A 53,995-nucleotide genomic window follows, 5' to 3' on the forward strand; every position below is an offset into this window, starting at 1 on the left:
AGACAATCGTCGCGGTATTTTGCCTCCGGCAAAACCGGGTAACGCGGGGTGGAGCAGCCCGGTAGCTCGTCAGGCTCATAACCTGAAGGCCGCAGGTTCAAATCCTGCCCCCGCAACCATCTTTACTTGCGATCCACCCCGCCCTCCGGCGGGGTTTTTCGTTTGTGCGGAAATTATAAGGATTCCAGCGAGATCGCCCTGAACGTCGATCTCCACCTTGCCGTCCACGGGGGTCAGTCCGATCTGGTTCACCAGCGAGCGAAGGATGTCCGCCGCCTCGATCCGCTTCTCTTCCTCTTCGTCCTGCAGGGCTTCATAGAGCTGCTGGACCCGCTTGCGGTATTGGAGCGCCATTGAAGGGTGCAGCAGGGGAGGGGGTTCCTCGGCCTCGGCCAGGAACGTCCTCAGCTCCGATTTCCGAGCTTCCAGCCGCTTCATGTCCTCTACGATGGCTTCAATCGGCCCGCCAGCCTTAATGGCGGTCAATAGCTTCGCCAGTTCGCGCTCGGTCTTTTCGATCTCGGCTTCCGCCGAGGCAATGCCCGCACGGCCTTCCATGCGTAGGCGATTCATCTCCTGTGTGAATACCTCGCAGAAGCGAGCGAACATCTCGGGATCGACAAGTTTGGTACGCAAGGCGTTCAGAACGCGCGCCTCCAACTCGTCGCGGCGGATGTTCACCCGGTTGTCGCAGGTGCCCTTGTTGCGCGCTGTCGAGCAGCCGATCAGCGTCGCCGAGATCGCGGAATAACCGCCACCGCAGCAGGCGCATTTGGTCAGTCCAGAGAACAGATATTTTGGCCGGCGCCGATGGTTCATCTTCCGGACATCCGCAATGCCGCTTTCGTCGCGTTCGGTGCGGTTCTCGCCCTGCCTCGCCTTCACGGCGTTCCAGAGATCGTCATCGAGGATGCGCAGTTCCGGCGCTTCCTGAATGACCCATTCGGATTCCGGGTTGGGCCGGGCCTTCCGCTTGCCGGTATCCGGGTCTTTGACGAAGCGCTGACGATTCCAGACGATCTTGCCCACATACATCTCGTTGTTGAGGATGCCGTTGCCACGCTTCGGATTGCCGTTGATCGTGCTGAAGCCCCAATCGCCGCCAGACGGGGCGGCAATGCCATCCCTGTTCAGGGAGAAGGCGATGGTCTTGGCCGACTTGCCGGCGGCATAGTCGCGGAAGATGCGGCGCACGACCTCGGCTTGAGCTTCGTTGATCGTGCGATCGCCGCGGATCGGTTCGCCGTTAGCGTCCAGCTTCTTCACCACGTCATAGCCGTAGGAGTTGCCGCCGCCCGACTTGCCCGCCTCGACCCGGCCGCGTTGCCCGCGCCGGGTCTTGTCGGCCAGATCCTTCAGGAACAGCGCGTTCATCGTGCCTTTCAGGCCGACATGCAGATGCGAGACTTCACCCTCGGAGAGGGTGAACATCTTCACGCCCGAATAGGACATGCGCTTGAAGAGGCCCGCTATGTCCTCCTGATCGCGTGAAAGCCGATCCATGGCTTCGGCGAGGATCAGGTTGAAGCACCCGCGTGTCGCGTCGGAAATCAGGGCCTGGATGCCGGGGCGGAGCAGCGACGAGCCGGAGATCGCGTGGTCGGAATATTCCTCGACGATCTGCCAGCCCTGCTTCTCGGCATGAAGCCGGCACATGCGGAGCTGGTCGGCGATCGAGGCGTCGCGTTGATTGTCGGAGGAATAGCGGGCGTAGATCGCGACCTTCAATGCACTTCTCCTTTCGGCATCAGGAGGTGCGCTTCCCCCGTCGCCTCGTCATCCTGACTTCTTCCGCGTAGCATTCCCGTGCTGCCTGTCGCGCCAGAAAGTCGACCAGAAGCAAAAGCCGCGGATCGGGATCGCCCCTCGGCGTAAAGGTCAGGTCCGGCTCGTCGATGAGCAGGGATTCGAGCAACTCTTCGCGCTCGTTGCTTGTCATCTTCGCCGGTGAATGGGTTGATCGTAAAGTCATACATCCAAGCATTCACCCGAAGATCAGCATAAGCAATTGAAATAACACGCGTATAGTTGGCGGCGGAAAGTATGCCCCCGGCGGCATCGGCGAAGCGCGGCGCAATCCTTCGTGCTACAGCATATGGAAAATACTGACGTGAACGCGCAGTATTCTCGTGCATTACTGCTCTGTGGTGAGCGTCCAGGGCCATCGCTGACATCCCTTGTTTGCAACGCAGAAATCGGCTATATGTCAGGATATATACCACGGAGGCCAGCCATGAGCAATGCTGCGCAGAAGAGAGCGATCGAGAATTACCGGGCGCGCCTGACACAGCGCGGCTTCAAGCGCTTTGAGGTTCTTGCGCTGGAATCCGATCGCGATCTAATCCGATCGCTCGCCCGTCAACTGGCCGAAGAAGGACCAGAGGCAGAGCAAGCCCGACAGACGGTGAGGGCTCTTGTTTCGGGTGAGCCTTCGAAATCCAGCGGCATTCTGTCGGCCCTGCGCCGCTCGCCTTTGGTCGGCGCCGATCTCGATCTGTCGCGCCCGCGCGAGGAAGGGCGACGGGTCGATCTGTGACGCGCTATCTCCTTGACACCAACATCATCAGTAACACCGTCAAGCCGCAGCCCTCGGAATCGCTGCTGGCATGGTGGAGCGAGCAGAGCGATCAAGACCTGTTCGTCGCGTCTCTGACTATAGCTGAAATACGCCGCGGCATTTTAGAAAAACCACGTGGCAAGAAACGAGAGGTTCTCGATACGTGGTTCACAGGACCGGAGGGACCGCAGGCTCTTTTTGCGGGGCGCATACTGCCATTCGACGACAAGGCCGGGTTGATCTGGTCGCGATTGATGGCGGACGGCAAGGCCGCTGGACGCCCTCGCAGCGGGCTCGACATGATCATCGCGGCGACGGCAGGCGCAAACGATTGCGTTGTGATCACGGACAACGAAAAGGACTTCGCCGGTATCCAGTTCATCAACCCCATGCGAGGCTTCGTTTGATGCTGCGGCAGAGAGCAAAATGCTCGGGAGGAAAATGTGGCTGAAACCCAGATCGAGTGGACCGACGCCACCTGGAATCCTGTCGCCGGGTGTTCGATTGTAACGGCCGGCTGCACGCACTGCTATGCAATGGAAATGGCCAAGCGCCTGGAGGCGATGGGCGTCGAGAAATATGCGGGGCTGACCCGCAAAACTGGCCGACGCACCGTTTGGAACGGGGTGGTGCGCGAAGACCGCGAGGCGTTATCCATACCACTTCGGTGGCGCAAGCCGCGCAAGATCTTCGTCAATTCCATGAGCGATCTGTTCCACGAACAGGTCAGCGACGACTTCATTCTCGATGTATGGCAAATCATGCGCGAGACGCCGCACCACAACTATCAGATACTCACGAAACGGCCAGAGAGAATGGCCGATCTGGTGGCCAGCAAGATAGGCGAGGTTCTGCCCAACGTGTGGCTTGGGACCAGCATCGAAAACGCTGCTGTAGCCGAACGGATCGAGCATCTGCGGAAAGCGCCTGCTGCGATCCGCTTCATATCATTCGAGCCTCTGATCGACGCCGTCGGCACCATCGACCTCAGTGAAATCCATTGGGCAATCGTGGGCGGTGAAAGTGGGAAATCCGCTCGTCCCATCCGTGAAGAATGGATCGATGAAATCTACACCAATTGCCAAACGGCAGGGACGGCGTTCTTCTTCAAGCAGTGGGGTACATGGGGCAAGGACAACAAAAAGCGGTCAAAAAAGGCAAACGGACGCGAGTATCGAGGCCGAACTTGGGATGAGATGCCGATAGCGCCTCAGCCGGCCGCATAAGAACAGGGGACTTGGGGGCGAAATGACGAGGAAACAGTACGAATGGCCGGATGGCGCAAAACTGGAAGACCACTCCAAACGCAAGCATAAGATCCTGCGTGAATACGTCTTCGACTATCTGACTGTTCGCTGCAAGCTTCCCCAGCGCGAACGCTTTCGGCTTGCTATCGTCGACGGTTTCGCAGGCGGTGGCCGCTACCAATGCGGCTCCCCTGGCTCGCCGTTGATCTTCATCGAAGAATTGAAGCGCGCAGTGGAAGCAGTAAACACTCATCGCACGGTGCAGGGCCTCGGCATGATTGAGGTCGAATGCCTGCTGATCTTCAACGACGCCAGCCTTGATGCCGTCGAGCTTCTGAAGGGGCATGTCGCGCCGATGCAGGCTGACATCGCCGCAACGTGCCCGAGGCTGCATCTGCGCGTCGAATACCTCAACGAGTTCTTTGAAGTCGCCTATCCCCGGATCAAGGGCCTTCTTGAACAGGGCCGATATAAAAATGTCCTGTTTAATCTCGACCAGTGCGGTGACAGTCACGTCAATCGCGAAACGATTATTGACATCATGCGCTCGTATGCATCGGCGGAGATTTTCTACACCTTCATGATCAGCTCTTTGTTGGCCTTCCTCAAGAAGGACCAGCCGGACCAGCTAACGAAGCGGCTTGATTACCTTGGTATCAAGGGCACCGACATCACGTCCCGGAACGACCTTATGAGCAAGAACGACTGGCTCGGAACGGCGGAGAAGATGGTCTTCGAGGTCTTCCATCGATGTGCGCCATTTGTGAGCCCGTTCTCGATCAACAATCCTGATGGCTGGCGCTATTGGTTTATTCATTTCGCCAATGCCTGCCGAGCACGGCAGGTTTACAATAATATCCTCCATGACAACGCGACCCTCCAAGCGCATTTTGGCCGCTCGGGTCTCAACATGCTCTCCTACGATCCGCGTGATGACGAAGGCAGACTATACCTGTTCGATAATAATGGACGAGCCTCTGCCAAGGAGCAGCTCATGGGAGACATTCCCCGCCTGGTGAGCGACGCGGGAGACGCCATGTCCGTTATGGAGTTCTATGAGAGCATCTACAACATCACACCGGCTCATGCTGATGACGTTCATGCCGCAATCATCGAGAATCCGGATCTTGAGGTAATTACGCCTGCCGGCGGTGAACGACGAAAGGCGAATACGATCGCGGCCGACGACATCATCAAAGTGAAAAACCAGCGTAGCTTTTTTCCAATGTTTCTAAGTGCGAGTTCGAACCGGAAAGGAATAAAGGGTAAGAACTGACCCAGCTCCGGATTGCGTCTGTCGCGAGACGGTAAACATCAATCTTCAGTATACCTGTCGGAGTTGCTACCCCCCTTGTGAAACGCATCAGAGTTGGCCGTTTCATCGGCGTTCAGGGTCACTTTGGTTTTGCCTTGAGATTCAGGCTCACGGTGCTGCATTGGCAACGCAGAGAATCAGGAGAACCACCCCGCGGAGACACGTATAACCACGATTGGCAGTCCTTGCACCGCAGACACTCCAGCAATTCCTTGAATGCCGTCACCACAGGCTCGAAATCCTTCTTCCCGAAGTTGGCCCACTCATTGTAATGCACGGCCTTGTTGACAGCCCACTGCTCGACATTGCTCGCCCCGCTAGAGCTGGAGAGTGTTGCCTTGCGCTCAAGCGCGGCTTCCTTTGCGGCGGCATTGCCCCACGACTGAGCTGCATCAGCGGCCTTTCCATAGACATCCTTCGCGCGCGAGAGGACGTTGGGTAGCAATTCGCCGAGGTCATAGTTGCCATCCGCCCGAAAAATCGGCCGCGCGCCAAGTTGGTCCGCGAGCTGGCGTGATGCGTATTCCAGATGGTGCCGTAGCCCGTGGGCGGCTGTCTCGACCTTACCCTTGGCGAGAGCCGTAGCGATCTCATCCCAGATATCCGCGTTTGACTCGACAAGCGGACCTGTATCCACAGTCCAGCTATGGAACGCCAGCGACGTCTTCGCGGTAACAAGCCCCGCTGACTTCATTTGCTCCGCCCATAGGCGATCATGCGTCGTTATGATGAACTGCGTGTCGGGGAAATGCGTTTTCAGCAACTTGCAAAACTGGTAGCGATGGCCCGAGTCGACGGACATCACCACATCGTCCAGCAGTGCGATCGTGAAGCTCTTCGCGAAAAGGCGCTTCATCAAGGCGAGGTAAAGACATACACCCATGCCGTCTTGATGCCCCTCGCTGTGATAAGCGCCGGGCGGGAAAAGACCGCGCTCGTAGAAATTCACGTCGAAAACGAGCCGCCCCTCGCTGGGTGTCAGCTTCGCCGTGAACTTCGCCTCATCGTCCTCATTGATCAGACGGTAGAAAGTGCTGAAATCGTCCTGAACGTCGTCATAGAGAGCATTCAGCTCCTGTTCCATGACGCGACAATAGGCCTCGTAGGTTGCCCTAGCCGCATTGCTGGCGGCCTTCGCGGCCTCGTTCCTCCGCATGGCGTCGCGGTAGTCATTGAGGCGAAGCTGCGCTGTCGTGAGAAACGTCTGCGCTTCGATGGCCGCGCTCTGGTCAGGTTTCGCGTGGACCTTGGCCGTGAGGGCGGCAAGCCTAGAAGGAGTAGCTTCAGGCATTTTGGGCCATCCACTGCCCAACCGCTCTTTCAAACCGATCAGCCCGTCGAAATTCCCAAGTTGCCCCTTCAATTCCTGAAGGTCAGTCCCCCATGCGGTTATGATATCGGCTCCGACCGCGTCGTCTTCCTCTTTTGCGATCCTCAGAGCCTGCCTGAGAAGGCCGAGCAAGTTTTCCGCATGGGCGGCGAGGTTGCCGCCGTTCGAAAGAAGCGACGTCTGCAGTTTGCCGGCGTCCTCGGATTTTGAGAGCTTGGCCTTGAGGTGTGCGAGCAGATGGTTCTCGTCAGGCCAAGGGTGATCGCATAGCGGGCACTCGGGTCCATCGACAAGTTCAAGCCCCTTTTCCACCAGCGAACGCCGCTGCAAAGCTTGGAGCAGGGCGGGATCGCCCTCCAGCGTCGCGATGCCGGAAAGGATTGCCGCTGCTTCCTCCTTCCCCATGTCCGCAAGGGAGCCGAGCATATCCGACAACGCCTGGAGATCACGCAGTGCGGATTGCTTGTTCAACTCAGACAGCTTGTCGGCGTCGGAAAGACCTGCATCGATCTGCGTGTCGGATGTCAGCGTTTCGATCTTTGGCAGGCCAACCGATTCTCGCTTTGGGTTGACCGAGGCCAGCAACTCCGCGGCGCCGAACGTAGTGATCTGTAGATGCCGCTGCAACGTATCGCGGCTTGACTGCACTTGGCTTGTTGCAGCCTTGAATCCGGTCTGTAGCTTATTCTGCGCGGTATTGAGCGCGGCGCGAGTCTGTCCGATGCCGTCCAGCTTCAGAATCGCCTGGATTTCCTCCGAGCGTTTTGTCGGCTCCACCAGAATGAAACGAAGAATGTCACGCCGTGCGAGCGTGATTTCCGGATGATCCGCGATCTCGGCGAGTGCCGCTTTCACATCTGCGTCGGGAGGCACAATCTTCGGCTTGCCTGGAGCAGATACCTTCCGCGTGATCGTCGCCGACTTGCCGAGAGCGGAAATGAAAACCCTCAACTCCACGAAGGCAGCGTCCGGGAACTTCACCTTGTCGACATGCGGGCCGTGTTCTGAAACCGAAAGGCTTTTCGTACCCCGCCCAGTCAGACGCCCGATCTCTCCGGTAAGGCCGAACTCTATCGCGTCAATGACACCGCTCTTGCCGGTTCCATTCGGGCCGGAGATCGCGAAGGTTCCCTTTCCGAAGTTGATGTCGAGCTTGCGAATTCCGCGGAACTCTTCGAACCGGCGTCGAGAAGATTTTTACGAAGTCGTCAGCCTTGATCTTCTTATCGTCCGACAGCAGCTTCCTGATCTCTTCAACCTTGTCGGAATCGAGTTCTTTCCCCTCCTCAAGAGCTGAAATGAACTTCTTCGCAATGTCCTGTTGCAGCGTTACCATGTAGCCCCATGTATTGCCCGCAGAATCGGCACCAATTGTAGCGCGAAGTAGCTTCGCGGGAAGCTCGAAACGTGCAGCGGGTCTAACTTCTGAAACCCTGATATCCGTATTTGCGGGTTTGCGATTTTGCGGGGGAAAGCCTTCCCCCTGGCCGGCGCCGGGGTCGCCGGCACACCCCCTTCTGCGGAGAGACCCCGCAAAGCCCCCTTTAGAGTGAGAGTGCGGACGGGGTTCGCCGTGACGGGTTAAAGGCTGGAGGAGAGGCTTCCGGCGCCCGTCGCGGAGAACCGCGATGTCCAGACATGATCGCAGCGTTCGCACCGGCTCGGACCGGGCGAACCTTTATGACGAAATCACCACCAAAATCATCGCCGAGCTGGAGGCCGGTCGCGTGCCGTGGGTGCAGCCCTGGGGAACGTCGGCCGCCAAGGCACCGCTCGGCCTGCCGAAAAACGCCGCTACCTCCCGCAGCTACAGCGGCATCAACGTGCTCATCCTTTGGGGCGCTGTCATCGAGCACGGCTTTCCCTGCCAGGGCTGGCTCACATTCCGGCAGGCGCTTTCGCTCGGCGGCCATGTCCGCAAAGGCGAGCACGGCACCACGGTCGTCTATGCCGACCGCTTTACGCCGGAAGACGAGAAGCGCCGCGCCCGCGAGACCGGCGAGGAAGCACATGCCATCCCGTTCCTGAAGCGCTTTACGGTCTTCAATGTGGCGCAATGCGACGGGCTGCCCGACGACATCGCCACCGTCGCGCCGCCGCCACTGCCCGGCCTGATCGAGCCGAGGGTCGAGGCGCTCATCAAGGCGACCGGCGTCGATTTCCGCGTCGGCGGCAACCGGGCCTTCTACGTCCCGTCCCAGGACTATGTGATGGTTCCGCCGCCCCAGGCATATTTCGAGCCGATCAACTGGCACCGGACCGCTCTGCACGAACTCGGTCACGCCAGCGGTCATCACAGCCGGCTGAACCGTGACCTGACCGGCTCGTTCGGCTCGAAGAAATACGCCTTCGAAGAACTGATCGCTGAGCAGACTTCGGCCTTTACCTGCGCCGCGCTCGGCATCGTGCCGACGGTGCGCCACGCCGATTACATTGGCAGTTGGCTGGAGGTCATGCGCGAGGATTCCCGCGCCATCATGCGCGCGGCCTCGCAGGCGAGCAAGGCGGCCGACTGGCTGCTGTCCTTCCTGCCAGAAGACGAGCAGCGGCCTGCCACGCCCGAGACCGCTATCGACAGGAGGGCAGCATGATCCTCCTGACGGACGAGCTGCGTGTGCAGCTTCTCGCCAATGGCCGCCAGCGCGACACCGATCATGTGCCGGTCGTCAAATTCTTCAACCCGCTCGGCGCCGGCGTCTGGCTGGCGACTGAACTCGATGCCGACGGCGACATCCTCTTTGGTCTGGCCGATCTCGGCGAGCCGGAGCTTGGCTATTTCTCGCTCGAGGAGATGGCTTCGGTGCGCCTGCCTTTCGGACTCGGCATCGAGCGCGACGTCCTCTTTTCCGGCGACTTTCCGATTTCGGTCTGGGCCGAGGCTGCACGGGAAGCCGGCAGCATCCGCCGCGCCGAACGGATCATCTATGCCGCGGCGCGTGCGCGGCGGGAGAACGTCTGATGCGCTTCCGCCGCTGGCATAGACCCGAACCCTATGGTGACACGTCGCGCAAGCGTGCGGCGTTTCTCCGCAAGCAGCGCCTCGAACGCGAGGCGCTGCCGCTCTTCGCCGACGAGATCGCCGCCGGCCAGCACGACGTCGACGAGGAAATGGCCCGCCGCGCTGTCTGGTGGGACGAGGCCGAACGTGAACGTCGCGGCCAGCGGGCCGCGTGGTGGCGGAAGGGTCGCGCCCGGCTCTTCGCGCTGCCCGACAGGCTGCGCGCCCGTGTCCGCGAGATCTGGCGGACCTGCCCATATCCGGCCGACCCGGCGAGCTTCGCCGATTTCCTGCACCAGATTGCGGTTGGAAAGCTCGATCCCTGGCGCCCGCCGTGGCAGTTCCATCCCGAGCGGACTGCGCGGATCACCCGCGATCCGTCGACCTTCGGCGAAGCCTTCCGCCGGATCGGTGGCCGCAAGGCCGGCATCGGTCCGAGCGCGCCGGACGTGGACGAGCTGCTTCACTGCGGCAATCTCGGCTCCGGCATCTTGTTTCTCCGGTCGCGGCTGCGCCCCGTCGAAACGGGCGGCAATGTCCACATCGCCGCGAGCCATCACGCCGACGCCGCCGAGCGGCTCGAAATCGAGGTGCGCGGTGCGTGCTCAGATGCCGAGCTAGCGCTGATCGAGCGCCTGGCGCAGGCGACCGAGATGCGGCCCGTCGTGGTCCAGCGTGTCGTCATGGGAGGCCCTTCATGATCGGGCCGACGATACGCGGACACAATGGCGGGCCGCCGCTTGACGAGCCCGTCGACCGGCGCTCCGGCCAGTGCAAGCACTGCATCCACTGGGACGCGCCGCCGGAAAACGAACAGCGCGCTTATGAATGGTTCCACCTCGGCCTTTCTCGCCGCCGCGTGAAGCGCCCGTCCGGCACCTGTGATCGCGTGCTTCCGCCCGGTCGCAAAAACACCGTGTTCTCGGCTACCTCGGCCGAGTTCGGATGCCTTAACTTCGAGGCGAAGCCGCTCCCCGTCCGCTCGACCGGGGGCGACTTCGTCACGATCTGGAGGAACGGCCGCATCGCCTGGCAGGGACCGGAGGAGAATATCCCGCCGCGCTTCCTTCAGGACATGCTCGATCCCGGCCCGCCTGACGAAGGAGGGTCGCACGATGATGCCTCCTGATCATGTGCGCTCGCTGCTGGCGCGCATGGAGGACGCGCTTGCAGATGTACGGCGCAATCTCGGACTTGCCGAACGCGCACTCAGCAATTGCGCCGAGGGCGAGACGATCCGTCTTCGCCCGAAATACCGGCACTACCACCGGCGCATGAGCCGGTGGACCGGCGCGGACGAGGCGGAGTATCGGCGAGTGCTCGATCGGCTCCTGGTGGTTGTGGGGCCGGACCTCGACCGGCTCCGGCGCAAGATCGACCGGCAGGAGGCGGCGATCCTGGCGTTGCGTCGGAAATACCGGGTGAATGAGGAGAGACCGCAGCGCTTCGACTGGTAGCGTCGCGCCCGCGGCCCGGTCGAGAGTGAGAGAGGGGCTGGTGATTTCGTGACGGGTTGGAAGGTCGAGAGAGGGTCTCGGCCGCCCGTCACGGAGAAACCACCATGGCCAAAGCTGCCAGGAAGTCGAAGAAGCCTGCCGTCGCGATGATCGTCTTCTCGCGTTCGCGTGACATTCCCTTCAATCGCATCCGCCTCTCGGACAGCAATGTCCGCGAAACCGACGTCGAGGCCGGTCTCGACGATCTCACCCACGACATCGACCGGCGCGAGGACATCGTGCAGGGCATCAATGTCCGCGCCATCCTCGATGCCGACGGCAACGAGACCGGCGATTTCGAGACCCCGGCCGGCGGCCGCCGGTTCCGGGCGATCGCGCGGCTGGTCGAGGCCGGACGCTTTCCCGCCGATGGCCTCGTTCCCTGCCTCGTCAAGAAGGCCGACGCCAAGACCTCGGCCGTCGACGACTCGCTCGCGGAAAATATGCTCCGGCTCGGCCTGCATCCGCTCGACCAGTTCCGGGCGTTCAAGCGCATGTTCGACGACGGCATGACGAAGGAGGAGATCGCCGACGCCTATCGCACCACGCCGCGCTACATCACGCAGCGTATGCGCCTGGCTTCGGTCTCGCCGGCTCTTCTGGAAGTCTATGCACGCAACGGCATGCCACTGGCGATGCTGGAGGCATTCACCGTCAATCCCGACCATGCCCGCCAGGAACAGGTCTGGGAGGCTGTCCAGCGCTCCTACAATGTCCAGCCCTGGCAGGTCCGCCAGCTCCTGACCGAGACCACCGTTCCAACCGACGACAAGCGCGTGCGCTTCGTCGGCGTGGACGCCTATGAGCAGGCCGGCGGCGCGATGCTGCGCGACCTCTTCTCCGAGGACGATGGCGGCTGGCTCGAAGACGTGGCGCTTCTCGACCGCCTGGTCTCGGAGAAGCTGAAGACGATCGCCGATGAAGTGGCGGCCGAGGGCTGGAAGTGGATCGCTGTCGATACCAGCCATCCCTACGGTTACGACAACGGCCTTCGCGAGATCACCGGCAGCTTCGCCGATCTCACCGACGAGGAGCGCGCCGCGCGCGAGGCATTGCGCAACGAGTACGACGATCTTGAATCGGAATATTCCGAGCACGACGAGCTGCCCGACGAGATCGATCGGCGCCTCGGCGAGATCGAGGCCGCTCTGGAGGACTTCGAGAAGCGCCCCGTCATCTATGATCCTGCCGAGATCGCCCGCGCCGGTGTCTTCATCAGCATCGACCGCGACGGCGAGCCTGTCATCGAGCGCGGCTATGTCCGGGCCGAGGACGAGCCGGTGGCCGATGCCGGGGACGGCGAGAACGAAAACACCATCGTCGCCGGCGGAAATGACCGCGACGTGCAGCGTGCCGTCATCACCATCGGCGGCCAGCCGGCCGAACCCGAAGAGGACGATGACGACGACGGGATCAAGCCGCTGCCGGAGCGGCTCGTCATCGAGCTGACCGCCCATCGCACCGTCGCGCTTCAGGAAGCGCTCGCCAGCAACCCGCACGTCGCGATGACGGCGCTGCTCCACCGCATGGTGATGGAGCGCTATCATTACTCGGCGCCGACCGGGTGCCTGGAGGTTTCCGTTCGCCACAGGTATCTGTCTTCGCAGGGCTCCGATCTCGCCGACAGCCAGTCGGTCAAGGCGATCGGCGAGCGCTTCGACGCCTGGAAGGCCGATCTGCCTTCCGACGAAGCGGCGCTCTGGGACTGGATCGCTGCACTTGACGAGGCAAGCCGCATGGCGCTTCTCGCCCATTGCGTCAGCTATGGCGTCAATGCGCTTTATGAGCGTCCGAACCCCCATAGCGCCTCCGGCATCTCGCAGCATGGCCTTGATCGTCGCCTTGCCGGGGCCGACCCGATCGCCCGCGCCACCGGCTTCGATATGGTGGTCGATGCGGGATGGCGGCCAACGGTCGAGAACTATCTGGGTCGCGTGACCAAGACCCAGATCCTCGCTGCGGTGCGTGAAGGCGCGGGCGAACGGGCGGCGCAGCTTATCGACCATCTGAAAAAGGGTGACATGGCCAAGGAAGCCGAGCGCCTGCTGGCCGATACCGGCTGGCTGCCCGAACCGCTGCGCCTGGTCGATCTCGATGGTGATGCGGCCGCCGACACCGATGGCGAGGTCGAGGCTTTGCCCGACTTCCTCGCCGGTGACGGTGACGACGAGGAAGCAGCGGCTGAAGAAGACGAAGACCGGCAGCACCTCGTCGCTGCGGAATGACCGCATACAGGGCGGCGCAGGCCGCCCCGTACCGTTTTTCAACTCGCCCGGCCATCGCGCCGGGCATTTTTTATGGAAGCCGTCATGGCTGATCACATCGACATCGACTTCATCTTTCGGGCCGACCGCAAAAGTCCCCCGGCCGAGCGGTCGCTGCCCTGGGAGGAGACGTGCGACGGCATCACCGTCGTCGTCGAGCCCAAGCCGCATTGGGCCGATGATTTGCGGGCCTTCCGCCTCGATGCCCGCGAATATTGCTACTATGCCGACTGAAACCGGTGCGGTGCGCGCGCCCGGTTCTATGGCCATATCGATACCTGTGGCGATGACCTGCTGCTGAAGGCCCGCGCCCTGATCATCTGCGAGATCGCCGAGGAGAATTGGAGCTGACCGTCATCCCGGTCGAGTTTCAATTTCGCCTGCACCGGCCATCCTTGCGCAACCGTGTGGGGTTCCGTCTCCGGCCTGGAGCACATCGATCCGGGTGAGACCGGCATGAAGGTGGGCTGGCGCGGCGCGGCATCTGCGACGGGATTTCGGCATCCTGTCAGAGGCAGAACACCACCCCCGCTTCCATTCGCTGACCTTGGTCTGAGCCGTTTCCTTGTCAATCAACCCACGAGGGGTCGGCTTACGCGAGCGTGCCGCCCTCGCGGATTCGGGACATGCCCGAACGCGCGAGGGTGATTGCAGACCCGTTCAGACACTTCGGGCGCCTGTCGCGCGGGGGATGGTCCCCCGCCTCCCAAGACAGGAGCCGAACCCATGTCCTACGCAGATGCCACCGCCTTTGCCGCCAGCCTCGCTACCACGCTGATGGTCTCGATCGTTGTGTTCCAGGCCGGAGACGGAACCCACGGCGCCATGCCCGCCGACGAATTCGATGGCGACGACGAGATGGTGAAACTGGAAATCGACCCATGGAGCTGAGGCGCGCAGGCGCCTCATTCCGATGGCTCGGGACGCCTAGGAGCGTCCGGGCCTTCCGCCTTGCGCTGGAGCTGTCCATCGCCGAGGCAAGGCCTTCGGCAGAGGAGAGGAAGAGGTCGCGCCTTTGGCCATGACGGGTTGAATGCTGAGAGAAGGGCTCTCGGCGCCCGTTGTGGAGCGATCCCGATGACCCATGCCAGCCAATCCACCTTCGGCCCGATCGAGCGGATTCTCGCCGAGCGGGTGCTGTCCGGATTTCAGCGGACGCAGAAGCTGCCGCTGCGCATCTCCTGCCTCGGCACCATCAGCTATGCCGACGCCACCGATGCCGATTACCGCGACCGCAGCGTCTCGCTTGGCGAGGCGGCATCGCCGGAAAACGCCATTGCTCTTGCCGCGCTCCACGTTTCGCGCGGCGATCTCGGCCCCGGCGACGACACCGGGTTGCGCTTCGAGCCGCGCCTGATCGTCATTCAGGACAGCGCGCTCGGCTTGGTTCTCGGTGGCGAAATCCGAGCCGGGATCATTCTCTGGCGGCAGCCGGTCGCCAGCGACGGCGAGGCCCGCCGCATCATCATCGAAGCCAGCCGAAAGCGCGGCTTGGCCTTCGCTGCCTCCGGCCGAGGCGATCATGTGTCGGCCCGCGTCCTGCGATTCGGAGCGGCGTTGCTGGAAGCGCGGCTGGTCGATCCGCATTGGCGCGAGACCGCCGCCGAGCTGCTCAGGCTACCGCAGGCGGCCTGATTCCATTCCCTTCCTTCAATCAGCCCGGCTTCGCGCCGGGCTTTGTCGTTTCAGGAGCCTGACATGGCCGACTACTTCACCCATTTTTCCTGCCTGCTCGATGTGGGGACGTCCGACAACGCCGCTCGCGCCCTCGATCTCTACAATCAACTTTCCGAGGAAAACGCTTCGGAAGAGCCGCCGTCCGACAGTTTCCTCCTGTCAATCCAGCCCGAGCATGGCGGCACCAAACTCTGGATGCGCGATGACGTCACGGGCGACCCGGAGCGCCTGATTCAGTTTGTGAAGCGTTGCGCCGCCGAATTCGGACTGACCGGCCGCTGGGGGTTTCAGTATGCCAACGCCTGCTCGAAGCCGCGCGTCGACGGCTTCGGCGGCGGCGCTCATGTGCTCGATCTCGCTACAGGGGAAACCGTAGCCTGGACCTACACCGACGGCTGGCTTGCCGAAGTGCTGGATGGAGGTGATCCCGATGCCTGAGATCATCGAAACCACGGTCTATCGGCTCGACGAGCTTTCCGATGCCGCAAAGGACAAGGCCCGCGCCTGATATCGTGAAGGCGGCTTCGACTATGACTGGTACGATTCCGTCTATGAGGATTTCCAGCAGATCGCGGAAATCCTCGGAATCCGCTTCAAGACCCGCACCGTCCGCCTCATGGCCGACGGCACACGTCAGGAGCCTCGTGTCGCCTTTACAGGCTTCTGGTCGCAGGGCGATGGCGCATCGTTCGAATGCTATTATTCGTATCGGAGGAATGCCGCGGCCGAGATCCGATCCTATGCGCCGCAGGACAAGAAGCTGCATGAGATTGCCGATGCGTTGCTGGCGATCCAGCGCCGGAACTTCTACCAGCTTCGCGCCGAGACTAGCCATCGTGGGCACTACTATCACGAGTATTGCATGTCCATTTCGGTCGAACGTGACAGCCCCACCTATCAGGACATGACCGCCGACGCCGAGGAGATCGTCCTCGAGGCGCTGCGCGATCTGGCCCGCTGGCTCTATCGCCAATTGGAGCGCGAATACGAATACCTGTCCTCGGACGAGGCAGTCGATGAGACGATCATCGCCAATGAATACACCTTTACCGAAACAGGTCGCCGGTTCGGCTGACGCCATTTGAGCGCCCCCTCTACAGGCGGGGCGCTCTTTTTGTGTCTGCCATGGTCTGGTCGGCAAGCAAGGCCGGCCATGTTGCCACTCACCCTTCGGCCGCCAGGGGCCGCGATCGGCGGCTTTCGGCGATTTTGGCCGATGGAGTGAGAGTGAGAGCGAGGCCGGGACGGATTTGAGCCTGTGCGGTCGAGAGAGAGCGCTGCACGGGCTCGATCCTGTCCCGCTCTCCCGAGGCTTCTTCCATGAACATGATCCCCGCATCCGCGGCGGCATCCGCCACCGCGCCGCTTTCACTTGTCCCTTGCACAGACACTCCTGCCGCCGTCTTCGCCGCGGCGCAGATCCTCCTGCCTCATATCGAGCGCGGCCAGCGCGTCGATGCCGCCATGCTGCGCAGCGCGATGGAGTCTGCCTTCGACGCCTCCGACGCGACCGGAGCGTGGAGCTGGAAAACGGCCTATGACGCCTGCGAGGCGGCGACCGTGCTTTTCCTGCGCAAATACGGCAAGGCGCTTTTCCGCAAATCCGCTTCTCCGGCGACGGTTCTGCCGCAGCTCGCCAAGATCGCCGGCCTCCTGCCGATGCATACGCGCCGCTCAGAGGAATCCCAGTCCTTCCAGCAATTTTCGACTCCGCTCTCCCTCGGCCTCGCGGCCGTGACGGCGGCGGCGATCACGCCCGCCGACCGCGTGCTGGAGCCGTCAGCCGGCACCGGGCTTCTCGCCATCCTGGCCGAGATCGCCGGAGGCTCGCTGGTGCTCAACGAACTCGCGGAGACCCGCGCCGGTCTCCTGTCTCTTCTCTTTCCGGCCCTGTCCGTCTCCCGCTTCGACGCGGCGCAGATCGACGATCATCTCGACACCGGCATTCTGCCATCCGTCGTGCTGATGAACCCACCGTTCTCCGTCATGGCCAATGTTGAAGGGCGGATGGCAGACGCCGCCTTCCGCCACGTTGCCTCGGCGCTGGCGCGTCTCGCACCCGGCGGCCGTCTCGTCACCATCACCGGCGCGAACTTCGCTCCCGACGCTTCGGCCTGGGCCGCAGCCTATGGCCGGCTGCAGGAACGCGGCCGCGTCGTCTTCTCCGCCGCGCTCGACGGCTCGGTCTATGCGAAGCACGGCACGACCTTTCCGACCCGCCTGACCATCATCGACAAGGTGCCGGCGGACGACCCGTCCGTATTCCCGACCGCGCTGGGCGTCGCGACGGGTGTGGCCACTTTGCTTGGATGGCTGACCGAGCATCTCCCGCCACGACTGCCAATTGATCCGGCCGTCTCGGCCCCTGTGGTCGCGCCTCGCACCGTCCGCGCCTATGTCAACCGGGCCGCAAGGGCCGCGCCCGTCGTGGCGCATGCCGAGCCGGAAGGCACTCCGCTCGATTACGAAACCGTTGACTGGAGGCCGGCGGATGCCGGTCGCCTTTCCGATGCGATCTATGAGGAATACGCCCTCCAGACCGTCCGGATTTCCGGGGCTCAGGCGCATCCGACCCAGCTCGTGCAGTCGGCGGCCATGGCGAGCGTCGCCCCGCCGAAGCCGAGCTATCGCCCGACGCTGCCGGGGAACGTCCTCGATCTCCTGTCCGACGCGCAGCTCGAAACGGTGATCTATGCCGGCGAGGCGCATTCGGATTTCCTCGCCGGTGCGTGGACGGTGGACGACACCCTCGACAAGCTGACCGCTGCGTCTGAGGACGCCAAGGGCGCCGTCCGGCTGCGTCAGGGCTTCATGATCGGCGACGGCACCGGCGTCGGTAAGGGCCGGGAATCGGCTGCGATCATCCTCGATAACTGGCTCCAGGGACGGCGCAAAGCCGTCTGGATCTCGAAGTCGGACAAGTTGATCGAGGACGCGCAGCGCGACTGGGGCGCGCTCGGCATGGAGCGCCTGCTGGTCTCGCCGTTGTCGCGGTTTCCGCAGGGCAAGCCGATCACGCTGAGCGAGGGCATCCTATTTTTAACCTATGCCACGCTGCGCTCCGACGACCGCGGAGAGAGGGTTTCGCGGGTCAAGCAAATCGTCGAATGGTTGGGCTCCGACTTCGATGGAGTGATCATTTTCGACGAGGCGCATGCCATGCAGAACGCCGCTGGCGGCAAGGGAGAACGCGGTGACGTCGCCGCCTCGCAGCAGGGCCGCGCCGGCCTGCGCCTTCAGCACGCGCTTCCCAGTGCCCGCGTCGTCTATGTCTCCGCCACCGGCGCGACCACCGTCCACAATCTCGCCTATGCGCAGCGGCTCGGCCTGTGGGGCGGCGAGGATTTCCCGTTCGCGACGCGCGCCGAGTTTGTCGAGGCGATCGAGGCCGGCGGCGTGGCGGCGATGGAGGTGCTCGCCCGCGATCTTCGCGCGCTCGGCCTCTATACCGCCCGCTCGCTCTCCTTCGCCGGCGTCGAATATGAGTTGGTCGAGCATGAGCTGACGCCCGAGCAGGTTCGCATCTACGATGCCTATGCCGGCGCCTTTGCCATCATCCATGACAATCTGGATGCGGCGATGCAGGCCGCCAATATCACCGGCGGCGGCGAGGGCGGTTCGGGCACGCTCAACAAGCAGGCGAAATCCGCCGCCCGCTCGGCCTTCGAGTGCGCCAAGCAGCGCTTCTTCGGCCATTTGCTGACCAGCATGAAGACACCGACCCTGCTTCGCTCGATCGCCGCCGATCTGGAGGCGGGCCATTCGGCCGTCATCCAGATCGTCTCGACCGGCGAGGCGCTGATGGAACGCCGGCTGGCCGAATTGCCGACCGAGGAGTGGAACGACGTCCGCATCGACATCACGCCGCGCGAATACCTTCTCGACTATCTTGCCCATTCCTTCCCGGTCCAGCTCTACGAGCCGTTCACGGATTCGGAGAGCAATATGTCGTCGCGCCCGGTCTATCGCGACGGCCAGCCGGTCGAAAGCCGTGAGGCCGTCGCGCGCCGCGATGCGCTGATCGCCAAGCTCGCCAGCCTGCCGCCGGTTCCCGGCGCGCTCGACCAGCTCGTCCAGCATTTCGGGACGGATATGGTTGCCGAGGTGACGGGCCGGTCGCGCCGCATCGTCCGCAAGCGCGGCGACAGCGTCACCATCGACCGCCTTGTGGTCGAGACGCGCGCCGGCGCTGCCAATCTGTCCGAGACGCAAGCCTTCATGGACGACCGGAAGCGTGTCCTCGTCTTCTCGGACGCCGGCGGCACCGGCCGCAGCTACCATGCGGAGAAGTCGGCGAAGAACACGCGGCTCCGCGTCCACTACCTGCTCGAGGCGGGCTGGAAAGCCGACACCGCCATTCAGGGCCTCGGCCGCACGCACCGCACAAACCAGGCGCAGCCGCCGCTCTTCCGGCCGATCTCGACCAATGTGAAGGCTGAGAAGCGCTTTCTCAGCACCATTGCCCGCCGCCTCGACACGCTGGGCGCGATCACGCGCGGCCAGCGCCAGACCGGCGGCCAGGGGCTGTTCCGCCCCGAGGACAATCTGGAGAGTCACTACGCCCGCGACGCACTCCGCCAGCTCTATATGCTGCTGGTGCGCGGCAAGGTCGAAGGCTGCTCGCTCCAGCGCTTCGAGGAAGCCACCGGCCTGAAGCTGATGGACTCGACCGGCATCAAGGACGAGTTGCCGCCGATCACGACGTTCCTCAATCGGCTGCTCGCGCTCACCATCGAGCTTCAGGGCATCCTCTTCACGGCCTTCGAACAGCTTCTGACCGCCCGCATCGAGGGCGCGATCGCGTCGGGCACCTATGACGCGGGGCTGGAGACGCTCCGCGCCGAAAGCTTCGTCGTCGTCGATCGCCAGACGATCTACACCCATCCGCGCACCGGTGCGGAAACCAGTCTGCTGACGATCAACGAGCGCAGGCGCAACCGTCCTGTGACGCTTGACGCCGCTCTGGCCGAACTCGGCGATCCGCGCGCCAAGCTGCTCGTCAATGAGCGCTCGGGGCGCGCTGCCGTTCAGATCCCGGCCACCAGCATCATGCTCGACGATGGCGAGATCGAGCGCCGCGTCCGGCTGATCCGGCCGACGGAGGCCCACAATATCCCGGTGAGGATGATGGGGGAGACCCGTTGGGTCGACGCTGACCGGGAGACCTTCGCCTCGGCATGGAACGCCGAGATTGCCGAGGTGCCGGAATTCACCGATGCGTCGCTTCACATGGTCACGGGCTTGCTTCTGCCCATCTGGAAGCGGCTGCCGAACGATTCGACGCGCGTCTATCGGCTTCAGACCGACGAGGGCGAGCGTATCATCGGCCGCAAGGTCTCGCCGGCCTGGGCCGCGAATGCGACCGCGACCGGCGCAGCCGCGATTACGCCGGATGATGCGTTCACCGCCCTGATGGACGGCCGCACGATCCTCGATCTGGCCGAAGGTCTTCAGCTTCGCCGCGTCCGCGTCATGGGCGCGAACCGGATCGAGCTGTCCGGCTTCGACGACACGATGCGCGAGCGCCTCACGGCCTACGGCCTGTTCCACGAGATCATCTCATGGAAGCTGCGCATGTTCGTGCCAATCGATGCCAATGGTCCCGTGGTTCTCGCAAGAGTGCTCGACCGCTGGCCGGTGGAGCGTATCGGCGAGAAGGAGGCAGCGTGATGGCCCGTCACGACGCTTCCGAACTGGCATCCCGTCTCGGCCGCAATGCCGAGGCGGTATGCCGCCACTACCTGTCGTCCGGCCACCGCGCCGGACGATACTGGGTGGTCGGCGACGTTCAGAACAGTCCCGGCCGTTCGATGTTTGTGCGGTTGACCGGGCCGGAATGCGGCAAGGGAGCTGCCGGAAAATGGACCGACGCATCAACGGGGGAACATGGCGATCTGCTCGACGTCATCCGCGAAGCGCTCGGCCTCATTGACTTCAAGGACGTGGCCGAGGAAGCGCGCCGCTTCCTCGCTCTCCCGCATCACGAACCAGGGAGAACGAGGATTCCGATCGGCAGGACGTCGAACATCGCTGTCGGTTCGCTCGAAGCGTCGCGGCGGCTTTTCGCCATGTCGCAGCCGATCGGCGGCACACTCGCGGAAATCTACCTCAACGGGCGGGCGATCACCTCCCTCGCGGGAACCGCCGCACTGCGTTACCATCCGCGGTGCTACTATAAACCCGATGAGCATTCGCCCACCGAGATCTGGCCGGCGATCGTCGCTTCCGTCACCGATCTTCACGGCGACCAGACCGGCGCACACCGCACCTGGCTCGCTCCGGACGGTTCGGGCAAGGCGCCGGTCGAGTCACCACGGCGGGCGATGGGCGACCTTCTCGGGCACGCGGTCCGCTTCGGGGTCGCCGGTGAGGTGCTCGCGGCCGGCGAAGGCATCGAGACCGTGCTGTCGCCCCGTCAGGTTCTGCCCCACATGCCGATGATGGCGGCGCTCTCCGCTGCTCACCTCGCTGCCGTCCTGTTCCCGGCGACGCTGCGCAGGCTCTATGTCCTCAGAGATCGCGACCCGGCCGGGGACGGCGCAAGAGACAGCCTGGTCGCCAGAGCAAGGAGCGTCGGGATCGAGGCGATTTCGGTGTCGCCTACGCGTGAGGACTTCAATGAAGATCTGCGCTGGCGCGGCATCGACGCCCTCCGGACGACCTTGATGGAGCAGCTTCATCCTGATGACGTCCACCGTTTCGTGGAAGGGTGAGGAGATGGCGGGGACGAGGCGCGGTCGAGGCGTCTCCACCCGCCGTCTCCATTCATCATCGCACGCATCCTTTGAAGTTGGAGAGAGCGGCGCCCACGGCCTTCTGAGAGGGCGATCGGCCCACAAACGGCCCGGACAGGCAATGGCCGCGTTTGGGCTATTTTCCGCCGGCGGCTGCGCCGCCTTTGCAGCGCGAAACAAAATAGCCCGAACCCGGCCATCGGAGCCCTCGCGAGAGCGCGAGGGTGCCAGTCCAGTCCGCCCGTGGGCTTTCGACGCCTGCGAAGGCCGCGATGGGCGCGGTCTCCAGACAAAGGACGCTTCCGATGACGAACGAAGACGAAAACTTGAGCTTCGAGCCGAACCACACCTCGTCCCCAACCGATCATATCCTCACCGAACTCCAGCTCTATGGCTGGCGGCCATATCAGGACGAACCTGATCCGAGGCCGCTCCCGGAGGGCAACGCCGTCGCCGCCGCTGTCGCAGATATCTTCGACGCCCTCGTCGCGACGCTCGGCGACACCCGCCTCGAACCCGACCTCGACGAATTGCTCTGGGGGACCGTCAATCTCTTTCACCGCGCCGCGGGCCGGGTCGAACGCGATCTCGACGACAACGAGCAGGCGCAGCGCCGCCTCCAGCGTGAACAGGACGGCAGCGAGGTGAAGTCGGTCGAGCTGGAGCGCCTCACGGCAGAAGGTCAGACCCTGATCGAGCGGCGCAACAGCATGGAACTCTTCCGCGACGTCGCCTCCGAAGCTTTCGAGCACCACACCGGCAGCGCCTGGCGGCCCCGTACCGGCTCGATGGTCAACCATCGCAACCTCACCGCCGCGATGATCGACAGCCGGGATTTCCTCGCCGCGAAGCACCGGGCCGAGACCGAGGTGATGATGCCCGCCGGTCCCAAGGTTGCCCTGACCGGAGGCGCCGACTTCAACGACCACCGCCTGATCTGGGCAAAGCTCGATCAGGTCCATGCGAAGCACCCCGACATGGTGCTGATGCACGGCGGCACGCCGAAGGGCGCTGAACTGATCGCCTCCCGCTGGGCAGATAGCCGCAAGGTTGCTCAGGTCGCCTTCCGGCCCGACTGGACGAAGCACGGCAAGGCCGCGCCCTTCAAGCGCAACGACGCGATGCTCGACGTCCTGCCGGTCGGCGTCCTCGTTTTCCCCGGCACCGGCATTCAGGAGAATCTTGCGGACAAGGCCCGCAAGCTCGGCATCCCGGTCATGAAGTTCGATGGCGGCGCGTAAGCGCCGCCTCTGGCTGTTCCAGCCGCCAATACTTGACTATCGGAGAGGTTGATAGCTCTTATGAAACATCCTTGCAGAACCGGAACAGTAGCATAGTCGCAGGCGGAGCGTATCTACGGGCAGCCTGTCGTGATCCTCAATCGATCATGTGGAGGCTTCCATGTCGCTCATCCTGCTCGCCATCTCTTTGACGATCGCGTTCTGAATCTTTGCCTACAACCTTGCGATCTACGCTTTACCGTTCATGGTTGGGCTGTCCGCTGCCCAATATACTTGGGGCGCCGGAGGCGGCATCCTCCTGTCGGGACTGGCCGCCATCGGCGCGGCGTTGGTTTCGATTGGCCTCGTCATCGCAGTTCTCGGCTTCGCCAGGAATCCGGCTCTGCGGCTGATCGCTCTCGCCGTCTTTGCCGTACCGGCCGTCATCGCCGGATATGCACTCGTCCACGGCGTAGCGAAGAACGCCATCGACCCCGGCCTGATGCTCAGTTTGCTTTCCGGCAGCGCCGGGCTGTTCATCGGCATCGCGGCAATGGTCAATCTGAATGCCCTCGGCGTGTCCTTGTTTTCACGCTGATCGGCAGCGAAGTGAAAAACCCGGCGGCTTGCGCCGCCAACCCCGGTTCCCCCAACAAAAGGCTGTAGCGCCGCCGCTGCGCTTTGCATCCTCCGCCTCCAGTCTGCTTCGCCCGGCCGAGGATGTCGGTCATCGGTGCCAGATCCGCGGATCGTGGGCAGTCAATGCTAGCTGCGGCCTCCACTTCCTGTAGTGGATGCGAACGCAGAAACCGTCGCATGCCTTTTCGCAAATCGTCCGGATCGTGCCTTCCACCGCCGAAACGGCGACACGGTGCTGTTCCGTGCCTCGGAACCCTATAGCCGCACCATTCTCGTCCCGCCCAGCCTGTCCGGGAGATGACGCGAGGTGGCCGGAAGGGGAGAAGGTCGGGAGTCGCCCCGAACTGCGCAGGTCCGTGAGCCTGCCTGGTCGCTGTTACCGGTGAGGACGATGGTTCTGCTGCGCGTCCCCGTATTCGTGCTTTCAAAGGCACCAATCCCTCCGACTGACTGATCCCCTAAGTTCGTTCTGTTTCCTCCAGCAACCCCGGCGGCTCCCAGCCGTGTTGCCGCGCAAGCGCGGCTGCCCGCCCCACCTGGGGCCTTAGGGGCAAGCTGCCGATAGGTTCGGCAGTTGCGGGAGTCTCCCGACGGCCTTGGCCGGGTCTCGTCGGAGGGATGGTCCCTCCGAGAAGCAACGGAGACTTACAATGCAGAACATCGTCATTCTCGCCGGCAACATCGGTCAGACCCCCGAAACCCGCACCACTGAGGGCGGTACCCGGATCACCCACTTCACGCTTGCCACCTCGCGCCCCCGCTACTCGGTCGGCAAGGTTGTCCGGGACGAGAGGGGCTACCGGATCCAGGATACGGAATGGCACCGCATCACCGCCTTCAACGGCCTCGGCAAGACGATCCAGGAGTATTGCGAGAAGGGCATGAAGGTTCTGGTTCGCGGCCGCATCCACTACACGAAGTGGACGGACCAGCAGGGCAACGACCGCTACGGATGCGAGATCATCGCCGAGACGGTCGACTTCCTGAGCCCGGCGAAGCAGACCGAAAGCGAGGACGGCAAGTTCATCGACGACGATGACATCCCGTTCTGAGCGGGAACCGCGAAGCCCGGCGGCGCAAGCCGCCGGGTTCTTTCATGGCAGGCCATGCGCCGAGACGACCGAATCAGCTATCAAAGGAAAGCTGTTTGCAATGTCGATCAGGCATTTCATGCTGGCGAAGTGAGCCAAGAACGACTAGTTTAGTCGTAGTTCTGGAGTGCGCACAGGTCCGAATGGGAGGTGATCATGCATGATCACCGCCCGACAATCACGGGCCGCGCGCGCGTTGCTGGGTTGGACACAGGAGACGCTCGCTGACAAGGCCCGAGTAGCACTGACCGCACTGAAACGCCTCGAATCCGAAAGCGGTCTCGAAGTGTTCGAATCGACGCGCGATCAGGTGCGCCGGGCCCTCGAATCGGCCGGGATTGTTCTCCTTTCGACAGACAAGGGCGAAGGAGTTCTGCTCCTGCATGACAGGATCGATTCGTCCCGGTAGTCACGCCGGGCACCAAGCTACCAAACCCTTGTCAAAAAAAGGGGCTATCTCCTGAGCGAGATGGTTAACGGACTTAGCGCGCGTGAATATGGTGGCTCGATGGGACAGGAGACGCAAACATTTCTGGACGAACCACCGTTCAGCGAAACGATCACGACTTATGACCGCACACATATGAAGCTCTACATGCGGCTGGTCGACGCCAACCGCGACGGCGCAGACTGGCGCGAGGCGGTGCATATCCTGTTTGGCCTCGATCCCGATCAAGACCCCAGACGCTGCCGCTCTATCCACGATGCGCATCTGGCGCGCGCCCGGTGGATGATGGAGCGCGGCTATCGCGAGCTGGTTCGTGAGAGCCAGCGCGGGTCGCCATCGTGATGCGTCGGACGCATCACCTGTTGAGGCTCAACTGACTTTCGCAGATCAACCCAAACGGGAATCGTGATTCTCCCAAAGACTTAGACAAATACTTGGGAGGATCAGCGATGACACCCGACGCATCGATCTGGCGTTCCTCGGAATATGATCATCTGGACGGCCTGACCGCGTCCGATCTCGCCTGGGAATGGCTCCGCCGCAACGACGCCTATGACGCGGATTTTGAGGCTTCGGCCTCCGCTCGCGGAATGCATGAACCACTGACCGTGCGAATTCGACAACAGTGGGGGTTGCGATTTCCCGGTCGATCCCCTGACACCTCCGCCGGAAGCGCCAGTCTTCTGGCTTCCGCAGGAGGACACAAGCGTTGTAATGCTCGCCGAGGCGCCCGTTGACCTCGGCTCCGGTATCACGAGCGATGCTCCCGCGCTGTGGCGGCAGGGGTCGCCGATGGGCGATGATGACGCTGCATTTCGTTTAGCCCTCGCGAACGGTCAGTCCCTCCAGATCATTGACCACGCCATCGACGGAAAAGAAAATGCCGTTGCGGTCATTCCTCTCGGCATAGACGGCTTCGACCGGATCGAAGCCGTCTATCGCTTCCTTTCAGCCTTGCATGGCCGCGCCATTCCCCCGGACACGCGCCTGACGCGTCAGCAGCGCGCCCGCCAGCGCCGGATGCTGCGCGCCTTCGACGGCTATCGCGCCGGCGCCACGCAGCAGGAAATCGCCGAGATCATTTTTCGCATCGACCATCTCGACCGTGACGCTTGGCAGGCGTCTTCCATCCGCCACGCCATCAAGACGCTCCTGCGCGATGCCCGCGCCATGATAGCGGGCGGCTATCGAAAACTCCTTCGTCATCGCCGCCAATCCTAGCGCGGCCTCGCCCTGTTCATGGTGGGCGAATTCGATACCCCCCAACTTTGCCCTGCAACTTGCCGGCTCTCCTCCGCCACCGTGGTCGTTGTCCGCCGCTGAAACGAAGCGGCCGTCCGCAACACCACGGAGGCCCGATCCATGCCACACGAACCCGTCGTTTTGCCGCCGCGCTTTCTGCGCACGAAGGAGGCCGCCGAATTTCTCAGCCTCTCGGCCCGAACCCTCGAAAAGCATCGCACCTATGGGACAGGTCCCGCCTATCGCAAGCTCGGTGGCCGCGTCGTCTACGCCATCGACGATCTCGAAACCTGGGCCGCTCGCGGCGCGGTGACGTCGACGTCCGATCCTCGCGGCTCCGTGCTGCCGGCGAAGCGCCACGTCATTCCCTCCGGGCCGCGGCTCGGCCGCTACGCACGCTGAGCGCGGCCGGCTTCCTTCATGGCGGTGCGGCGTCGATCCCTTTCGGAGCGCGGGCAGCTCGATCTGTTCCGGGCGCTTCCCGGCGACTTCGCGCCACGAGACGCGCAGGATCTCATGGCCTATCCCTTCTTCTCCCTTTCCAAGACCCATCGCGTCGCCCCGATCGATTTCGTTGCGGGCAACGTGACAATTCGGGTCGAGGCGGTCCCGGATCATGGCATGGCTACGATCTGGGACGCCGACATCCTGATCTGGGCAGCGAGCCAGATCGTCGAAGCCCGCGATAACGGGCTTCGCACTTCGCGGCTGATGGCCGCCACGCCCTATGAAATCCTCACCTATGTCGGCCGGGGCACGAGCGCACGCGACTATCAGCGCCTGAAAGCCGCGCTCGACCGCCTGCAATCGACCACCGTTTCCACCTCGATCCGGCAACCTGCCGAAGGCCGCCGTCATCGCTTCTCGTGGATCAACGAGTGGCAGGAACGCACCGACCGCAACGGCCGCCCCGAGGGCATCGAACTGATCGTACCGGACTGGTTCTACCAGGCCGTCCTCGACGATGCGCTCGTGCTCACTATCGACCGGACCTATTTCGACCTGACGGGGGGTCTCGATCGCTGGCTCTACCGCCTGGTGCGCAAGCACGGCGGCCGCCAGCGCGCCGGCTGGCGCTTCGACTTCCACCACCTTCACCAGAAGTCGGGCAGCCTGTCGCCGTTCAAACGCTTCGCCTACGAGCTGCGCGACATCATCCGGCGCCAGCCGCTGCCCGGCTACACCCTGTTCCTCGAAACCGAAATCGGCGGGCGCGCGCTGCTCGCCTTCGAGCCGTCTCCGGCCTGTGGACAAGCTGTGGATAGCCTCGTGCTATCGGGAACCCGGACTATCGTGCTATCGGGAACCCGAGGCTCGTGCTATCAGGAACCCAAACAGGGTCTAACGCACGGAAACTCCACACGAAATCGCGCCCTTAACTTAGAGTCTAACATAGACTCTAACCTTGAAGAGCGCGCGCGCGATGTGGAAAACCTCATCCGCGACGCCGCCAGAAGCCTCAGCGTTACCGCCAGGAAGAGCGCGCCGGCCGAGCCGCCACAGACGGCTACAAGCCGCCGCGGTGGGGCCTCTCCATCCACTGATCCCGATACGCCCCGTCTTCCTCTCGATCCACCGGGAGGACGCCGATGATCGTCGCGCTTCTCAACCAGAAAGGCGGCGTCGGTAAGACGACGCTCGCCCTACATCTCGCCGGCGAGTTGGCGATGCGCGGGAGCCGCGTCACCTTGGTCGACGCCGACCCGCAGGGCTCAGCCCTCGACTGGTCACAGCAGCGTTCGCGCGAGAGCCTACCGCGCCTGTTCGGCGTCGTCGGCCTGGCACGCGATACGCTGCATCGCGAGGCACCCGAACTCGCGCGCGACGTCGATCACGTCGTCATAGACGGCCCGCCGCGTGTCGCCGGCCTCATGCGCTCCGCGCTGCTCGCCGCCGACCTCGTGCTGATCCCGGTGCAGCCGTCACCGCTCGACGGCTGGGCCTCGGCCGAGATGCTGGCGCTGCTCGCCGAGGCCCGGATCTACCGGCCGCAGCTCGTCGCCCGTTTCGTGCTCAATCGCTGCGGCGCACGAACTGTCATCGCCCGCGAGACGGCCGAGACGCTGGCCGACCACGATCCGCCCCTGCTCGCCGCCATGGTCGGCCAGCGTGTCGTCTTCGCCGACGCTGCCCAGACCGGACGGCTCGTCTCGGACATCGACCGCCAGTCGCCGGCCGCGCGCGAGATCGCGGCGCTGGCGGCCGAAGTCGGGCGCCTCTGCATCGGGAGGACCGCGCCATGATGGTGCTCCCCGAGATTATCCTGTCCGGCGACTGCCGCGACCGCATGCCGGCGCACGGCCCCTACGACATGATCCTCGCCGATCCCCCTTACGGCGACACATCGCTCGCCTGGGATCGCCGCGTCGAGGGCTGGCTGTCGCTCGCGCGCGGGGCGCTTGCGCCGACCGGCTCGATGTGGGTCTTCGGTTCGCTGCGCAGCTTCATGGCGACCGCCGACCGCTTCGCGGACGCGGGCCTACGGCTCGCCCAGGAGATCGTCTGGGAGAAGCAGAACGGCACCGGTTTCCATGCGGACCGCTTCAAGCGCGTGCATGAGCTGGCCGTCCAGTTCTATCCGGCCGAGACGCCCTGGCGCGACATCTACAACGACGTCCAGACCACGCCCGACGCGACAGCCCGGACCGTGCGACGCAAGCAGCGTCCGCCCCATACCGGCCAGATTGATGCTGGCCACTATGTCAGCCACGACGGCGGGCCGCGCCTCATGCGGTCGGTCATCTATCTGCGCAACTGCCACGGCCGCGCGATCCACCCGACTGAAAAGCCGTCCGCGCTTCTCGAAATCCTCATCCGCACAAGCTGCCCGGAAGGTGGCCTGGTCGGCGATTGGTTCGCCGGCTCCGGCGCGGCCGGGGAAGCCTGCCGGCTCTCCGGCCGGCGCTATATCGGCTGCGAGATCGACCCGACGATGGCCGACCGCGCCCGCGACCGCATCGCCAGCGTGCTGCCGTTCCATGACGGAGGCCCGTCATGACGGCCGGCACGGACAAGCGCGGCTTCGCCATCCGCCCGGCCGATCCCGATAGCTGGATCAAGGCCGCCGACGCGCCGCCGCCGCGCACGGATGCCGCCGACGCCTACTCGGCGCGGCTGACCGTGGACATCACGCCGGCGCTGCGCGGCCGCATCAAGATCGCGGCCTTCCAGCGCGGCGTCACGGTTGCCGACATGCTGCGCGACCTCCTCGCGCGGGAGTTCCCGCCTGCCGATGGGGGCACGCCATGACCGGCTTCGACAACCGCCGCATGGGTGGCCATGCGCTGCCGAAGGACGCGCCGCCCTTCACCACGCTGGTTCATCTCACATGGGAGGAAGGCCGGATCGAGCACCGCATCCGCTTCGGCCATCCGATCTACCAGCGGACGATCGACCGGCGCAGCCGCGTCGTCGGCTTCGCGCCGAACAGCGTCTTCGCCTTCGTCCGCTGGGCGTCCAACGACTACGGCACCGTGGTTTCCCGCATCGACATCCTGCGCGCCATCGGTCGCGGCGAGCCTTGCCAAACGCTGCCCTTCGTCCGCCCCGGCGGCGATCTTCTCCTGAAGCTCCACGGCTGGCCGAAGGTCGAGCGCGTGCTTCAGCTCACAGACACGATCGAAGCCCTTGGCATCGACCCGGCCGACGCCGCGCCCGCCTATTGGCGGCACGTCCACAACCGGCTGACCGCCGGTGTGGAACCGCGCCTTTATTCAGGCGACCAGCACAATGCCTGGCTTGCGCGCAGGAGCATCATGCCATGAGCCCGCGCAGTTTCACGCTGCTCGCCATGCTGGCCGGCGCCGCGCTGGTCGCTGCGCCGATCGTCACCGGCCATGCGCCGCGCTTCATCTGGAACGCATCGGGAAGCGTCGCGGTCGGCCTCTATTCGCTTGCTCCGGTCACGACGATCGAGGTCGGCGATCTGATCGCCATGCTGCCGCCCGATGACCTCGCCGCCTTCCTCGACGCGCGCGGTTACCTGCCGCGCGGCGTGCCGCTCATCAAGCGAGTGCTGGCTCTGCCCGGCGCCGAGGTCTGCCGCCGTGGCGCGACCGTCATCGCCTACGATCACGCTTATGGCGACGCGCAGCCGCGCGACCGCTTCGGCCGCGATCTGCCGCAATGGCAGGGCTGCCGAACAGTCGCCGAGGGCGAGCTGTTCCTGATGAATTGGGACGCCGCCGACAGCCTCGACGGCCGCTACTTCGGTGCGCTTCCGGCCTCCGCCGTCATCGCCCGCGCGACGCCGATCTGGACAGACGAATACGGCGACGGCCGCTTCCGCTGGCGCTTCACCGATCCGGCCCTGGAGCCGTGAGCTACCCCCAACCATCAACCACAGGAGACAAAATCATGGCTGATATTGGCAGTTTCACCCGCACGGAAACCGGCTTCACCGGCCGCGTCGAGGCGCTCGGAATCGACGCCCCGCTCACCTTCGTCCCGGCCAAACCTTCGGAGGCCGAGAACGCGCCCGCCTACCGCATCCTGCTCGGCGGCGAAGACGGCCGCGACATCGGGGCGGGCTGGTCGCATGTCGGTGAAAAGGCCGGCGAGTTCGTCTCCGTCGAGATCTACAGCCCGCTGTTCGGTTGGCTGCGCGCCAACCTGTTCCGCGACGGCGACGACGACACCGCCTGGAGCCTGCACACCAACGACCAGAGGACGAAGCGGTCCGAAGGGGCCGACAAGTGACGGTTCAACGTCTTTCCAACGTCGGGCGGTTTCCCGCCGTCCGACACCCGGCGCTCCTCTTTCTCCTTTCCGGCCTCGCTCTCGGCCTCTCGCCAGCGCCTCCGGCTCTGGCAGAGACCGTGCAGGCCGGACGGCCGGAGATCGGTGGTCCCTATGCCGCCAATATTGCCGACGCCGCGCAACGCTTCAGCATCCCGGTTGGCTGGATCGTCGCCGTTCTCGCCGCCGAAAGCAGCGGCGATCCCGTCGCCGTCTCGCCGGCCGGGGCGATGGGGTTGATGCAACTCATGCCCGCCACTTGGGAGGAACAGCGCGCCCTTTACCGGCTCGGCGGCGATCCCTTCCAGCCGCGCGACAATATAGTCGCAGGCACGGCCTATCTGCGCGCGATGTGGGACCGCTACCGCACCATCGGCGGCATGCTCGCGGCCTACAATGCCGGACCCGGCCGCTACGACGAGTATCTCGCGGGTGTTCGGGAGCTACCTCGGGAAACGCGCGAATACGTCGCCACGCTCGTTCCCCTTCTCGGCGGCGAGCCGCTCGCGCCCGGCGCTCTGGCTGGCGCACCGCGCGTCACCGACTGGCGCGATGCTCCGCTCTTCGTCACGGCTCAGGGCGGCTCGGAATCGGCGTTCGGACGGCACGGCGAACGCAGCGGTGGCGCACCTTCGGATGCGCCCGCCGCGTCGCCTGCTTCGCTCGCGCCGGCTCCCGCCGAGGCGCTATTCGTCGCGCGTCCGCCCTCGGGAGGTGCGCCGTGAGCTGGATCGCACGGTTTCGCGCTGTAGCGGAGTGCCGGAAAGGAAAGGAAGGGTCGCGCGCCGGAAGGGGCACGGCGACTGGAATACGGCAAGATAAAAGCGCCTGCGCAAACCACCGTCAAGCCATTGGAATGGCTTGGTGTTTTGCGCATATGGCGGTCGGTCGTGCATACGCATGGGCGATTTTGCAAGCAAAATCAAAGTCACTTCGTATGGGCGGCTTCGCCGTGCCTCGGTGGAGGCGCGCATGAGCGGCGACGACAACGAGTTTCGCATCCGCCCCGGCAAGCCGCGCTCGAGCCGCGCGCCGCGCACCAAGACCTTCATCAACCAGGTGCTGCGCGCCGCCAAGCAGGCGAGCAATGCGCCCGCCAGCGGCTCGGCATCTGGATCGGGGCGCAGAGGCGGCGGCTCGGGCCGCTCGACTTTCGGCCGCGGCCGCAATGTCGTATCGCGTAGCCACCTGCTCGGCTCGCATCGCCGCGTCGTCGCCCAGGTGCGCATCGCGCGCCACCGGGGCCGCGCCTTCCGCTCCGCGCCGATCTCCGCGCACCTCTCCTATCTGAAGCGCGAGGGCGTCAGCCGCGACGGCGAGAAGGGCGTCATGTTCGACGCCGAGACCGACCGCGCCGACGATCTCGCCTTCGCCGATCGCTGCCAGGACGACCGGCACCATTTCCGCTTCATCATCTCCCCGGAAGACGCGGGCGAGATGGAAGACCTGCGCGCCTTCGCCCGCGATCTCGCCAAGCAAATGGAGGCCGACCTTGGCACCCGGCTCGACTGGATCGCTGTCGATCATTGGAACACGGACAATCCGCATGTGCATCTGCTGGTGCGCGGCGTGGACGAGACCGGGGCCGATCTTGTCATCTCGCGCGACTATATCAGCCACGGCCTGCGCGGACGCGCCGAGGAACTGGTCGATGCCGAACTCGGCCCCAAACCGGAACACGAGATCCGCTCCAGCCTCACGCGCGAAGTCGATGCCGAACGCTGGACGCGCCTCGATCGGGAGATCGCACGCCAGGCCAACGAGCTGGGCTATATCGACCTGCGGCCCGAGGCGAAGGGGCCGGACGATCCCGAAATCCGCCGCCTGCTGGTCGCGCGTCTGCGCCATCTCGAAAAGCTCGGCCTCGCCGCCGATGCCGGTGTCAACGAATGGTTCGTCGAGCCAGGAGCGGAGCGAACGCTGCGCGATCTCGGTTCGCGCGGCGACATCATCAAGACCATGCACCGCGCCTTCGCGGGGCTGGGCGAGGAACGCGGCGTTGCCGACTTCACGATCGACGCCACCAAGGACGGCCCGCCTGTCATCGGCCGGCTGGTCGACAAGGGCCTCCATGACGAGCTGACCGGCGAAGCCTATGCCGTGATCGACGGCACGGACGGCCGCGCCCATCATGTCCGGCTGCGCGGCATCGAGGCGTTCGAGCACGCGCCGCCGATCGGCGGCATCGTCGAGGTCCGCCGCTTCGGCGGTCCGGACGATCCCCGGCCCACCATCGTCCTCGCCAACCGATCCGACCTCGATCTCCAGAGCCAGATCACCGCGCCCGGCGCGACCTGGCTCGATCACCGGCTCGTCGAACGTGAGCCCATGCCGCTCGGCGCCAGCGGCTTCGGCCGCGAGGTGAGCGAGGCGATGGACGCGCGGGCCGAGCATCTGGCCGATGAAGGACTCGCCCGGCGCGAGGGCCAGCGGATCGTCCTGCAACGCAATCTGCTGGCGACTCTGCGCCGGCGCGAACTCGACGCCGTGGGCGAGCAGCTCTCGGCCGAGACCGGGCTTGCGCATGTGAAGTCGCAGGCCGGCGAATATGTCGCCGGCACCTATCGCCGCCAGCTCGCGCTTTCCTCCGGCCGCTTCGCCGTGATCGAGGGCTTCGCCCCCGATGGCGGGCGCGGCTTCCAGCTCGTCCCCTGGTCCCGCGAGATCGAACACAAGCTCGGCCAGCACATCTCCGGCGTCGCGCGCGGCGGGGGCGGCATCGACTGGTCGCTCGGTCGCAAGCGTGACCTCAGCCTCTGATGAAAGGAACCTCCCATGTCCGGCACGAAAATCCTCTGGGGCCAGATCAGCATCGTCTTCCTGATCGTGCTCGCCTCGGTCTGGGGCGGCACGCAATGGGTCGCCTTCCGGCTCGGCTTCCAGCCCCAACTCGGGCCGGCGTGGTTCGAGGTCGCCGGCTGGCCTGTCTATTATCCGCCCGCGCTGTTCTGGTGGTGGTATTTCTACGAAGCCTATGCCCCGCGCATCTTCGCCGAGGGCGGCATCATCGCGGCTTCGGGCGGCTTCCTGTCCATCGCCGTCGCCATCACCATGTCGGTAATGCGCGCCCGCGAGGCGTCCGACATCGACACCTACGGTTCGGCACGATGGGCCGAGCGGGCTGAGATCGAGGGCGCCGGCCTGCTCGGCCAGGACGGCGTGGTGCTCGGCCGATACGAGCGCGACTACCTGCGGCACGACGGGCCGGAGCATGTGCTCTGCTTCGCGCCGACGCGGTCGGGCAAAGGCGTCGGGCTCGTGGTGCCGAGTTTGCTGACCTGGCCGGGGAGCTGCATCGTCCACGACATCAAGGGGGAGAACTGGCAGCTCACCGCCGGCTTCAGGGCGAAGCACGGCCGCGTTCTTCTCTTCGATCCGACCAACGTCGCCTCTGCCGCCTACAACCCCTTGCTCGAGGTCCGGCGCGGCGAATGGGAGGTGCGCGACGTCCAGAATATCTCGGACGTGCTGGTCGATCCCGAAGGGAGCCTTGAGAAAAGGTCGCATTGGGAAAAGACCAGCCACTCGCTGCTGGTCGGCGCGATCCTGCATGTGCTCTATGCCGAGCCGGACAAAACCCTGGCGGGCGTTGCCGCGTTCCTCTCCGATCCACGCCGCACGATCGAGGCCACGCTGGACGCCATGATGGCCACGCGGCATCTAGGAGAGGCCGGACCGCACCCTGTCGTGGCGTCGTCGGCGCGCGAGCTGCTCAACAAAAGCGACAATGAGCGTTCGGGCGTGCTGTCTACCGCCATGTCCTTCTTGGGCTTATATCGCGATCCCGTCGTCGCGGCCGTGACGAGCCGCTGCGACTGGCGCATCGCCGACCTGATCGCCGACCCGCAACCCTCGACGCTCTACCTCGTGGTGCCGCCTTCGGACATCTCGCGGACAAAGCCCTTGATCCGCCTCGTGCTGAACCAGATCGGCCGCAGGCTTACGGAAGATCTCCACGCCAAGGACCGCCGGCATCGCGTGCTGTTGCTGCTCGATGAGTTTCCCGCCTTGGGGAGATTGGACTTCTTCGAGTCGTCGTTGGCGTTTCTCGCGGGCTACGGGATCAAATCGTTCCTCATCGCCCAAAGCCTCAATCAGATCGAGAAAGCCTATGGCCAGCACAATAGCGTGCTCGACAATTGCCATGTCAGGGTCAGCTTTGCCACCAACGACGAGAGGACCGCCAAGCGCGTGTCCGACGCCCTTGGCACGGCGACCGAGATGAAGGCGATGCAGAACTATGCCGGGAGCCGCCTGGCGCCGTGGCTGGGACACATCATGGTGTCGCGCTCCGAGACCGCCCGCCAGCTCCTCACCCCCGGCGAGATCATGCAACTCCCCCCGGACGACGAGATCGTCATGGTGGCAGGCACCCCACCGATCCGGGCGAAGAAGGCCCGCTATTTCCTCGACCCCCGCCTCACCGAACGCATCCTGCCGCCGCCCGATCCGGCGAAGATCGCCAAATCGGTGCGGCCCGATGGCTGGTCGGACCTCAAGCCGCTCAAGCCCGACGCCGATCTGGTCGCGGCCGCCGAACGGGGCGAGAAGGGGAAGGAGGACACGGCCAATTCGAGCCTGCGCCGTGAACCCGAACTGCCCGAACATGTCGAGATCGTCCGCGAGAAGAAGGAGCCGACGCCAGAAGACGAGTTCAAGCACCTGCTCGGCGACGATCAGGAAGACAGCGCCCGGCAGCGTCAGGTCATGCGCCGCCAGATGCGCGGTCTCGCCCGGCAAGCGCCCATGGACCCGAATGACGGTATTGATATGTGAGGATCGACCATGCGCGAACGCCTTTGCCTGACCCTTCCGTCCGACCTGCTCGCCAAGCTCAACGACCTCGCGGACCGCCGCAAGCTGTCGCGATCGGCCGTCGCGGAAGCGGCCATTGCTTCCTTCCTGTCACCCGACGCCCAGGACATGCGGGAGGCTGCCTTTACCCGCCGGCTCGACCGCATGTCGCGCCAGACGGCGCGGCTGGAACGCGACATGCGTCTCACCGCCGATACGCTGGCGCTGTTCGTCTGCCACTGGCTGACTGTCACGCCGCCGCTTCCCTCAGAGGCTCACGCGACCGCCCAGGCCAAGGGCAAGGAGCGTTTCGAGGGCTTCGTACAGACCCTCGCCATGCGGCTCCAGCAGGGAAGCAGCTTTCTCAGCGAGATCCCCGATGACATTCCGTCGCGCAGGGAGGAATCCGATGACTGACTGAGCTTGCGGAATCTGTGCCGTGCGCGTATATACTTCGACGTACATACAAGAGGCCGCCATGCCCCATATCGCCAAGATTTTCCAGTCCGGCAACTCGCAGGCCGTCCGGCTCCCGAAGGATTTCCGCTTCGACGTCGAAGAGGTCGAGGTGTCGCGAGAAGGCGACGCCGTGATTCTACGCCCCAGGCCGGATACGACCCGGCGGTGGGCCTCGCTGCACGCCGCCGTCGAGCGCGGCTTCAGCGCCGATTTCATGGCCGAAGGCCGCGACCAGCCGAAAGAACAGGACCGGCCCGAACTCGATCAGGCGTTCCAGTGACCTTCCGCCTGCTCGACACCAATGCAGTGATCTCGCTGGTCGCGCGACGCTCCGAACCGTTGCTGCAACGGGTCGAGACCAGCGAGCCGGGTTCGCTCGCGGTTTCGTCCGTGGTCGCGCACGAACTCTACTTTGGCGCCTATCGCAGCGAGAGGGTCGCCTACAATCTGGAGACCCTTCGGCTCCTCTTCACCGATCTCGCCATCCTCGACTTCGATCGGGAGGATGCCCGAGTGGCGGGCGAGATCCGGGCCGAGCTGAAACGACGCGGAACGCCGATCGGCCCATACGATACGTTGATCGCCGGTCAGGCCAAGGCGCGGGGCCTCACCCTCGTCACCAACAATACCGGCGAGTTTTCGCGAATAGCCGGATTGCGGATCGAGGACTGGACTACAAACCGATAGGCTCAAGGCCCATCGACAGAATGGGTCGCGGGCTTCGGGATTTGCGCTACAAGCGCGAACGAGCTGCGCGCCAGAGGAAAACCGACACGGCTACGGTGATCCAGGCAACGGCAATGCCAACAAGGTTGGGGAAGATGTCGACAACACGGGGATTGTGGCCGATTACCGTGGTCTGAACCAGTTCCCAGCTTACGCCCACGAGAAAAGTCAGTACGACAGCAAGCCACATGCGAGAGTAGCCGGTTGCGAGTACGGCGAGAACGAACAGCATAGCCATCGAGGCTATGTGCGGCACCTTGGTCAGGGCATTGGCGATTGCCTCGAACGTAACCGTGAAGTCCATCTGTGGGGGACGGCGACCATCAGGAGCCCGGTTGGCAGCCCAAATGCTGGCCAATGCGAGGGCCGTAAAAGGCAGGACGCGAAGAATGCTCAGAACTTTCATCGCGACGCAGCCGTGAACACCGCCAATTGGGCGGCAAAAGCGCGCTTGTACGACGGCCGCGCTTCTGCACGGGCGACATAGGCGGAGAGGTTCGGAAATTCCTGCAATATTTCCGACCCCTGCAACCTTTGCAGCACATGCACCATCAGAAGGTCGCCAGCGCTGAAATCGCCGTCGAGCCACTCGCTGTCGTCCAGGCGCGCAGAAAGTTGATTTAACCGTTCGCGAATGCGTTCATCGACCATCTCGAAGCGCTCGCCCTGCCAACTCTTGCCTTCCTCGAAGTTCTCGACGACGTCGCGATCGACGATCGGCGGCTCCACCGTATCGAGCGCAGCGAACATCCACATGATCGCACGCGCCCGCGCATTCGCATCCGCCGGCAGCAGGCCCGGAAAGCGCTCTGCGATATGAAGCACGATCGCGCCGGACTCGAACAGCGTGAGATCACCTTCCTCATAAGTCGGTATCTGCCCGAACGGATTGCGCGCCAAATGCGCGGGCTCCCTGAATGTGCTCCACGGAGCGAGCCGCACCTCGTAAGGCTGGTCCACTTCCTCCAGCGCCCAGCGCACGCGCATGTCCCTCGCCAGTCCCTGGCCGCGATCCGGCGAGCTTTCATCAAAGGCCGTAATCGTAATAGTCATCGCGTTTCCCTCTGTTGTGGCGGGCCGGTTTCCCTGTCTTCACTGTAACGACGAACCATCCAATCCGAATCCGACAAAACACGCGGAAAACTTCCGGCCTCTGATGCGCAGAGGGCGAGCTTCTGTCGGCTCCCATCAAGGGAAACAGTCGGCATTACTACCTCGGGCGATTCGCCTGATGAGCAGGAGTGACCGCCCGAGGCTTCGATCAGGAAGGCACCACCGCCGTTCTCCTGTATTTGCACGCTGCACTACTACTACGACCGAAACTTGTTGAATCGGCCCGTTTTGCCGTTCTTTTAGTCATCCCCATCCGGGGACCGCCTTCGCCCTCCTCCCCGGAAACGGGGACGAGATGGCTGGCCAAAATCGCAAACAGGCAACGATCGAACGTGGCGCGCGCATGCTCCGCACCGCGCTCGGGCCTGCCATCTCGGACCTGTTGCGCGATCCCTCCATCGTCGAGGTGATGCTGAACCCCGACGGGCGCATCTGGGTCGATCGCCTCGCCGGAGGACTGGAAGACACCGGCGAGCGGCTGACCGCAGAGGACGGCGAGCGCATCGTTCGTCTTGTCGCCCATCATGTCGGGGCCGAAGTCCACGCCCGCGCGCCGCGCGTCTCGGCGGAGTTGCCGGAGAGCGGCGAACGGTTCGAGGGCCTCCTTCCTCCCGTTGTCACGTCGCCGACCTTCGCCATCCGCAAGCCGGCGGTCGCGGTATTCACCCTCGACGATTACGTCGCCGCCGGGATCATGGCCGACGCCCAGGCTGCGGCGCTGCGCGAGGCCGTCGCCTCCCGCGCCAATATCTTGGTGGCGGGTGGCACCTCCACCGGCAAGACCACGCTCACCAATGCGCTGCTGGCGGAAGTCGCCAAGACGCAGGACCGCGTGGTCATCATCGAGGACACGCGCGAGCTGCAATGCGCGGCGCCGAACCTCGTCGCAATGCGCACCAAGGACGGAGTGGCGACACTTTCGGATCTCGTCCGATCTTCGCTGCGCCTGCGTCCCGATCGCATCCCGATCGGCGAGGTTCGCGGCGCTGAGGCGCTCGACCTCCTGAAAGCATGGGGAACCGGCCACCCCGGCGGCGTCGGAACGATTCATGCCGGCTCGGCCATCGGCGCGCTGCGCCGTCTCGAGCAGCTCATCCAGGAGGCCGTTGTCACGGTCCCGCGCGCGATGATCGCCGAAACCATCGACCTCGTTGCCGTCCTCTCCGGCCGCGGCTCCGCGCGCCGGCTTGCCGAGCTTGCGCGCGTCGAGGGCCTCGGCGCGGACGGCGATTACCGGCTCGCCCCCGCCTTTCCAGACCCCATCCCCACCGACCAAACAGGAGACCCCGCATGATCCGTCGTGCCTTCCGCGTCCGCCGCCATATCGCAACCGCCGCCGCCTTCACCTGGGTCGCGCTCCTGACCTCGCCGGCACTGGCCTCGGGCTCCTCCATGCCCTGGGAGGCCCCGCTTCAGTCGATCCTCGAATCCATCGAGGGGCCGGTGGCGAAAATCGTGGCCGTCATCATCATCATTGTCACCGGCCTGACGCTGGCCTTCGGCGATACCGGCGGTGGGTTTCGCAGGCTGATCCAGATCGTCTTCGGCATTTCGATCGCCTTCGCCGCCAGCTCCTTCTTCCTGTCGTTCTTCTCGTTCGGCGGCGGGGCGGTGATCTGATGGCGGCGTTCCTCGAACAGCTCGACGCCGTGCCGGGGTTCACCGCCCCGGTTCACCGCGCTCTCAGCGAACCCATCCTGCTGGGTGGTGCGCCGCGTTCCGTGGCGATCCTCAACGGCACCGTGGCCGGGGCCGTGGGGCTCGGTCTCCAACTCTGGCTCGCCGGCATCCTGATCTGGGCGATCGGACATCTCGCAGCCGTCTGGGCGGCGAAGCGCGATCCCCTCTTCGTCGAGGTCGCGCGTCGGCATCTGCGCGTGCCTGGCCACTTGTCTGTGTGAGGACCGCGCCATGATGAACCTCGCAGAATATCGCCGCACCGCTTCGCGCCTTGCCGACTACCTCCCCTGGGTGGCGCTGGTCGGCCAGGGCGTCGTGCTGAACAAGGATGGCAGCTTCCAGCGCAGCGCGAAATTTCGTGGGCCGGATCTCGACTCCGCGGTCGCGGCCGAGCTGGTCGGCGTCGCCGCGCGGCTCAACAATTCCTTCCGCCGCCTCGGCTCCGGCTGGGCGATCTTCGTTGAAGCCCAGCGATCCGAGGCCGCGACCTATCCGAATGACGTCTTTCCCGACGCGGCCTCCGCGCTGGTCGATGCCGAGCGCAAGGCCGACTTCGAGGAGGAGGGCAGCCATTTCGTCTCGGACTACTATCTGACCTTCCTGTGGTTGCCGCCGGCCGAGGACGCCGCCCGCGCCGAAAGCTGGCTCTACGAGGGCCGCGAGACCTCCGGCGTCAATCCCTGGGAACTGGTGCGCGGCTTCGTGGATCGCACCGACCGCGTGCTGGCGCTGCTCGACGGCTTCATGCCCGAGTGCCGTTGGCTCACCGACGGCGAGACGCTGACTTATCTTCATTCGACCGTCTCGACCAAACGGCACCGCGTCCGCGTGCCGGAGACGCCGATCTATCTCGACGCCCTGCTCGCCGATGAGGCGCTCACCGGCGGGCTCGAACCGCGCCTCGGCTCCGCGCATCTGCGCATCCTCACCATCACCGGGTTCCCGAGCGTGACCACGCCCGGCCTGCTCGACGATCTCAACCGGCTCGCCTTCCAATATCGCTGGTCCACCCGCGCCATCCTGCTGGACAAGACGGACGCGACCAAGCTGCTCACGAAAATCCGTCGCCAGTGGTTTGCGAAGCGCAAGAGCATCGCCGCCATTCTGAAAGAGGTGATGACGAACGAGCAATCGGCGCTCGTCGACACCGATGCCGCAAACAAGGCGCTCGATGCCGACATGGCCTTGCAGGAACTCGGCGCGGACGTGGCCGGCATCGCCTATGTCACCGCGACCGTCACGGTCTGGGACGAGGACGCCCGCCGCGCCGACGAGAAGCTGCGGCTGGTCGAGAAGGTCGTCCAGTCCCGCGATTTCAGCGTCATGGTCGAGACGGTCAACGCCGTCGACGCCTGGCTCGGCTCGCTGCCCGGCCATGCTTACGCCAATGTGCGTCAGCCTCCGATCTCGACGCTCAACCTTGCCCACACGGTCCCTTCGTCCGCCGTGTGGGCGGGGCCGGAAAGGGACGATCACTTTGGCGCACCCCCGCTGCTCTATGGCAGGACCGAAGGATCGACCCCTTTCCGGCTCTCCCTTCATGTCGGCGATGTCGGCCACACGCTCATGGTCGGCCCGACCGGCGCCGGCAAGAGCGTGCTGCTGGCGCTCATGGCGCTGCAATTCCGCCGCTATGCGGGATCGCAGATCTTCGCCTTCGATTTCGGCGGCTCCATCAGGGCCGCCACTTTGGCCATGGGTGGCGATTGGCACGACCTCGGCGGCCGGCTGACCGAAAGCGCGGATACTTCGGTCTCGCTCCAGCCGCTCTCCCGCATCGAGCAGACGCAGGACCGCGCTTGGGCGGCGGACTGGATCGTGGCGATCCTCCAGCGCGAAGGCGTCACGATCACCCCTGAAGCCAAGGAGCATATCTGGACGGCGCTGTCCTCGCTCGCTTCGGCCCCGATCGAGGAGCGCACGATCACCGGCCTGTCGGTGCTGCTCCAGTCCAACGACCTCAAGCTCGCCATCCAGCCCTATTGCGTCGGCGGTCCCTATGGACGGCTGCTCGACGCCGAGTCCGAAAACCTCGGCGATGCTTCCGTCGTGGCCTTCGAGACCGAAGGGCTTCTCGACACCGGCGCGGCTCCCGCCGTCCTCGCCTACCTGTTCCACCGGATCGCCGACCGCCTCGACGGACGCCCGACGATGATCGTCATCGACGAGGGCTGGCTGGCGCTCGGTGATCCGGCTTTTTCCAAGCAACTGGCCGAATGGCTGGTCACGCTCAGGAAAAAGAACGCATCCGTCGTTTTCGCCACGCAGTCGCTCGCCCAGCTCGAAAAGAGCACGATCGCGCCTGCAATCATCGAAAGCTGCCCGACCCGGCTGCTCCTGCCCAACGATCGCGCCGTCGAACCGCAGATCACCGCGATCTACAGGCGCTTCGGCCTGAACGACCGGCAGATCGAGATCCTCGCCCGCGCCATCCCCAAGCGGGACTACTACTGCCAGAGCCGGCGGGGAAACCGGCTGTTCGAGCTGGGTCTGTCCGAAGTCGGCCTCGCGCTCTGCGCGGCGTCCTCCAAGTCCGACCAGGCATTGATCGCCGACATCCTAGCCGAACATGGCCGCGGCGGCTTCCTCGCCGCTTGGCTGACGGCGCGCGGCGTCGAATGGGCGGCCGACCTCATTCCCAACCTCACCAACATCGCTGTCGCGCCTGACCGGCAGGCGCCCGCGCCACAGGCGCCGGTCCTCGACCTCACCGATGCCCTTGAACTCGACCCAAAGGAGATCATGCCATGACCCGACACCGCTTCCCCCGTTTCGCCGGCGCTTCCCTGCTTGCACTCACGCTCGCCGCGCCGCTGGCGCTTTCGCCGGCCTTCACCACGCCGGCCCACGCCCTCTTTGGCTTCGGCCGGATCGTTTACGACCCGACCAACCACGCCGAGAATCTTTTGACGGCGGCGCGCACCCTTGAGCAGATCAACAACCAGATCACCTCGCTTCAGAACGAAGCGCAGATGCTCATCAACCAGGCGAAGAACCTCGCGAGCCTGCCCTACAGCTCGCTCCAGGCGCTCCAGCAGAACGTGCAGCGCACCCAGCAGCTTCTCGCCCAGGCGCAGAACATCGCCTTCGACGTGCAGTCGATCGACAGCATGTTCCAGCAGGACTACGGCAATCTCTCCCTCAACGCCACTGACCAGCAGCTCATCGCGGACGCGCGCGGCCGATGGGAAAATACCGTGGGCGGTTTGCAGGACGCGATGCGTGTCCAGGCCGGCGTCGTCGGCAATATCGACACGAACCGCGCCGAGATGTCAGCCCTGGTCGGCGAGAGCCAAGGCGCAACCGGCGCACTTCAGGCGACCCAGGCCGGCAACCAGCTCCTCGCCCTGCAAAGCCAGCAGCTCTCCGACCTCATTGCCGTGATCTCGGCCAACGGCCGGGCGGACGCTCTCTCGGAAGCCGAGCGCACCACGGCCGCCGAGCAGGGCCGCATCCAGCGCGAGCGGTTCCTGACGCCCGGCTCCGGGTATCAGCCCGGCAACGCGCGCATGTTCAACAACTGACGGGCCGAAAGGGGGACATCATGGACGGCAAGGTGCTGGCCCGGATCGCGGCCATCATATTCGTCGCCGTCGCCATCACGGCGGCGATCATCGAAATGACCCGCGAGGAAAAGGCCGGGCCAGCGCCGGCCGCTCCGGGACTCCAGCCAGCGGCCGATCCGCTGCGGCTGGAGCAGCGGCGTTGCCAGGAGATGGGCGAGGCCGCCGCCAATGACGCCACGTGCCTACGCGTCTGGGCCGAGACCCGCGACCGTTTCCTTGGCCGCTCACCCGCGCCGGAAGCTCCGGCCGAAAGCGGGGGGCGGTGAGCCATGGGCGGCACCGGCGTCATTGACAACTTTCTCGGCATCTTCACCAGCTACATCGATTCGGGCTTTGGCCTGCTCGGCGGTGAAGTAGCCTTCATTGCCACCACCTTGATCGTCATCGACGTGACGCTCGCCGCCCTGTTCTGGGCGTGGGGCGCCGACGACGATATCATCGCCCGTCTGGTGAAGAAGACGCTGTTTGTCGGCGTCTTCGCCTACATCATCTCCAACTGGAACAATCTCGCCCGCATCGTCTTCGAGTCGTTTGCTGGCCTCGGCCTGATGGCCTCCGGCACCGGCTTCTCGACCGCCGATCTCCTGCGCCCCGGCCGCGTCGCGCAGACCGGCCTCGATGCCGGCCGCCCGCTGCTTGAATCCATTTCCGACCTCATGGGGTGGATCGCGGTCTTCGAGAACCTCGTGCAGATCCTGTGCCTGTTCTTCGCCTGGGCGCTTGTGATTCTCGCCTTCTTCATTCTGGCGATCCAATTGTTTGTCACTTTGATTGAATTCAAGCTGACCACGCTGGCCGGCTTCGTCCTCATTCCATTCGGGCTCTGGGGCAAGTCCGCCTTCATGGCCGAGCGTGTTCTTGGCAACGTCGTCTCGTCCGGCATCAAGGTGCTGGTCCTCGCGGTCATCATCGGCATCGGCTCGACCTTGTTCGGCCAGTTCACAACCGGCTTCGGCGGCGCAACCCCGACGATCGACGACGCAATGGCCGTCGTTCTTGCCGCTCTCTCCCTTCTCGGACTCGGTATCTTTGGCCCCGGCATTGCGGCCGGCCTCGTCTCCGGCGGCCCGCAGCTTGGTGCCGGCGCTGCCGTCGGCACCGGCCTCGCCGTCGGCGGCGCGGCGATCGCAGCTGGAGGCGCGACCATGCTCGCAGCGCGCGGTGGCGCGGCCGCGCTATCCAGCGGAGCCGCCCTGGCTCGCGGCGGCGCATCGACCGCTGGCGCGGCCTCGACCGCATACACGCTCGCTTCCATGGGCGAATCCGGTGCGTCGGGCGTCGCGGCCGGTCTCGGCGGTGTTGCTCGCGCCGGTGGCGCCGCCGCGGTCTCGCCGCTGAAGCGCGCCGTATCCCGCGCGGCCGACAGCCTCAAGTCCAGCCACACCGGAGGCGTCAAGGGCGGCTTCGAGACGACCGGCGGCACTTCCACCATGGGAACGGTCGGCGGGGGAGCCTCACCGGCCCCGGCAAGCGCACCCGCTGCCGACGGCCCGCCCGCCTGGGCGCAGCGCATGCGCCGCAGCCAGGCCCTCAGCCACGGCGTCACGGCCGCCGCCCATGCAGTCCGCTCCGGTGACAGCCACGGCGGCGGCTCCTCTATCAGCCTTTCCGAAAGCGACCGCACATGAATCTGTTCAAACGACCCACCACCCATTTCGGCAAGACGCCGGAACCCGTCACGCCCTATCAGAAGGCCGCCCAGGTCTGGGACGAGCGCATAGGGTCCGCCCGCGTGCAGGCGCGCAACTGGCGCTTCATGGCCTTCGGCTGCCTTTTCCTCTCCGCCGGATTCGCCTCGGCGCTGGTCTGGCAATCTGCGCGCGGCACCGTCGTCCCCTGGGTGGTCGAGATCGACCGCCATGGCGAGTCCCGCGCTGTCGAGCCCGCCGTCGCCGACTATCGCCCGACCGACCCGCAAGTGGCCTGGCACTTGGCCAGATTCATCGAACAGGTCCGGGGGCTGCCCTCCGATCCGATTGTTCTGCGGCAGGCGTGGCTGCGCGCCTACGAGTTCACCACGGACCGGGGCGCCGTGGCGCTCAACGAATACGCGCGGTCAAATGATCCTTTCACCCGTGTCGGCAAAGAGCAGGTTTCGGTCGAGGTCTCCAGCGTGATCCGGGCATCGCCGGACTCGTTCCGCGTGGCTTGGACGGAACAGCACTACGAGAACGGTCAGCTCTCCCGCACCGAACGCTGGACCGCGATCCTCACCATTTTCCTTCAGCAGCCGCGCACCGCGGAGCGCCTGCGCGCCAATCCCCTCGGAATTTATGTGAACGCGATCTCATGGTCGCGGGAGATGAGCCAATGATCCGCAATCCCCACAAAACCGGACTCACGGCTTTCCGTAAATCCGTCTCGGCGGCTTTGCTGGCCACCACGATGCTCGCCGGCTGCGCCACCAACCGCACGCCGCAGTTCAGTTACGATGCCGACGTGCCGGCGCTTCCAGTCGTCCGGACGGCCGTGACCGACAGCACGCCCCGGCCGCTACACACGCCGCCAGGCTGGACCGTCGCACGCGGCGGCACGGCTGCCACCACCCCGGAGGGCCGTGTTGCTAACGCCAATGCGGCAGCTCGCGTCGAGCCGCGCCGGGAGGGTTACTATAACGCGATCCAGATCTATCCCTGGTCGGAAGGTGCGCTGTTTCAGGTCTATGCCGCCGTCGGCCAGATCACGACCATTGCGCTCGAACCCGGCGAAAGCCTGACCGGCGCCGGTCCGATCGCGGCGGGCGATACGACAAGGTGGATTATCGGCGACACCGAAAGCGGCTCCGGCACGACGCGCCGCGTCCATGTGCTCGTCAAGCCGACCCGCGCCGGCATTTCGACCAACCTCGTTATCACCACCGATCGCCGCACCTACCTCGTCGAGCTGCGCGCGAACGAAGAGACGTGGATGCCGGCAGTCGCCTGGGCCTATCCCGCGCCTCCGGCGAGCCAGCGCGTCACCGCGCCGGCCACGCCGATCATACCGGCCGAATCCGCCCGCAATTATCGCTACGGTCTCACCGGCGGCAATCCGCCCTGGCGCCCGATTACCGTCTTCGACGACGGCCGCCGCGTTTACGTGGTGTTCCCGCGCGGCATCGTCCAGGGCGAGATGCCGCCGCTGTTCGTCATCGGTTCGGGCGGCGAACCGGAGATCGTCAACAGCCGCATCCACCAGAACGTGCTCATCGTCGATCGGCTGTTCGGCGCGGCCGAGCTGCGTCTTGGCTCGGGCAAGCAGCAAGAGACCGTCCGCATCGTGCGCGTCCAGCCCGGACAAACCGCCGCGGCCGCTTCCGGCCGAACCACCAAGATCGTGGGAGCGCCGTCATGAGCGGGAATGATGACCGGAAGGAGGAAGGGATTGAACCGGCCGGAGCGGCAGGGCAAACGGCAGGGTCTATGCGCCTGCGCGCCGACGCGCCGCGCGTTACGCGCATTTCGCGCAAAGTTCTGATGGGCGCTGGCCTGGTCGCCGGCATTGGCATCGGCGGAGCGTTGATCTACGCGCTTCAGGTCGTCGAACGCGGCGGCAATCCCGAGGAGCTGATTTCGACCGATCGCCGTCAGACGGCGGACGGATTGCAGGGTTTGCCCGGCAGCTACGGTGACGTGCCGGTCCTCGGCCCGCCATTGCCGGGCGATCTCGGTGGACCCGTGCTGCGCGCCCGCGAGGAAGGTCAGCCGATCCCGGCTACCCCCATGCCGGTTCCCGCAACCGACCCCGAGGAGCAGCGCCGCCTCGCCGAGATGGAAGCCGCCCGCACCAGCGAGATATTCTTCCAGATCAGGGCGGGCCAGACCACGGCCTCGCCCTCGATCCCCACGGTTCCCAGCATGGCCGGGCTGACGGGCGCCGGTGCGCAGGATCGGCACACGGCCTTCCTCAACGCCGAGGTGGACCGCCGCACCGTCGCGCCGGATCGCGTCATGGCGCCGGCGTCGCCCTATATTCTTCAGGCCGGCGCAGTGATCCCGGCCGCGCTGATAACCGGCATCCGTTCGGATCTGCCCGGACAGATCACCGCCCAGGTAACGCAGAACGTCTATGACAGCCCGACGGGCGCGCTCCTCCTCATTCCGCAGGGAAGCCGCCTGATCGGCGAATACGATGCAGGCGTGACGTTCGGGCAGCGCCGCGTCCTCTTGGTGTGGAATCGTCTCATTCTTCCAAACGGCCGCTCGATCGTGCTGGAGCGCCAGCGTGGCGCCGATGCATCGGGCTATGCCGGTCTTGAAGACGGCGTCGACTACCACTGGTGGGACCTGATGAAGGCCGCGGGCCTCTCGACGCTTCTCGCCGTCGGCGCGGAGTTGGCGACAAGCGATGAAGATCGTCTGATCCGCGCCATCCGCGACGGAGCGCAGGATACGGTGAACCAGGCTGGGCAGCAGATCGTGCAGCGCCAATTGCAGGTCGCCCCCACGCTGACCATCCGACCAGGCTTCCCGGTCAGGGTCATCGTTGCCCGCGACCTTGTCCTCGAACCTTACGGAGCCCACTGATGAGCAATCTCAAGCTCGGCCCGCTGCCCAAGCTCGGCATTGTGCGCATAACCGTGCCAATGCCAGAGCCGCTGAAAGAAGAACTCGACCTCTATGCCGCCGAATACGGTCGCCTCTATGGCGAGGTCGATGCTGCCACGCTGATTCCGCATATGCTGGAAGCATTCCTACGCTCGGATCGCGGTTGGCGCAGCCGCAAATCGAAGCTCGGCGGGAAGAGCCGCGTGGCGGCTTCGGCCCGGCCCGAGGGAGGTGCTAAGCCAAACTTGACCGAAAGTGAATAGCGATCGAGAAGCATCCCCGGCCTTCCTTCGCTCAACTCGGAAAGCAGAGCGCCGCCAAAGGCCGCATGGCGGAGACTGCACCGCAACTTAGGGGAATCTCATCCGGCGCGGCCAACAGGTGGCAAACATTGGCAGACCCGGGCGAGCGGCAAAGTCTCCAATCTTCGAGTTACGAGCTATAGACGCTGCCTAATTTGCTCCATTTGCTGAATCTCCTCGCGTTGCGCCTTTGTGATCGACTCGCACAAAGTTTTCAGTTCGGCATCGCGAAGGTCCGCTTCCCGACACATCAGGATTGCTCCCGAATGGTGGGGAATCATCGAGTCGACGAATTGCCGATCGTCGATCAGCGCCTGACTCCGCGTGGCCCAGAACGAACCGGCGGTTAGCAAAACGAAAAGGAGGTAGAGTACTATATTCACGCTGCGGTGGCGAAACATGCCGGGCATTGTTGCCAGCATGAAGATACCCATTGGAGCCCACATGGTGATGGCCATGTAGAACATATTGAAGTTGTTGCGAAAATCACCCCAACCGTCGATCATCGAGAACATCACGACATACATAACGATGAGACCCAGGATCATATTGATCCAAAACATGAGATATGGTCGGCCGTGGGAACCATCGGAGTGACCGCCATGCGCTTGATGGATTTCTGACATCGGTGTCTCCTTTTGCATGTATAGTACCGGGGTACGCTCAATCACTTTGACGTTGTCATGCGATATGGCCCGGCGTGCTTACTCCGAACCCGTAAATCGCTTGCACGCCTAGAGCTTGGCCTTCGCGAAAACGTCGACCAATTCATCAAACTTTCGTCGCTGAACCTCCGCATTGCCCGAGATGATCGCTTCTTCAACGCAACAAGCCGCATGGGCCTTCAGCACTTGAGTTTCGACCTTCGAGAGAGCGGCTTTTACTGCATGAAGCTGATGAAGGATTTCGATGCAATAGCGCTCATCCTCCACCATCTGACCGACGCCGCGGACCTGTCCGGCAATTCGGTTAAGAGAGGTCAGAATACTGCTCCTGTCTTTGTCGCACATGCCAATACCCCTACATGGTATGGGTACTGAACTCTTGAAACGCTGGTCGGTTCCAAAGGGCGTGCAACTTCTCCTTTGCCGCGCAAAACTCCTTCGCCAGTGCGGTCGGACGTGATGCGACCCGTGTCGTGTCGTGCAACACCATGTCTATCGTCCGAACGCTGACCGCTCTGAAGCGCGCTCAAGGCACCTTGCTGAGACGGGCAACGGACCCTTGGGAAAGCCACCTTGGCGGCATAATGAATACGCTCGTTCCCGAGCCCGAGATACCTAGCCATCAGGGTCCAGATGCCCAGAAAGTCGACCCGGATCTGGATGTCGTGACCATGGCCGTGAAGGTGCCGGAGACAATTGCACATCTGCACTACTGGTCGGTGCAGCTCACGCGAAATGCGGAGAAGGAGGAAGTCCTTGACGCATTCCGCGCGTCGTCCCGGATAGCTCTAGTACGAACGGCCGACGGCCTCACCGCTATCAACACGATCAAGGAACTGATGGCTGACCTCGATAGGCCGTTCGGCAACCTATATGAAGTCGCGCTATGGGAGGACATGCTGCGCACCGAGCGGGATGAGCTCTTCTACGCCTACATGGTGGACAATCAAGCGATCGTTATTCCTGATACGATCGACGCCATTCGCGCATTGTCTGGCCTGACACAGAATGCCGAGTTTTCCATTGCACGGACCAACACCGCCCTCGGCGTCACGCAACGGTTCTATTAACCCGCAAGCGAGTGCCGCCCAAAAGCGGCACTCATTCGGAAATGCCCGCGACTGCGCCTTTGCGCGGCCTAATCGACACATCCTCGTCCTCCTCATCGGTCTCCAGGCGCGTGAGAATTGGACAGTGAGGGCGATGGTCGCCACGGCAGGCGTTGACCAACATCTTCAGTGTTTGTGCCATTTCCTGCAAGGCTTGGATCTTTCTCTCAAGTTCCGCGATATGACCCTCGGCCAACCGCTTGACCTCCGCACTCTGGCGCGACTCGTCCCGCCACAGTTCCAGAAGTCCGTTGATCTCAGCGACGGAGAAGCCAAGGTCGCGTGCGCGACGGATGAAACGCAGCATATGCACGTCTGTATCTGAGTAGTCCCGATAGCCGGACCCTGTACGATCTGCCCGTGGTATCAAGCCGGTCTGCTCGTAGTAGCGGATCATCTTGGCCGAAACGCCGGATGCTCTGGATGCTTGTCCAATGTTCATGAGCGATTTCCCTTCGTAGTGGACGCCGTCCTTGGCAGGCGGCGTCACCCTTCATTAATGAGCAGCCCGAAAGCGACGAAGCCGCAGGGCATTGCCCAGCACGAACACACTCGACAAGGCCATCGCGCCCGCCGCGAACACGGGCGAGAGAAGGATACCGAATCCGGGGAAAAGCGCGCCCGCCGCCACAGGGATGAGCGCCGTATTGTAAGCGAATGCCCAGAATAGGTTCTGTCGAATGTTGCCGATGGTCGCCTTCGACAACGCTATCGCGTTGGGCACGCCTTGCAGGCTGCCTGACATCAGCACGACGTCGGCGGCTTCGATTGCTATGTCCGTGCCCGTCCCAATGGCGAGACCTACATCCGCCTCCGCCAAGGCCGGGGCGTCGTTGATTCCGTCGCCGACGAAGGCCACCTTGCCATATTGTTCCTTGAGACGGCGAACCGCATCAACCTTGCCGTCCGGCAACACCTCCGCCGCCACGTCATCGATCCCGAGTTGAGCGGCGATGGCCTTGGCGGTGCGCATGTTGTCCCCGGTGATCATCGCAACCTTCAGCCCAAGATCGTGCAACGCCTTGATTGCGGCGGGCGTGGTTTCCTTGATCGGGTCGGCCACTGCGATGATCGCCGCGATCTTTCCCTCTATCGCAGCATAGAGCGGCGACTTGCCCTCGTTACCGAGACGTTCGGCCGTCTCGCTAAACTGCGCAACGTCATGACCGAGGTCGAGCATGTATCGATCAGCGCCGATTTCGACGCGCCGACCCTCGACCAAAGCTTTCACACCGAAGCCTGTTACCGATTCAAAGTCAGACACCGCCGGCATCCGAACGCCTTCCGCAGCGGCCGCATCCACGATCGCCCGCGCGATTGGATGTTCCGATTTCGCCTCGACAGCAGCCACCGTACCCAGAACCTCGGGTCGGTCGAAGCCTGCGGCAAGTTCCAGATCGGTCAAGGCCGGCTTTCCTTCGGTTAGCGTACCCGTCTTGTCCACGGCGACCACACTGGCGTCTTTCAGCAACTGGAGCGCCTCGCCTTTGCGAAAGAGGACCCCCAGCTCCGCACCGCGGCCTGTGCCGACCATAATGGACGTCGGCGTAGCCAGACCCATGGCGCAGGGGCAGGCGATGATCAGGACGGCGACAGCGTTGACCAGCGCGAAGGTGAGGGCGGGCGACGGCCCGAAATACAGCCAGGAAGCAAAAGTGAACGCCGCTACCACAAAGACCGCTGGCACAAACCACATGGTTACCTTGTCGACCAGCGCCTGGATGGGAAGTTTGGAACCCTGTGCCTCCTCCACCATACGGATGATCTGCGACAGAACCGTATCCCCGCCGACCGCCGTCGCCCGGAAAGCGAAGGCGCCCTTCTGGTTGACAGTGCCGCCCACGACCACGCTACCGATCGCCTTCGAGACCGGAACAGGTTCTCCGGTGATCATCGACTCATCGACATAGCTGTCACCTTCGACCACTTCACCATCGACGGGAATGCGTTCGCCGGGGCGAACCTCAACGATGTCGTCGGAAATCACCGAACCGATCGGCAGGTCGACCGTCTTGCCATCCCTGCGAACCCGCGCAGTCTTTGCCTGAAGGCCGACCAGCCGCTTGATCGCCTCGGACGTGCGCCCTTTGGCACGGGCTTCCAGCAAGCGGCCAAGCAGGATGAGAGTGACTATGACTGCCGCAGCTTCGAAATAAACGTTGATCGTTCCAGGCGGGAGGAAGCCCGGTGCGAAGGTTGCAACCAAGGAGTAGCCGTAGGCAGCAAGCGAACCGACCGCCACCAATGAATTCATGTCGGGCGCCATCCGCCAGAGGGCTGGAAGTCCCTTGTCATAGAAACGAATGCCCGGAACGAAGAGCACGAGGGTCGTCAGCACGAACTGGATGTACCAGCTCCATTGCATGCCGATTGTCGATTCGATCAATGCATGACCGCCTGGGATGACATGGGATCCCATTTCCATGAGAAAGACTGGAGCTGTAAGCGCCGCAGCCATCGTGAAATCACGGGCCAGCTCGCGCCGCTCCGCTTCCTTTCTCTCCGCTTGCTCGGCATTTGCATCCTCGTGGTCAGGGCCGGCATTTGCACGCACCACCTCGGCCTCGTAGCCGGCATCTGCGATGGCGGCGATCAACTCAGCCATGTTGGCGCCGCCGCGCACCGTGGCCCGTTCCGTGGCCAGATTGACCGCTGCCTCGGTAACCCCTGAAACAGCTTTCAAGGCGCGCTCGACCCGCCCGACACACGACGCGCATGTCATGCCTTGGATCGACAGCTCTACGAGGCCGGTCGGCCCTGCGGCCTGGGACGGCACCGAATAGCCAACCTTCTCGATCGCCTCGATCAGAATTGCCTTGTCAACATATGATCTGGTGGTGACATTCGCGCGTTCCGTAGCCAGATTGACCGATGCGGCCTCGACACCGGGAACAGCCTTCAGGGCTCGTTCGACTCGGCCAACGCACGACGCGCAGGTCATGCCCTCTATCGGCAGCGATACAGCTTCAGACATCTCATTGGTGCGGACGGGGGCATTCATCGCCTCTTCCTTTCTTATTCGAAGAATCAAATTCTGGAGGAGGATCAGGCTTCCAACGATAGGAAGGTCAATAGAAAAAATCCTAGCATGTGCCCCTTGACCTTACCATCGTTGGAAGGACCATCTTGTTCAGCATGAGAGCCGAACAAAGGAGATTTCTCATGCTGCTCAAGATCGAAAACATGACCTGCGGGGGCTGCGCAAGGTCGGTGACAAAGGCGATCCAGTCCGTCGACCCGAACGCTACGGTCAAGCCGGACCCCGCCGCTCGCACGGTCAAGGTCGAGACGGCGGCAACCGTCGCCGATATCGAGCGCGTTCTGGAAGAAGCCGGCTATCCTGCGGTCGCAACCTGATGAGGATGAAACGATGAACAGGCTAACCCCGATTTTCATAGGTGGCGCAATCGCCATCAGCGTGGGCCTGGCACTCGCTCAAACCCAGATGGAAAACAATGGCGCTATGCAGGGGCACAATATGCCCGGCATGAACATGCAGGGCATGGACATGTCCGCCGCGGACGAACCCTCGACCAAGGCTTACATGGCCGTCATGGAAAGCATGCAGAAGAACATGCTGATGGACTATTCAGGCGATGCCGATGTCGACTTCATGCGCGGCATGGTTCCCCATCATCAGGGCGCTATCGACATGGCAAAGGTCGTTCTCGAGTACGGTCGCGCCCCTGAGGTCCGCAAGCTCGCAGAAGACGTGATCAAAGCCCAGGAAGGCGAGATCGCCATGATGAAGAAGTGGCTCGCCGATCGTGGCAAATAACGCCGGTCGGGCGGCTTCTTGAGCCGCCCGACCAATCCCTGCATCTTACACAGGCTCAGGAGAGGGCGCGCTATTGCGCGTTTGACCCTGTCGAGCCCGGAGACCACGACGTTGCCATAGAACGCGCCATGCTAAGCAACCTTCGGAAGGCCGGGTTGTCATTACGTGGAGACCATACGGCGCTAAATGGCAAGATTTCCCCGAGAATCGCCCGATAGCACACGCCGGGGAACTGAGCCGCAGTCATCGCCTCGCTAACGACCGTCAATCCGCGGCCCAGAG

The 53,995-nt window shown here is 64.0% G+C and carries 62 protein-coding genes, 1 tRNA gene and 3 pseudogenes (1 of these 66 cut by a window edge); 55 read left to right on the plus strand and 11 right to left on the minus strand.

Annotated features, from left to right (window positions below):
• The first annotated feature begins 42 nt into the window (after positions 1–42).
• The 3 genes from P9A16_RS17085 (at position 43) to P9A16_RS35705 (ending at position 751) form a co-directional block, all read left to right on the plus strand.
• Positions 43–119: transfer RNA gene (locus tag P9A16_RS17085), tRNA-Met, on the plus strand.
• A gap of 43 nt (positions 120–162) precedes the next feature.
• A complete protein-coding gene (locus tag P9A16_RS35700) occupies positions 163–357 on the plus strand; it encodes a hypothetical protein (RefSeq protein ID WP_336620609.1) in 195 nt (64 codons plus the stop codon).
• A 79-nt stretch (positions 358–436) separates the two neighbouring features.
• A complete protein-coding gene (locus tag P9A16_RS35705; RefSeq protein WP_336620610.1) occupies positions 437–751 on the plus strand; it encodes a hypothetical protein in 315 nt (104 codons plus the stop codon).
• Here P9A16_RS35705 and P9A16_RS35710 read toward each other — a convergent pair.
• Both P9A16_RS35710 and P9A16_RS17095 read right to left on the minus strand, forming a co-directional pair.
• Positions 691–1,728 (minus strand): annotated as a pseudogene (locus P9A16_RS35710) (recombinase family protein); the annotation flags it as partial. The gene P9A16_RS35705 and the pseudogene P9A16_RS35710 overlap by 61 nt on opposite strands.
• A 19-nt stretch (positions 1,729–1,747) precedes the next feature.
• Positions 1,748–1,939, minus strand: a complete 192-nt coding sequence (locus P9A16_RS17095; RefSeq protein ID WP_102026017.1) for a hypothetical protein — start codon at positions 1,937–1,939, stop codon at positions 1,748–1,750.
• 294 nt (positions 1,940–2,233) lie between these two features.
• Here P9A16_RS17095 and P9A16_RS17100 point away from each other — a divergent pair, with 294 nt between their 5' ends.
• Genes P9A16_RS17100 through P9A16_RS17115 form a run of 4 tightly spaced genes read left to right on the plus strand, consistent with a single transcriptional unit; the run spans position 2,234 to position 5,080 of the window.
• The gene (locus tag P9A16_RS17100) at positions 2,234–2,536 is read left to right on the plus strand and encodes a hypothetical protein (RefSeq protein ID WP_036742432.1); all 303 of its coding nucleotides are present in this window, start codon (positions 2,234–2,236) and stop codon (positions 2,534–2,536) included.
• Positions 2,533–2,964, plus strand: a complete 432-nt coding sequence (locus tag P9A16_RS17105; RefSeq protein WP_097142755.1) for a type II toxin-antitoxin system VapC family toxin — start codon at positions 2,533–2,535, stop codon at positions 2,962–2,964. Before P9A16_RS17100 ends, P9A16_RS17105 begins: the two co-directional genes overlap by 4 nt.
• Positions 2,965–3,000: 36 nt before the next feature.
• The gene (locus P9A16_RS17110; RefSeq protein ID WP_097142756.1) at positions 3,001–3,783 is read left to right on the plus strand and encodes a phage Gp37/Gp68 family protein; all 783 of its coding nucleotides are present in this window, start codon (positions 3,001–3,003) and stop codon (positions 3,781–3,783) included.
• 22 nt (positions 3,784–3,805) lie between these two features.
• Entirely contained in the window at positions 3,806–5,080 is a 1,275-nt protein-coding gene (locus P9A16_RS17115) for a three-Cys-motif partner protein TcmP (RefSeq protein ID WP_097142757.1), read from the plus strand.
• A gap of 118 nt (positions 5,081–5,198) precedes the next feature.
• On the opposite strand, the gene P9A16_RS17120 is transcribed toward P9A16_RS17115, so the two are convergent.
• A complete protein-coding gene (locus tag P9A16_RS17120) occupies positions 5,199–7,610 on the minus strand; it encodes an AAA family ATPase (RefSeq protein ID WP_278025890.1) in 2,412 nt (803 codons plus the stop codon).
• A complete protein-coding gene (locus tag P9A16_RS17125; RefSeq protein ID WP_278025772.1) occupies positions 7,528–7,785 on the minus strand; it encodes a hypothetical protein in 258 nt (85 codons plus the stop codon). Before P9A16_RS17125 ends, P9A16_RS17120 begins: the two co-directional genes overlap by 83 nt.
• 292 nt (positions 7,786–8,077) lie before the next feature.
• On the opposite strand from P9A16_RS17125, the gene P9A16_RS17130 reads away from it, so the two are divergent.
• The 34 genes and pseudogenes from P9A16_RS17130 (at position 8,078) to P9A16_RS17295 (ending at position 36,935) form a co-directional block, all read left to right on the plus strand.
• A complete protein-coding gene (locus P9A16_RS17130; protein ID WP_112585145.1) occupies positions 8,078–9,040 on the plus strand; it encodes an ArdC family protein in 963 nt (320 codons plus the stop codon).
• Positions 9,037–9,408, plus strand: coding sequence for a DUF2958 domain-containing protein (locus P9A16_RS17135; RefSeq protein WP_112585147.1), 372 nt, complete (start codon positions 9,037–9,039; stop codon positions 9,406–9,408). The genes P9A16_RS17130 and P9A16_RS17135 overlap by 4 nt, the downstream gene beginning before the upstream one ends.
• Positions 9,408–10,148 carry a hypothetical protein gene (locus tag P9A16_RS17140; RefSeq protein WP_112585149.1) on the plus strand — a complete coding sequence of 247 codons (741 nt, stop codon included), beginning with the start codon at positions 9,408–9,410 and terminating at the stop codon, positions 10,146–10,148. Before P9A16_RS17135 ends, P9A16_RS17140 begins: the two co-directional genes overlap by 1 nt.
• Positions 10,145–10,576, plus strand: coding sequence for a hypothetical protein (locus P9A16_RS17145; protein WP_112585151.1), 432 nt, complete (start codon positions 10,145–10,147; stop codon positions 10,574–10,576). The genes P9A16_RS17140 and P9A16_RS17145 overlap by 4 nt, the downstream gene beginning before the upstream one ends.
• The gene (locus P9A16_RS17150) at positions 10,563–10,904 is read left to right on the plus strand and encodes a hypothetical protein (RefSeq protein ID WP_112585153.1); all 342 of its coding nucleotides are present in this window, start codon (positions 10,563–10,565) and stop codon (positions 10,902–10,904) included. Before P9A16_RS17145 ends, P9A16_RS17150 begins: the two co-directional genes overlap by 14 nt.
• Positions 10,905–11,008: 104 nt before the next feature.
• A complete protein-coding gene (locus P9A16_RS17155) occupies positions 11,009–13,168 on the plus strand; it encodes a ParB/RepB/Spo0J family partition protein (RefSeq protein ID WP_278025773.1) in 2,160 nt (719 codons plus the stop codon).
• 84 nt (positions 13,169–13,252) lie between these two features.
• On the plus strand, positions 13,253–13,441 hold the full coding sequence (locus tag P9A16_RS35715) for a hypothetical protein (RefSeq protein WP_312196767.1): 189 nt from the start codon (positions 13,253–13,255) through the stop codon (positions 13,439–13,441).
• Between the two features lie 492 nt (positions 13,442–13,933).
• Positions 13,934–14,098, plus strand: a complete 165-nt coding sequence (locus P9A16_RS17165; RefSeq protein WP_216333405.1) for a hypothetical protein — start codon at positions 13,934–13,936, stop codon at positions 14,096–14,098.
• Positions 14,099–14,284: 186 nt separating this feature from the next.
• The gene (locus tag P9A16_RS17170; RefSeq protein WP_278025774.1) at positions 14,285–14,842 is read left to right on the plus strand and encodes a hypothetical protein; all 558 of its coding nucleotides are present in this window, start codon (positions 14,285–14,287) and stop codon (positions 14,840–14,842) included.
• Positions 14,843–14,905: 63 nt separating this feature from the next.
• Entirely contained in the window at positions 14,906–15,322 is a 417-nt protein-coding gene (locus P9A16_RS17175) for a hypothetical protein (RefSeq protein ID WP_112585159.1), read from the plus strand.
• Positions 15,315–15,959, plus strand: a pseudogene (locus P9A16_RS17180) (antitoxin of toxin-antitoxin stability system). The gene P9A16_RS17175 and the pseudogene P9A16_RS17180 overlap by 8 nt, the downstream one beginning before the upstream one ends.
• 245 nt (positions 15,960–16,204) lie before the next feature.
• Positions 16,205–20,554 carry a strawberry notch-like NTP hydrolase domain-containing protein gene (locus P9A16_RS17185; RefSeq protein WP_112585161.1) on the plus strand — a complete coding sequence of 1,450 codons (4,350 nt, stop codon included), beginning with the start codon at positions 16,205–16,207 and terminating at the stop codon, positions 20,552–20,554.
• On the plus strand, positions 20,554–21,597 hold the full coding sequence (locus tag P9A16_RS17190; protein ID WP_112585163.1) for a DUF7146 domain-containing protein: 1,044 nt from the start codon (positions 20,554–20,556) through the stop codon (positions 21,595–21,597). The genes P9A16_RS17185 and P9A16_RS17190 overlap by 1 nt, the downstream gene beginning before the upstream one ends.
• 326 nt (positions 21,598–21,923) lie before the next feature.
• A complete protein-coding gene (locus P9A16_RS17195) occupies positions 21,924–22,859 on the plus strand; it encodes a DUF2493 domain-containing protein (protein WP_112585934.1) in 936 nt (311 codons plus the stop codon).
• 244 nt (positions 22,860–23,103) lie between these two features.
• A complete protein-coding gene (locus P9A16_RS17200; protein ID WP_443021672.1) occupies positions 23,104–23,436 on the plus strand; it encodes a hypothetical protein in 333 nt (110 codons plus the stop codon).
• A 691-nt stretch (positions 23,437–24,127) separates the two neighbouring features.
• Positions 24,128–24,529 carry a single-stranded DNA-binding protein gene (locus P9A16_RS17205; protein ID WP_112585165.1) on the plus strand — a complete coding sequence of 134 codons (402 nt, stop codon included), beginning with the start codon at positions 24,128–24,130 and terminating at the stop codon, positions 24,527–24,529.
• A 199-nt stretch (positions 24,530–24,728) separates the two neighbouring features.
• A complete protein-coding gene (locus P9A16_RS17210) occupies positions 24,729–24,977 on the plus strand; it encodes a hypothetical protein (protein WP_112585167.1) in 249 nt (82 codons plus the stop codon).
• Between the two features lie 99 nt (positions 24,978–25,076).
• Positions 25,077–25,358 carry a DNA -binding domain-containing protein gene (locus P9A16_RS17215; RefSeq protein ID WP_112585169.1) on the plus strand — a complete coding sequence of 94 codons (282 nt, stop codon included), beginning with the start codon at positions 25,077–25,079 and terminating at the stop codon, positions 25,356–25,358.
• A gap of 107 nt (positions 25,359–25,465) precedes the next feature.
• A complete protein-coding gene (locus P9A16_RS17220) occupies positions 25,466–25,753 on the plus strand; it encodes a transcriptional regulator domain-containing protein (protein ID WP_112585171.1) in 288 nt (95 codons plus the stop codon).
• Entirely contained in the window at positions 25,731–26,237 is a 507-nt protein-coding gene (locus P9A16_RS17225) for a DUF2285 domain-containing protein (RefSeq protein ID WP_112585173.1), read from the plus strand. Before P9A16_RS17220 ends, P9A16_RS17225 begins: the two co-directional genes overlap by 23 nt.
• Positions 26,238–26,378: 141 nt before the next feature.
• Positions 26,379–26,660 (plus strand): helix-turn-helix transcriptional regulator, encoded by a 282-nt coding sequence (locus P9A16_RS17230; protein WP_112585175.1) that lies wholly within the window; start codon positions 26,379–26,381, stop codon positions 26,658–26,660.
• An 18-nt stretch (positions 26,661–26,678) separates the two neighbouring features.
• Positions 26,679–27,851: a replication initiator protein A gene (locus P9A16_RS17235; protein WP_216331574.1), complete on the plus strand. Its 1,173-nt coding sequence runs from the start codon at positions 26,679–26,681 to the stop codon at positions 27,849–27,851.
• Positions 27,848–28,501, plus strand: coding sequence for a ParA family partition ATPase (parA, locus tag P9A16_RS17240; RefSeq protein ID WP_112585179.1), 654 nt, complete (start codon positions 27,848–27,850; stop codon positions 28,499–28,501). The genes P9A16_RS17235 and parA overlap by 4 nt, the downstream gene beginning before the upstream one ends.
• Entirely contained in the window at positions 28,498–29,256 is a 759-nt protein-coding gene (locus tag P9A16_RS17245; RefSeq protein ID WP_112585181.1) for a DNA-methyltransferase, read from the plus strand. Before parA ends, P9A16_RS17245 begins: the two co-directional genes overlap by 4 nt.
• Positions 29,253–29,507 (plus strand): hypothetical protein, encoded by a 255-nt coding sequence (locus P9A16_RS17250; RefSeq protein ID WP_112585183.1) that lies wholly within the window; start codon positions 29,253–29,255, stop codon positions 29,505–29,507. The genes P9A16_RS17245 and P9A16_RS17250 overlap by 4 nt, the downstream gene beginning before the upstream one ends.
• The gene (locus tag P9A16_RS17255; RefSeq protein WP_097136836.1) at positions 29,504–30,022 is read left to right on the plus strand and encodes a DUF2840 domain-containing protein; all 519 of its coding nucleotides are present in this window, start codon (positions 29,504–29,506) and stop codon (positions 30,020–30,022) included. The genes P9A16_RS17250 and P9A16_RS17255 overlap by 4 nt, the downstream gene beginning before the upstream one ends.
• Positions 30,019–30,579: a S26 family signal peptidase gene (locus P9A16_RS17260; protein ID WP_278025775.1), complete on the plus strand. Its 561-nt coding sequence runs from the start codon at positions 30,019–30,021 to the stop codon at positions 30,577–30,579. Before P9A16_RS17255 ends, P9A16_RS17260 begins: the two co-directional genes overlap by 4 nt.
• Positions 30,580–30,614: 35 nt before the next feature.
• Positions 30,615–30,956: a DUF736 domain-containing protein gene (locus P9A16_RS17265; protein ID WP_112585187.1), complete on the plus strand. Its 342-nt coding sequence runs from the start codon at positions 30,615–30,617 to the stop codon at positions 30,954–30,956.
• Positions 30,953–31,720: a lytic transglycosylase domain-containing protein gene (locus tag P9A16_RS17270; protein ID WP_112585189.1), complete on the plus strand. Its 768-nt coding sequence runs from the start codon at positions 30,953–30,955 to the stop codon at positions 31,718–31,720. Before P9A16_RS17265 ends, P9A16_RS17270 begins: the two co-directional genes overlap by 4 nt.
• Positions 31,721–31,967: 247 nt before the next feature.
• Entirely contained in the window at positions 31,968–33,755 is a 1,788-nt protein-coding gene (locus P9A16_RS17275) for a relaxase/mobilization nuclease domain-containing protein (protein WP_112585936.1), read from the plus strand.
• A 15-nt stretch (positions 33,756–33,770) separates the two neighbouring features.
• Complete coding sequence (locus tag P9A16_RS17280) at positions 33,771–35,771, plus strand: conjugal transfer protein TraG (protein ID WP_112585191.1); 2,001 nt, start codon at positions 33,771–33,773, stop codon at positions 35,769–35,771.
• A 9-nt stretch (positions 35,772–35,780) separates the two neighbouring features.
• Positions 35,781–36,206, plus strand: coding sequence for a ribbon-helix-helix protein, CopG family (locus tag P9A16_RS17285; RefSeq protein WP_112585193.1), 426 nt, complete (start codon positions 35,781–35,783; stop codon positions 36,204–36,206).
• Between the two features lie 61 nt (positions 36,207–36,267).
• Positions 36,268–36,528 (plus strand): antitoxin, encoded by a 261-nt coding sequence (locus tag P9A16_RS17290; protein ID WP_112585195.1) that lies wholly within the window; start codon positions 36,268–36,270, stop codon positions 36,526–36,528.
• Positions 36,525–36,935, plus strand: a complete 411-nt coding sequence (locus P9A16_RS17295; RefSeq protein WP_112585197.1) for a type II toxin-antitoxin system VapC family toxin — start codon at positions 36,525–36,527, stop codon at positions 36,933–36,935. The genes P9A16_RS17290 and P9A16_RS17295 overlap by 4 nt, the downstream gene beginning before the upstream one ends.
• Before the next feature lie 46 nt (positions 36,936–36,981).
• On the opposite strand, the gene P9A16_RS17300 is transcribed toward P9A16_RS17295, so the two are convergent.
• Positions 36,982–37,380, minus strand: a complete 399-nt coding sequence (locus tag P9A16_RS17300; protein WP_112585199.1) for a VanZ family protein — start codon at positions 37,378–37,380, stop codon at positions 36,982–36,984.
• On the minus strand, positions 37,377–38,027 hold the full coding sequence (locus P9A16_RS17305; RefSeq protein ID WP_112585201.1) for a glutathione S-transferase family protein: 651 nt from the start codon (positions 38,025–38,027) through the stop codon (positions 37,377–37,379). The genes P9A16_RS17300 and P9A16_RS17305 overlap by 4 nt, the downstream gene beginning before the upstream one ends.
• Before the next feature lie 355 nt (positions 38,028–38,382).
• On the opposite strand from P9A16_RS17305, the gene trbB reads away from it, so the two are divergent.
• Genes trbB through P9A16_RS17360 form a run of 11 tightly spaced genes read left to right on the plus strand, consistent with a single transcriptional unit; the run spans position 38,383 to position 48,122 of the window.
• Positions 38,383–39,381 carry a P-type conjugative transfer ATPase TrbB gene (gene trbB / locus P9A16_RS17310; protein ID WP_009452107.1) on the plus strand — a complete coding sequence of 333 codons (999 nt, stop codon included), beginning with the start codon at positions 38,383–38,385 and terminating at the stop codon, positions 39,379–39,381.
• Positions 39,378–39,707, plus strand: coding sequence for a TrbC/VirB2 family protein (locus P9A16_RS17315; RefSeq protein WP_009452106.1), 330 nt, complete (start codon positions 39,378–39,380; stop codon positions 39,705–39,707). Before trbB ends, P9A16_RS17315 begins: the two co-directional genes overlap by 4 nt.
• A complete protein-coding gene (locus P9A16_RS17320) occupies positions 39,707–39,988 on the plus strand; it encodes a VirB3 family type IV secretion system protein (protein ID WP_097136820.1) in 282 nt (93 codons plus the stop codon). Before P9A16_RS17315 ends, P9A16_RS17320 begins: the two co-directional genes overlap by 1 nt.
• Positions 39,989–39,998: 10 nt before the next feature.
• Positions 39,999–42,518 carry a conjugal transfer protein TrbE gene (trbE, locus tag P9A16_RS17325; protein ID WP_112585203.1) on the plus strand — a complete coding sequence of 840 codons (2,520 nt, stop codon included), beginning with the start codon at positions 39,999–40,001 and terminating at the stop codon, positions 42,516–42,518.
• Complete coding sequence (gene trbJ, locus P9A16_RS17330) at positions 42,515–43,291, plus strand: P-type conjugative transfer protein TrbJ (protein ID WP_112585205.1); 777 nt, start codon at positions 42,515–42,517, stop codon at positions 43,289–43,291. Before trbE ends, trbJ begins: the two co-directional genes overlap by 4 nt.
• 20 nt (positions 43,292–43,311) lie before the next feature.
• Positions 43,312–43,599, plus strand: a complete 288-nt coding sequence (trbK-alt, locus tag P9A16_RS17335) for a putative entry exclusion protein TrbK-alt (RefSeq protein WP_112585207.1) — start codon at positions 43,312–43,314, stop codon at positions 43,597–43,599.
• A 3-nt stretch (positions 43,600–43,602) separates the two neighbouring features.
• Positions 43,603–44,961, plus strand: coding sequence for a P-type conjugative transfer protein TrbL (trbL, locus tag P9A16_RS17340; protein ID WP_097136812.1), 1,359 nt, complete (start codon positions 43,603–43,605; stop codon positions 44,959–44,961).
• Positions 44,958–45,647 (plus strand): conjugal transfer protein TrbF, encoded by a 690-nt coding sequence (gene trbF / locus P9A16_RS17345; RefSeq protein ID WP_112585209.1) that lies wholly within the window; start codon positions 44,958–44,960, stop codon positions 45,645–45,647. Before trbL ends, trbF begins: the two co-directional genes overlap by 4 nt.
• Positions 45,644–46,666 (plus strand): P-type conjugative transfer protein TrbG, encoded by a 1,023-nt coding sequence (gene trbG, locus P9A16_RS17350; protein WP_112585211.1) that lies wholly within the window; start codon positions 45,644–45,646, stop codon positions 46,664–46,666. The genes trbF and trbG overlap by 4 nt, the downstream gene beginning before the upstream one ends.
• Positions 46,663–47,838, plus strand: coding sequence for a TrbI/VirB10 family protein (locus P9A16_RS17355; protein WP_376749551.1), 1,176 nt, complete (start codon positions 46,663–46,665; stop codon positions 47,836–47,838). The genes trbG and P9A16_RS17355 overlap by 4 nt, the downstream gene beginning before the upstream one ends.
• A complete protein-coding gene (locus P9A16_RS17360; protein WP_097136805.1) occupies positions 47,838–48,122 on the plus strand; it encodes a DUF2274 domain-containing protein in 285 nt (94 codons plus the stop codon). Before P9A16_RS17355 ends, P9A16_RS17360 begins: the two co-directional genes overlap by 1 nt.
• A gap of 176 nt (positions 48,123–48,298) precedes the next feature.
• Here P9A16_RS17360 and P9A16_RS17365 read toward each other — a convergent pair whose 3' ends face one another.
• Positions 48,299–48,787 carry a DUF305 domain-containing protein gene (locus P9A16_RS17365; RefSeq protein WP_097136803.1) on the minus strand — a complete coding sequence of 163 codons (489 nt, stop codon included), beginning with the start codon at positions 48,785–48,787 and terminating at the stop codon, positions 48,299–48,301.
• Between the two features lie 108 nt (positions 48,788–48,895).
• Positions 48,896–49,171, minus strand: coding sequence for a metal-sensitive transcriptional regulator (locus tag P9A16_RS17370; protein WP_097136800.1), 276 nt, complete (start codon positions 49,169–49,171; stop codon positions 48,896–48,898).
• A gap of 71 nt (positions 49,172–49,242) precedes the next feature.
• Between P9A16_RS17370 and P9A16_RS17375 the strand changes: the two are divergent.
• Positions 49,243–49,896: pseudogene (locus P9A16_RS17375) on the plus strand (type II glyceraldehyde-3-phosphate dehydrogenase); the annotation flags it as partial.
• A 31-nt stretch (positions 49,897–49,927) separates the two neighbouring features.
• Here the strand turns inward: P9A16_RS17375 and cueR are convergent.
• Entirely contained in the window at positions 49,928–50,377 is a 450-nt protein-coding gene (cueR, locus tag P9A16_RS17380) for a Cu(I)-responsive transcriptional regulator (RefSeq protein WP_112585213.1), read from the minus strand.
• Positions 50,378–50,431: 54 nt separating this feature from the next.
• On the minus strand, positions 50,432–52,936 hold the full coding sequence (locus P9A16_RS17385; RefSeq protein WP_112585215.1) for a heavy metal translocating P-type ATPase: 2,505 nt from the start codon (positions 52,934–52,936) through the stop codon (positions 50,432–50,434).
• 161 nt (positions 52,937–53,097) lie between these two features.
• On the opposite strand from P9A16_RS17385, the gene P9A16_RS17390 reads away from it, so the two are divergent.
• Both P9A16_RS17390 and copM read left to right on the plus strand, forming a co-directional pair.
• Positions 53,098–53,292, plus strand: coding sequence for a heavy-metal-associated domain-containing protein (locus P9A16_RS17390; RefSeq protein WP_077546174.1), 195 nt, complete (start codon positions 53,098–53,100; stop codon positions 53,290–53,292).
• A gap of 106 nt (positions 53,293–53,398) precedes the next feature.
• Positions 53,399–53,713 carry a CopM family metallochaperone gene (gene copM, locus P9A16_RS17395; protein WP_425598298.1) on the plus strand — a complete coding sequence of 105 codons (315 nt, stop codon included), beginning with the start codon at positions 53,399–53,401 and terminating at the stop codon, positions 53,711–53,713.
• Between the two features lie 70 nt (positions 53,714–53,783).
• Here the strand turns inward: copM and P9A16_RS17400 are convergent, their stop codons facing one another.
• On the minus strand, positions 53,784–53,995 hold the 3' end of the coding sequence (locus P9A16_RS17400) for a LysR family transcriptional regulator (RefSeq protein ID WP_112585219.1). It continues 721 nt past the right edge of the window; the window shows 212 of its 933 coding nt (coding positions 722–933); its start codon lies beyond the right edge, outside the window; its stop codon occupies positions 53,784–53,786.

This window comes from Shinella sp. 838 (genome assembly GCF_029623935.1).
In the GTDB taxonomy this organism is placed as follows: Bacteria; Pseudomonadota; Alphaproteobacteria; order Rhizobiales; family Rhizobiaceae; genus Shinella.

What these genes read in the sequence shown, in the direction of transcription:
- P9A16_RS35705 (WP_336620610.1), top strand. Translation starts at nt 437, where the DNA reads ATGTCCTCTACGATGGCTTCAATCGGCCCGCCAGCCTTAATGGCGGTC.
- P9A16_RS17095 (WP_102026017.1), bottom strand. Translation starts at nt 1,939, where the DNA reads ATGACAAGCAACGAGCGCGAAGAGTTGCTCGAATCCCTGCTCATCGAC.
- P9A16_RS17100 (WP_036742432.1), top strand. Translation starts at nt 2,234, where the DNA reads ATGAGCAATGCTGCGCAGAAGAGAGCGATCGAGAATTACCGGGCGCGC.
- P9A16_RS17115 (WP_097142757.1), top strand. Translation starts at nt 3,806, where the DNA reads ATGACGAGGAAACAGTACGAATGGCCGGATGGCGCAAAACTGGAAGAC.
- P9A16_RS17125 (WP_278025772.1), bottom strand. Translation starts at nt 7,785, where the DNA reads ATGGTAACGCTGCAACAGGACATTGCGAAGAAGTTCATTTCAGCTCTT.
- P9A16_RS17130 (WP_112585145.1), top strand. Translation starts at nt 8,078, where the DNA reads ATGTCCAGACATGATCGCAGCGTTCGCACCGGCTCGGACCGGGCGAAC.
- P9A16_RS17135 (WP_112585147.1), top strand. Translation starts at nt 9,037, where the DNA reads ATGATCCTCCTGACGGACGAGCTGCGTGTGCAGCTTCTCGCCAATGGC.
- P9A16_RS17140 (WP_112585149.1), top strand. Translation starts at nt 9,408, where the DNA reads ATGCGCTTCCGCCGCTGGCATAGACCCGAACCCTATGGTGACACGTCG.
- P9A16_RS17145 (WP_112585151.1), top strand. Translation starts at nt 10,145, where the DNA reads ATGATCGGGCCGACGATACGCGGACACAATGGCGGGCCGCCGCTTGAC.
- P9A16_RS17150 (WP_112585153.1), top strand. Translation starts at nt 10,563, where the DNA reads ATGATGCCTCCTGATCATGTGCGCTCGCTGCTGGCGCGCATGGAGGAC.
- P9A16_RS17155 (WP_278025773.1), top strand. Translation starts at nt 11,009, where the DNA reads ATGGCCAAAGCTGCCAGGAAGTCGAAGAAGCCTGCCGTCGCGATGATC.
- P9A16_RS35715 (WP_312196767.1), top strand. Translation starts at nt 13,253, where the DNA reads ATGGCTGATCACATCGACATCGACTTCATCTTTCGGGCCGACCGCAAA.
- P9A16_RS17165 (WP_216333405.1), top strand. Translation starts at nt 13,934, where the DNA reads ATGTCCTACGCAGATGCCACCGCCTTTGCCGCCAGCCTCGCTACCACG.
- P9A16_RS17170 (WP_278025774.1), top strand. Translation starts at nt 14,285, where the DNA reads ATGACCCATGCCAGCCAATCCACCTTCGGCCCGATCGAGCGGATTCTC.
- P9A16_RS17175 (WP_112585159.1), top strand. Translation starts at nt 14,906, where the DNA reads ATGGCCGACTACTTCACCCATTTTTCCTGCCTGCTCGATGTGGGGACG.
- P9A16_RS17185 (WP_112585161.1), top strand. Translation starts at nt 16,205, where the DNA reads ATGAACATGATCCCCGCATCCGCGGCGGCATCCGCCACCGCGCCGCTT.
- P9A16_RS17190 (WP_112585163.1), top strand. Translation starts at nt 20,554, where the DNA reads ATGGCCCGTCACGACGCTTCCGAACTGGCATCCCGTCTCGGCCGCAAT.
- P9A16_RS17195 (WP_112585934.1), top strand. Translation starts at nt 21,924, where the DNA reads ATGACGAACGAAGACGAAAACTTGAGCTTCGAGCCGAACCACACCTCG.
- P9A16_RS17200 (WP_443021672.1), top strand. Translation starts at nt 23,104, where the DNA reads ATGGTTGGGCTGTCCGCTGCCCAATATACTTGGGGCGCCGGAGGCGGC.
- P9A16_RS17205 (WP_112585165.1), top strand. Translation starts at nt 24,128, where the DNA reads ATGCAGAACATCGTCATTCTCGCCGGCAACATCGGTCAGACCCCCGAA.
- P9A16_RS17210 (WP_112585167.1), top strand. Translation starts at nt 24,729, where the DNA reads ATGATCACCGCCCGACAATCACGGGCCGCGCGCGCGTTGCTGGGTTGG.
- P9A16_RS17215 (WP_112585169.1), top strand. Translation starts at nt 25,077, where the DNA reads ATGGGACAGGAGACGCAAACATTTCTGGACGAACCACCGTTCAGCGAA.
- P9A16_RS17220 (WP_112585171.1), top strand. Translation starts at nt 25,466, where the DNA reads ATGACACCCGACGCATCGATCTGGCGTTCCTCGGAATATGATCATCTG.
- P9A16_RS17225 (WP_112585173.1), top strand. Translation starts at nt 25,731, where the DNA reads ATGCTCGCCGAGGCGCCCGTTGACCTCGGCTCCGGTATCACGAGCGAT.
- P9A16_RS17230 (WP_112585175.1), top strand. Translation starts at nt 26,379, where the DNA reads ATGCCACACGAACCCGTCGTTTTGCCGCCGCGCTTTCTGCGCACGAAG.
- P9A16_RS17235 (WP_216331574.1), top strand. Translation starts at nt 26,679, where the DNA reads ATGGCGGTGCGGCGTCGATCCCTTTCGGAGCGCGGGCAGCTCGATCTG.
- parA (WP_112585179.1), top strand. Translation starts at nt 27,848, where the DNA reads ATGATCGTCGCGCTTCTCAACCAGAAAGGCGGCGTCGGTAAGACGACG.
- P9A16_RS17245 (WP_112585181.1), top strand. Translation starts at nt 28,498, where the DNA reads ATGATGGTGCTCCCCGAGATTATCCTGTCCGGCGACTGCCGCGACCGC.
- P9A16_RS17250 (WP_112585183.1), top strand. Translation starts at nt 29,253, where the DNA reads ATGACGGCCGGCACGGACAAGCGCGGCTTCGCCATCCGCCCGGCCGAT.
- P9A16_RS17255 (WP_097136836.1), top strand. Translation starts at nt 29,504, where the DNA reads ATGACCGGCTTCGACAACCGCCGCATGGGTGGCCATGCGCTGCCGAAG.
- P9A16_RS17260 (WP_278025775.1), top strand. Translation starts at nt 30,019, where the DNA reads ATGAGCCCGCGCAGTTTCACGCTGCTCGCCATGCTGGCCGGCGCCGCG.
- P9A16_RS17265 (WP_112585187.1), top strand. Translation starts at nt 30,615, where the DNA reads ATGGCTGATATTGGCAGTTTCACCCGCACGGAAACCGGCTTCACCGGC.
- P9A16_RS17275 (WP_112585936.1), top strand. Translation starts at nt 31,968, where the DNA reads ATGAGCGGCGACGACAACGAGTTTCGCATCCGCCCCGGCAAGCCGCGC.
- P9A16_RS17280 (WP_112585191.1), top strand. Translation starts at nt 33,771, where the DNA reads ATGTCCGGCACGAAAATCCTCTGGGGCCAGATCAGCATCGTCTTCCTG.
- P9A16_RS17285 (WP_112585193.1), top strand. Translation starts at nt 35,781, where the DNA reads ATGCGCGAACGCCTTTGCCTGACCCTTCCGTCCGACCTGCTCGCCAAG.
- P9A16_RS17290 (WP_112585195.1), top strand. Translation starts at nt 36,268, where the DNA reads ATGCCCCATATCGCCAAGATTTTCCAGTCCGGCAACTCGCAGGCCGTC.
- P9A16_RS17300 (WP_112585199.1), bottom strand. Translation starts at nt 37,380, where the DNA reads ATGAAAGTTCTGAGCATTCTTCGCGTCCTGCCTTTTACGGCCCTCGCA.
- P9A16_RS17305 (WP_112585201.1), bottom strand. Translation starts at nt 38,027, where the DNA reads ATGACTATTACGATTACGGCCTTTGATGAAAGCTCGCCGGATCGCGGC.
- trbB (WP_009452107.1), top strand. Translation starts at nt 38,383, where the DNA reads ATGGCTGGCCAAAATCGCAAACAGGCAACGATCGAACGTGGCGCGCGC.
- P9A16_RS17315 (WP_009452106.1), top strand. Translation starts at nt 39,378, where the DNA reads ATGATCCGTCGTGCCTTCCGCGTCCGCCGCCATATCGCAACCGCCGCC.
- P9A16_RS17320 (WP_097136820.1), top strand. Translation starts at nt 39,707, where the DNA reads ATGGCGGCGTTCCTCGAACAGCTCGACGCCGTGCCGGGGTTCACCGCC.
- trbE (WP_112585203.1), top strand. Translation starts at nt 39,999, where the DNA reads ATGATGAACCTCGCAGAATATCGCCGCACCGCTTCGCGCCTTGCCGAC.
- trbJ (WP_112585205.1), top strand. Translation starts at nt 42,515, where the DNA reads ATGACCCGACACCGCTTCCCCCGTTTCGCCGGCGCTTCCCTGCTTGCA.
- trbK-alt (WP_112585207.1), top strand. Translation starts at nt 43,312, where the DNA reads ATGGACGGCAAGGTGCTGGCCCGGATCGCGGCCATCATATTCGTCGCC.
- trbL (WP_097136812.1), top strand. Translation starts at nt 43,603, where the DNA reads ATGGGCGGCACCGGCGTCATTGACAACTTTCTCGGCATCTTCACCAGC.
- trbF (WP_112585209.1), top strand. Translation starts at nt 44,958, where the DNA reads ATGAATCTGTTCAAACGACCCACCACCCATTTCGGCAAGACGCCGGAA.
- trbG (WP_112585211.1), top strand. Translation starts at nt 45,644, where the DNA reads ATGATCCGCAATCCCCACAAAACCGGACTCACGGCTTTCCGTAAATCC.
- P9A16_RS17355 (WP_376749551.1), top strand. Translation starts at nt 46,663, where the DNA reads ATGAGCGGGAATGATGACCGGAAGGAGGAAGGGATTGAACCGGCCGGA.
- P9A16_RS17360 (WP_097136805.1), top strand. Translation starts at nt 47,838, where the DNA reads ATGAGCAATCTCAAGCTCGGCCCGCTGCCCAAGCTCGGCATTGTGCGC.
- P9A16_RS17365 (WP_097136803.1), bottom strand. Translation starts at nt 48,787, where the DNA reads ATGTCAGAAATCCATCAAGCGCATGGCGGTCACTCCGATGGTTCCCAC.
- P9A16_RS17370 (WP_097136800.1), bottom strand. Translation starts at nt 49,171, where the DNA reads ATGTGCGACAAAGACAGGAGCAGTATTCTGACCTCTCTTAACCGAATT.
- cueR (WP_112585213.1), bottom strand. Translation starts at nt 50,377, where the DNA reads ATGAACATTGGACAAGCATCCAGAGCATCCGGCGTTTCGGCCAAGATG.
- P9A16_RS17385 (WP_112585215.1), bottom strand. Translation starts at nt 52,936, where the DNA reads ATGAATGCCCCCGTCCGCACCAATGAGATGTCTGAAGCTGTATCGCTG.
- P9A16_RS17390 (WP_077546174.1), top strand. Translation starts at nt 53,098, where the DNA reads ATGCTGCTCAAGATCGAAAACATGACCTGCGGGGGCTGCGCAAGGTCG.
- copM (WP_425598298.1), top strand. Translation starts at nt 53,399, where the DNA reads ATGCAGGGGCACAATATGCCCGGCATGAACATGCAGGGCATGGACATG.